Origin of the sequence: Kitasatospora sp. NPDC018058 (assembly GCF_044327205.1) — a bacterium.
In the GTDB taxonomy this organism is placed as follows: Bacteria; Actinomycetota; Actinomycetes; order Streptomycetales; family Streptomycetaceae; genus Kitasatospora.
In genome coordinates this window covers 1-57,671 of the sequence record NZ_JBIRFA010000026.1, presented here as the reverse complement: position 1 = coordinate 57,671, position 57,671 = coordinate 1, and the positions used below count along the sequence as shown (strand labels likewise).

Sequence of the window (57,671 nt, the reverse complement as noted above, 5' to 3'; positions counted from 1 at the left end):
CGGGAGCGCCGACACCTCGCGCTCGCCGCGGAAGTGGGCGGCGAGCCGGGAGTACTGGTGCACGCCCGCGTTGGCCGTCGGCGCGCTGACGCAGATCAGCCGGGTCGGGCGGGGCCCCTCGGCGAGGCGGGTCGCCCAGGGTAGGTCCTCCAGTTCGGCGGTCGCCTCGAAGGTGGGGCGCAGGGCCGCGACGGTGGCGAGCATGCGCTGGGCCTCGGGCACCTTGCCGTTGGCCAGGGCGTCGGTGAACATCCGCTCCAGGGAATCGAGTTCGGGCTCGCCGCCGGGCGCGAGCACGGCCCCACCCTCGCCGTCCTCGGTGCGCTGGTCGGCGAGCTCGCTGCGGATCCAGGCGGCGAGCTCGACCGGCGAGCGGCTGTCGAAGACGACGGTGGCGGGCATCCGCAGGCCGGTGACAGCGGCGATCCGGTTGCGCAGCTCGACGGCGGTGAGCGAGTCGAACCCGAGCTCGTAGAAGTCGCGTTCGGCGTCGACGGCCTCCGGGAAGGGGTGGCCGAGGACCGTGGCGGCTTCGGCGCGGACGGTGTCGACGAGGTAGCGCATGCGGTCGCGCTCGTTGAGGTCGAGCAGCTGCCGGGTGAAGCCGGCGGCCGCGTCGGCGCCGCTCGCGCCGCCGCCCGAGGCGGTGCGCCTGGCGGCGCGGACGAGTCCGCGGAACAGCGGCGGCACGTCGCCCTGGGGGCGCATGCCCCCGGCGGCCAGGCCCATCGGGATGACGAGCGGTTCGGCGGAGCCGAGGGCGGCCTCGAACAGGGCGAGGCCCTGCTCGACGGAGAGCGGCGGGATGCCGCCGGACTGCATGCGCCGCATGTCGGTCTCGCTGAGCTCGCTGGTCATGCCCGCCTCCTGGGCCCACGGGCCCCAGGCGAGCGAGGTGCCGGCCAGGCCGAGCGACCTGCGGTGGTCGACGAGGGTGTCCAGGAACGCATTGGCCGCGGCGTAGTTGCCCTGGCCGGGGCTGCCCATGACGCCCGCGATGGACGAGAAGACGGCGAAGACTGCGAGGTCGAGGTGCCGGGTGAGCTCGTGGAGCTGCCAGACGGCGTCGACCTTGGGCCGTAGGACGGCGGACAGGCGCTCGGGGGTGAGCGCGGTGATGATGCCGTCGTCCAGCACGCCGGCCGTGTGGATGACGGCGGTGAGCGGGTGCTCGGCCGGGATGCCGGCGAGCAGGGCCTCGGTGGCGGCGCGGTCGGCGGTGTCGCAGGCGACGACGCGGGCCTCGGCGCCGAGCGCCGCCAGGTCGGCGAGGAGTTCGGCCGCGCCGGGCGCGTCCGGTCCGCGCCGGCTGGTGAGCAGCAGGTGGCGGGCGCCGGTGACGGCGAGGCGGCGGGCGAGGTGGCGGCCGAGGGCGCCGGTGCCGCCGGTGATCAGGACGGTACCGTCGGGGTCGCGCTCCGCGGGCATCGTGAGGACGGTCCGGGCGGCGGACTCCCCGGCGGTGCGGGCGGTGAGCGCGGAGCGGGCGGTGCGGATGTCGTGCGCGGCGATCGGCGGCGCGGTGAGCTCGCCGCGTCCGGCCAGGGCGACGAGCTCCGCGAGGATCGCGGCGGTCTCGTCGGCGTCCGGTGCGGGCAGGTGGGCGAAGGCGTCGTCGTCGAGGACGAGGTCGGTACCCGCCGCCGCGCGCCCGACGAGCCGCTCGGACGGCAGGCCGTGGCCGAGCAGGGCGTCGCGCAGCCCGTCGGGGGCCGTGGCGGAGACATCGGCGCCCAGTCGCAGGGCGAGCTCGACGGCGGCGGTGGCCGGTCCGGTGGTGGTGGCGTGCACGTGGACGGTCCGGCCGACCTGGACGGCCGAGCCGCCGAGGGCCTGCCGTGCGGGGACGAAGTCCGCGGCCAGGACGGCGGCGGCCCCGGAGGACCAGCCGTCGGGCAGCGGGGCCAGCAGGCGCCGGTCGGCGACCGCCTTCGGCCCGGCCGCCAGCACGCCGAACACCTCGTCGCCCGGGCTAAGGTCCGGCACGCCGTCACCGACCGCCGTCACCACGCCGGCCGCGCCGGTGCCGCGGCCGTGGACGGCGGCCCGGACGGCGACGGCGACCTGCCCGGCCGCAGGCGGCCCGGCCGCCTCGGGGCAGGGCACGAGCGCCATGTCGTCGGGCAGCAGGCCGTCCAGGACCCACGGCGTGCCCGCCGGGGGCAGCAGCCCCGCCGCGCCCGCGAGCCGGGCCAGTCGGCCCACCCGCAGGGCACCGCCGCGGACGGCGAACTGGGCCTCGCCGTCGGCCAGCAGTCCGGGCAGCAGCGGCAGGACCGCGGCCACGTCCTCCGTGCGTTCGACGTCGAGCAGGGCGAAGCGGCCGGGGTGCTCGGAGTTCGCCGAGCGGACCAGGCCCCAGGCGGCGCCGCCGGGCAGGTCACGGACGGTCTCGCCGTCGGCGGCCCGGACGGCGCCCCGGGTCACGAACACCAGCCGGGAGGTGGCGGCCCGGTCCTCGGCCAGCCAGTCCTGGACCAGGGCGAGGACGCGCGTGGTGTGCGCGTGGACGGCCTCCGGGACGTCGCCGGCCGGGCCCTCCAGGGCGACCAGGACGAGGTCCGGCACCGGGCGGCCGAGGTCCGCGAACGTCGCGGCCGAGGAGCCCGTGCCGTAGCCGTCCCGGCCGAGCGCCGTGCAGCGCACTGCCGTGGCGGCGGGCGGCGTGGCGGGGGCGGGGACCCACTCGATCCGGAACAGCGGGTCGCGGCCGGTGCGGACGGCGGCAGCGGCGGCCTGCGGGGCGCGCAGGGCGACCGAACCGACCGTCAGCACCGCGCCGCCCGCCGGGTCGGTGGCGGTGACGGACACCGTGTCCTCGCCGAGGCGGGCGACGCGCACCCGCAGGGCGGCCGCTCCCCCGGCGTGCAGGGCCACGCCCTGCCAGGCCCGGGGCTGCGGCAGCTGCTCCTCGGTGCCGACGCCGATCAGCACGGCGGCGTGCAGGGCGGCGTCGAGCAGGGCCGGGTGGAGGCCGAAGTAGCGGGCGTCCTCGCCGGGTTCGCCGGCCGGCTCGACCTCGGCGAACACCTCCTCCCCGCGCAGCCAGGCGGCGCGCAGTCCCCGGAACGCCGGGCCGCGCCCGGACTCGCGGTAGAAGCCGTCCAGGTCGACGGCGAGCGCGCCGGCCGGCGGCCAGGCCGCCTGGGCGTAGTCCGGTACGTCGGTGTCCTGGGGCACGAGGGTGCCGGTGGCACAGCGCGTCCACGGCTCGTCGGGGGCGGCGTCGCCGGGGCGGGCGTAGCAGGCCACCGGGCGGGCGCCGGTGTCGTCGGGCGCCCCGACGCGCACCTGCACGACGGGTTCGTCGTCCTCGGCGAGCGGCAGCGGGTCGCCGAGCGTGAGCTCCGCGATCCGGCCGCAGCCGACCTGGTCGCCGGCCCGGACGGCCAGTTCGACGAAGGCGGCGGCGGGGAAGGCCAGCCGACCGCCGATCCGGTGGTCGAGCAGCCACGGGTGGACGCGCAGGGCGAGGCGGCTGGTGAAGAGCACGCCGTCGGTGTCCTCGGCGAGCGGGACGGCGGCGCCGAGCAGCGGGTGGTCGGCCGGGACGAGGCCGACGGAGGCGACGTCGCCGGAGAGGGCGGCCGGGCGCGGCCAGTAGCGGCGGCGGTCGAAGGCGTAGGTGGGCAGGTCGACCCGGCGGGCGCCGGTGCCGTCGAACAGGGCCGCCCAGTCGACCGGGACGCCGGCCGCGTGAAGCGCGGCGAGGGCGGTGAGCAGGGTGTGCTCGTCGGCGCGGTCCTTGCGCAGGGCGGCGGCGCGGACGCAGTCGGCCGCGTCGTCGCCGAGGCTCTGTTCGGCGAGGGCGGTGAGGACGCCGTCGAAGCCGAGTTCGAGGAAGGCGGTGGCCCCGGCCTCGCGCAGGGCGCGGACGCCGTCGGCGAAGCGGACGGCCTCGCGGACGTGGCGCACCCAGTAGTCGGGGCTGGTGAGGTCCGCACCGAGGGCGCCGGTGAGGTTGGAGACGACCGGGATCGAAGGGGCGCCGTAGGACAGGCCGTTGAGGACGGTGCGGAAGTCCTCCAGCATCGGGTCCATCAACGGCGAGTGGAAAGCGTGCGAGACGCGCAGGCGGGACGTCCGGCGGTCGGCGAAGTGCTCCTCGATCGCCGCGACGGCCTCCTCCGTGCCGGAGACGACGACGGAGGTCGGACCGTTGACGGCGGCGATGGACACGGACTCGGTCAGCAGGGGCAGGACTTCGTCCTCAGTGGCCTGTACGGCGAGCATCGCTCCCCCGGAGGGCAGGGCCTGCATCAGCCGGCCACGTGCCGCCACCAGGGCGCACGCGTCACCGAGCGAGAACACCCCGGCGACGTGTGCCGCGGCGATCTCGCCGATCGAGTGACCAGCGACGAAGTCCGGCCGCAGGCCCAGGGATTCGACGAACCGGTACAGCGCCACCTCGACCGCGAACAGCGCGGCCTGGGCGTACGCCGTCCGGTTCAGCGACTCCGCGTCCTCGCCCCACACGACCGCGCGCAGCGGCTGGTCCAGGTGCTCGTCCAGCACCGCGCACACCGCGTCGAAGGCGTCCGCGAACACCGGGAAGCGCGCGTACAGCCCCTGGCCCATGCCGAGGCGCTGCGAGCCCTGGCCGGAGAACAGGAAAGCCGTCGAGCGATCCACCGCGACGCCGCGGGCGACCTCTGTCAGGCCCTCGCTGCACGCGAGCAGCACGGCCCGGTACTCGAAGGCGGAGCGTCCGGTGGCGAGCGAGAACCCGATGTCCAACGGGGAGAGTTCGAGGGCGGAGGCGCGGGCGAGGTGGGTCTCCAACGCGTCCTCGGAGCGGCCGGAGAGCACCCACGGGACGACGGCGGGCAGCACCCGCTGGTCCTCGGTGCGCTCGGTCACAGCGGGCGCCTGTTCGAGGATCACGTGCGCGTTGGTGCCGCTGATCCCGAACGAGGACACCCCGGCGCGCCAGGGCCGGTCGACCTCGGGCCACGGCCGGGCCTCGGTGAGCAGGTCGATCGAGCCCGCCGTCCAGTCCACGACGGCGGACGGCCGGTCGATGTGCAGGGACTTCGGCAGCACGCCGTGCCGCATGGCGAGCACGGTCTTGATCACCCCGGCGACGCCGGCGGCGGCCTGGGTGTGGCCGATGTTCGACTTCAGCGAGCCGAGCAGCAGCGGCCGTTCGCGGTTCCTCCCGTAGGTGGCGAGGAGCGCCTGGGCCTCGATCGGGTCGCCGAGGGCGGTGCCGGTGCCGTGGCCCTCGACGGCGTCGACCTCGGCGGCCGACAGTCCGGCGCTCGCGAGGGCCTGGCGGATGACGCGCTGCTGGGACGGGCCGTTGGGCGCGGTGATGCCGTTCGAGGCGCCGTCCTGGTTGACGGCGCTGCCGCGCACGACGGCCAGCACCGGGTGCCCGTTGTGGCGGGCGTCGGACAACCGCTCCAGGACCAGCATGCCGACGCCCTCGGACCAGTTGGTGCCGTCGGCGGCATCCGAGTAGGCCTTGCAGCGGCCGTCGGCGGCGAGGCCGTTCTGGACGGTGAAGCCGGCGAAGCTCACCGGGGTGGTCATCACCGTCACGCCGCCCGCGAGCGCGAGGCCGCACTCGCCGTTGCGCAGCGCCTGGGTGGCCCAGTGCAGGGCGACCAGGGACGACGAGCACGCGGTGTCGACGGTGACGGCCGGGCCCTCCAGGCCGAGCGTGTAGGAGATGCGGCCGGACAGGACGCTCGACGCGAGGCCGGTGCCGGCGTGGCCGCCGATGTCCTCGCGCGAGTTCATCATGAGCGTCGCGTAGTCGAGGCCGTTGGTGCCGACGAAGACGCCGGTGCGGCTGCCGCCGAGCTTCTGCGGGTCCACCCCGGCGCGCTCCAGGGCCTCCCAGGAGGTCTCCAGCAGCAGGCGCTGCTGCGGGTCCATGGCGAGGGCCTCGCGCGGCGAGATGCCGAAGAAGGAGGCGTCGAAGTCGGCGACGGCGTCGATGAAGCCGCCTTCCAGGGTGGCGCTGCGGCCGCGGCCGTCGCGGTCGCCGACGAGCAGCGTCCGCAGGTCCCAGCCGCGGTCCTCCGGGAAACCGGCGATGCCGTCGCCGCCCTCGGAGACCAGGCGCCACAGCTCGTCGGGCGAGGTGACGCCGCCGGGCAGGCGGCAGGCCATGCCGACGATCGCGATCGGCTCGCCGTCGTCGGCCGCGGCTCGCACGGCGGGCAGCAGCGGGTCGGCGGGGGTGTCGAGGAGCTCGGTCAGGAGGTGCTCGGCGAGGGCCTGGGCGGTCGGGTAGTCGTAGACGGAGGTGGCGGGGAGCTTGAGGCCGGTGGCCGCGCCGAGCCGGGCGGGCAGTTCGACGGCCGTCAGCGAGTCGAAGCCGAGGTCGCGGAACTTGCGGTCCGGGGCGACGGCGGAGCGGTCGGCGTAGCCGAGCACGGCGGCGACGTGGGTGCGGACGAGGTCGGTGAGCAGGGCGGTGCGCTCGCTCGGGGTGAGGGCGCGCAGGCGGCCGGTGAGCTCGGAGGCGGCGGTCGCGTAGTCGCGGCGGACCGCGGCGGCGGCCTCCAGGGCGGGCCGGGCGGCCGGGAGGTCGCGCAGCAGCGGGTTGCCGCGCAGGCCGACGAGGCTCTCCAGGACCTGCGGCTGCGTCAGGTCGAGCAGCACGAGTGCGGGGGCCGGGCGGGTGACGGCCTGGCGCAGTGCGGCCAGGGCGAGGTCGGGGTGCAGGGCGGGGACGGCGGCGCGCAGGGCGCGTCCGTCGTCCTCGGCCGGGGCGCCCGGGTCGATGCTGGTGGCCTCGGCGCCGATCCACGCGCCCCAGGCCACGGAGGTGGCGGGCAGGCCGTCGGCGCGGCGGCGCTGGGCGAGCGCGTCCAGGACGGCGGCCGGGGCCGCGAGGGTGGCCCGGCCGGGGGTGCCGACGGCGCCCGCGACGGATGAGCAGAGCACGAAGGCCGTCAGGTCGAGGCCGCGGGTCAGCTCGTCCAGGTGGAGGCCAGCCCCGGCACGGACCCGGTGAACGGCGGCAAGGCGCTCGGGCGTCAGGTCGTCGAGGACGCCGTCGTCGACCGTGCCCGCCGCGTGGACGACGGCGGTGAGCGGGGCGTCGGCGGGGATCGCGGCCAGCAGGGCGGCGAGGGCGTCACGGTCGGCGACGTCGCACGACGCGATCGTCACGACGGCGCCCAGGCCGCTCAGCTCCTCGACGAGGTCGGCGGCGCCGGGGGCGTCCGGCCCCCGGCGGCTCGCCAGCAGCAGGTGGCTCGCGCCCGCGGCGGCGAGCTGGCGGGCCACGGCCGCGCCCCGGCCGCCGGTGCCGCCGGTGATCAGCACGGTGCCCGGGCTCTGCCCCGGCGTCCAGCCCGCGTCCGGCGCGCCGGCCGGGGCCGGGACCAGGCGGCGGGCGTGGACGGCGGCGGTACGGATCGCGATCTGGTCCTCGCCGTCCGCGCCGGCGAGCACGGCGGCCAGTCGGCGCACCGCGGACCGGTCCGGCGCCTCGGGCAGGTCGACGAGGCCGCCCCACTGCTGGGGGTGCTCCAACGCGGCGACCCGGCCGAGGCCCCACACGGCGGCCTGCTCGGGCGCGGCCGGCGAGTCGGTACAGGCCACGGCGACCGCGCCGCGCGTCAGACACCACAGCGGCGCGGTGAGGTCCGCGTCGCGCAGCGCCTGCAGAAGGGCGAGGGTCGCGGCGGCCGGGTCGGCCTCACGGCCGAGCGCGAGGAGGGACAGGACGCCGGTGAACGGGCGCCCGGTCGAGGGCAGTTCGCGCAGCAGCGCAGCGAGCTCGGCGCGCTGCGGGGCGGGCACGGACAGGCACAGCGCGTCCGGTCCGACGGCCTCGCAGGCCGCCTCCGTCCACACCTCGTCGCCGCCCTCGGCGGGCGTCACCACCAGCCATGGGCCGGACGGCCGGGCCGTCGAGCCGCCCGGCAGCGCACGCCAGGACTCGTGGAAGCGCAGCGCGTCCAGCAGGGACTGGTCGCGGTGGTGGCGCCGCCACGCGGACAGGGCCGGGAGCACGGCTCCGAGCGCGTCGCCGTCCACGGCGAGGTCGGCGGCGAGCGCGTCCAGGTCCTCGCCCTCGACGGCGGCCCAGAAGCGGGCGTCCAGCGGGTCGTCCGGAGCGGCGGTGCCAGGGCGGGTGGCCTGGGAGTGGGTCTGCGGCCAGTAGCGCTCGCGCTGGAAGGCGTACGTCGGCAGGCTGGTGCGGCGGGCACCGGTGCCGTCGAACAGGCGCGCCCAGTCGATGGGCGCGCCGACGACATGGAGGCGGGCGAGCGCGGTCAGCAGGGCGGTCTCTTCGGGACGGCCACGACGGCCGGCCGGCTCGACGACGAGCTCCGAGGCATCCGCCAGGGTCTGGCGGACGGCCGGGGACAGGGCCGCGTCCGGGCCGAGCTCCACGAAGTCGGTCGCACCGGCGGCGTGCAGCGTGCGGATCCCGTGGGCGAAGCGGACGGCCTCGCGGACGTGGCGCACCCAGTAGTCGGGGGTGCAGAGGTCCTCGCCGCCGACCTCACCGGTGAGGTTGGAGACCAGCGGGATCGAAGGGGCTTGGTAGCTCAGCCCGTTGAGGACCTCACGGAAGTCCTCCAGCATCGGATCCATCAACGGGGAGTGGAAGGCGTGCGAGACCTTCAGCCGCGTGGTCCTGCGGTCGGCGAAGTGCTCCTCGATCGCCGCGACGGCCTCCTCCGCGCCCGAGACGACGACAGAGGTCAGACCGTTGACGGCCGCGATCGACACGAAGTCGCCCAGCAGCGGAAGGACTTCGTCCTCCGTCGCCTGCACGGCAAGCATCGCGCCGCCGGACGGCAGCGCCTGCATGAGGCGGCCGCGAGCAGCGACCAGGGCGCAGGCGTCGGCCAGGCTGAACACCCCGGCGATGTGTGCGGCCGCGACCTCGCCGATCGAGTGGCCCGCGACGAACTCAGCCCGCACACCCAGCGATTCGACAAGCCGGTACAGCGCCACCTCGACGGCGAACAACCCGGCCTGGGCGTACGCGGTCTGGTTGATCAGCTCCTCGTCCTCGCCCCACACGACCTCGCGGACGGGCAGGTCGAACTGCGCGCAGACCGCGTCGAAGGCCTCGGCGAACACGCGGAAGCGGGCGTACAACTCCTGCCCCATGCCGAGGCGTTGGGCGCCCTGTCCGGAGAACAGCAGTGCCGTCCTGCGCTCGCCGTCGGCGACGCCCCGGGCCACCTCGGCGCCGTCCAGCAGCACCGCCCGGTGCGCGAACCGCGACCGCCCTGCGGCCAGCGAGAGGCCGACGTCCACCGGCGAGGCGTCCAACCCTTCGAGCCGCGCGAGCTGCGCGTCCAGCGCGGCCCCCGACTTGCCTGCCAACACCCACGGCACGACGCCCGGCGCCACCGACGGCTCCGCCACCCCGGCTTCGGCCGGCGGCGCCTGCTCGACGATCACGTGCGCGTTGGTGCCGCTGATCCCGAACGCCGACACGCCCGCACGGCGCGGCCGGCCGGTCTCCGGCCACTCCTCCGCCTGCGTGAGCAGCCGGATGTCACCGGTCGTCCAGTCGACGTGCGAGGACGGCGCGTCCACGTGCAGCGTGCGGGGCAGCACGCCGTGCTGCATCGACAGCACGGCCTTGATCACGCCGGCCGCGCCGGCGGCGGCCTGGGTGTGGCCGATGTTGGACTTCAACGAGCCGAGCAGGAGCGGGCGTTCGCGTTCCTGCCCGTAGGTGGCGAGGAGGGCCTGGGCCTCGATCGGGTCGCCCAGGGTGGTGCCCGTGCCGTGGCCCTCGACGAAGTCGACCTCCGCCGCCGAGAGGCGCGCGTTGGCGAGGGCCTGGCGGATGACGCGCTGCTGGGACGGGCCGTTGGGGGCCGTCAGACCGTTCGAGGCACCGTCCTGGTTGACGGCCGAGCCGCGCAGGACGGCCAGCACCGGATGTCCGTTGCGGCGTGCGTCCGAGAGGCGCTCCAGCACCAGGACGCCCGCGCCCTCCGACCACCCGGTCCCGTCCGCCGCGTCGGCGAACGCCTTGCAGCGCCCGTCCGGGGCCAGTCCGCCCTGCCGGGTGAAGCCGGGAAAGCCGAGCGAGGACGACATCACGGTGACGCCGCCGGCCAGGGCCAGCGTGCACTCGCCGCTGCGCAGCGACTGGGAGGCCAGATGCATCGCCACCAGGGAGGAGGAGCACGCCGTGTCGACGGTGACCGCCGGACCCTCCAGGCCGAAGGTGTAGGAGATCCGGCCGGAGACCACGCTCGCGGCCAGGCCGGTGCTCGCGTGGCCCTCGATGTCCTCCTGGGCGTTCATGACGAGCGTCAGGTAGTCCTGGCCGCCGGTGCCGACGAAAACGCCGGTGCGGCTGCCGCGCAGCGCCGTCGGGTCGATCCCGGCGCGCTCGACGGCCTCCCAGGACGTCTCCAGCAGGAGCCGCTGCTGCGGGTCCATCGCGAGCGCCTCGCGCGGCGAGATCCCGAAGAAGGCCGCGTCGAAGTCAGCCACCCCGTGCAGGAAGCCGCCCTTCGCGGTGGCGCTGCGCCCCCGGTCGCCGGGGCCGCCGCCGAGCAGGGTGTCGAGGTCCCAGCCGCGGTCGGTCGGGAAGTCGGAGATGCCCTCGCGGCCCTCGGCGACCAGCGCCCACAGCTCCTCGGGCGTGCCGATCCCGCCGGGCAGGCGGCAGGCCATGCCGACGATCGCGATCGGGTCGTCGTCAGTGGCGGCGGCCGCCGCGGCCGGGGCGACCGGCTCGTCGTGCCGGCCGAGCACCTCCGCGAGCACGAGGTCGGCGATCGCGGCGGGGGTCGGGTGGTCGAAGACCAGGGTTGCCGGGAGGCGCAGGCCGGTGACGGCGGTGAGGCGGTTGCGCAGCTCCAGGGCGGTGAGGGAGTCGATGCCGAGGTCGTGGAAGTCGCGGTCGGCGGCGACGGCCTGCGGCGAGGCGTGGCCGAGGACGGCGGCGGCCTCGGTGCGTACCAGGTCCACGACGTGGCGCAGCCGGTCGGCCTCGCGCAGCTCGTAGAGGCGGGCGGCGAGGGCCGTCATGGTGGCGGCACCGGTGCCGGTCGCGGAGGCCGTGCGGCGCCCGGCTGGCAGGAGGGCGCGGAACATCGTCGGCACCTCGCCGCGCGGGCGGGCGCCGGCGGCCATGCGGCCGGTCGCGACCAGGTAGGGCTCGTCGATTCCCATGGCGGCGTCGAGCAGCGCGAGACCGTGCTCCTCGGTGAGGGGCGGGACGCCGGTGGCGTGGATGCGGCGCAGGTCGGCTTCGGAGAGGGTCCCGGTCATGCCGGCCGTGGGCATCCAGGCGCCCCAGCCCAGGGACTGGGCGGGCAGGCCCTGGTGGCAGCGCCAGTGCGCGAGGGAGTCCAGGTACACGTTCGCCGCCGCGTAGTTGCCCTGGCCCGCCGTGCCCATCACACCCGAGATCGAGGAGAACAGGACGAAGGCCTTGAGGTCCTGGTCCTTGGTCAGCTCGTGGAGGTTCCAGGCGGCATCGACCTTCGGGCGGAGGACCGCCGACAGTCGCTCGGGGGTGAGCGCGGTGACGATCCCGTCGTCCAGCACACCGGCCGCGTGCACGACACCCGTGACCGTCCGGCCGTCCAGGGCCCGCGCGAGCGCCTCACAGTCGGCGGCGTCACAGGCCACCACCTCGGCTCGGGCACCCAGCTCCGCCAGCTCGTCCACCAGCTCGGACGCGCCCCCGCGCCGGCTCAGCAACAGCAGGTCCCGCACACCGTGTTCGGTCACCAGGTGCCGGGCGACGAGACGGCCCAGACCGCCGGTACCACCCGTGATCACCACGGCTCCCGTGCCCCAGCCCGACGAGCGCCCGCCGGGGGACACGCGGGCCAGCCGGCCCACTCGGACAACGCCGTCGCGTACCACCACCTGCGGCTCGCCCACGGCCAGCACCGCGTCCAACGGAAACTCGCCGTCCGCGTCCACGAGCACGAACCGGCCCGGGTTCTCCGACTCCGCCGCCCGCACCAGGCCCCAGACCGCACCACCGGCCAGGTCCGCGACCTCGCCGCCCGCCACCGCGCCCCGGGTGACGAACACCAGGCGCGCGTCCGCGAACCGCGGCTCGGCCAGCCACTCCTGCACCAGGCCCAGCGCCCACGCCGTCACCTCGTGCACGTCCTCGGGCGTCGAACCACCCGCCACCGGGACCACCACGGCACCCGGCACGTCGTCCGTCAGCTCGGCGAACGAGGCCACGTCCGCGCCCAGCGTCGCCGCCGTCACGCGGTCCCCCGCACGCGACGGCGCGGGCACCCACTCCAGCCGCAGCAGCGAGCCCGCCGCGGCCGCTCCCTGCGCCACGGCGGCCGGCTCGGCCAGCGTCAGGGCCTCGGCCGACAGCACCGGCTCCCCGGCGGCGTCCACGACGGCGAGCGCGAGCGTCTCCCCGCCCGTGCGCACGAGCCGGGCCCGCACCACGGACGCGCCCGAGGCGTGCAGCGACACCCCGGACCACGCCACCGGCACCAGCCCCCGGCCGTCCGCCCGCACCACGGCCGCCAGCAGCGCCGGGTGCACGCCGAACCCCGCAGCGTCATCGGCCGCGTCGCCCGGCAGGACGGCCTCGACGAAGGTCTCTTCGCCGCGCCGCCAGACCGATCGCAGCCCGTCGAAGGCCGGACCGAGGTCCGCCTCCTCCTGGATCCCGGTCAGCTCGGCGACGACCGCGCCCTTCGGCGGCCACACCGAGGTGTCGAAGTCGGCCATGCGCTCGCCGCGGACGAGCTCGCCCGAGGCGTGCTCCGTCCACGCGGCGTCGGCGTCGGCGTCCGGGCGGGAGAAGATCCGCACCGGACGGGCGCCGGAGGCCGTCGGGGCGTCCACCTGGATCTGGACGACCACCGCGCAGTCCTCGGGCAGCGCCAGCGGCTCGGCGAGCGTCAGCCACTCGACCCGGTCGCAGGCGACCTGGTCACCGGCGCGGACGGCCAGCTCCAGGAAACCGGTCGCCGGGAAGACGGCCGCGCCGCCCACCCGGTGGTCGCCCAGCCACGGCTGCGCCTTCAGCGACAGCCGGCCGGTCAGCAGCGTGCCCTCGGCGTTCGCGAGCGCGACGGTCGCGCCCAGCAGCGGGTGCTCGGCGGGCGACAGACCGGCGCCGGTCACGTCGCCGATGCGACGGGCCGGGCGCGGCCAGTAGTGCTCGTGCTGGAAGGCGTAGGTGGGCAGCTCGACGCGCTGGGCGCCGGTGCGGTCGAAGAGCCGCGCCCAGTCGACCCCGACGCCGGTGACGTGCAGACGGGCCAGGGCCGTGACGAGGGTGTGCTCCTCGGGCCGGTCGCGGCGCAGCAACGGGAGTGCGGGGGCGTCCGAGTCCTGCCCGGCGAGGGCCGCGAGGACGCCGTCGGGGCCGAGCTCGACGAACGCGGTGGCCCCGGCCTCGCGCAGGGTGCGGACGCCGTCGGCGAAGCGGACGGCCTCGCGGACGTGACGCACCCAGTAGTCGGGGGCGGTGAAATCCCCGCCCAGGGCGCCGGTCAGATTCGAGACCAGCGGGATCGAAGGAGCCTGGTACGTCAGCCCGTTCAGGACCTCACGGAAGTCCTCCAGCATCGGGTCCATCAACGGCGAGTGGAACGCGTGCGAGACCCCCAGCCGCGTCGTCTTGCGGTCGGCGAAATGCGCCTCGATCGCCGCGACCGCCTCCTCCGCGCCCGAGACGACCACGGACGACGGGCCGTTGACGGCGGCGATCGACACGAACTCACCCAGCAGCGGCAGGACCTCGTCCTCCGCCGCCTGCACGGCCAGCATCGCGCCACCCGCCGGCAGCGCCTGCATCAGACGGCCACGAGCGCTCACCAGCTTGCACGCGTCCTCCAGCGAGAACACCCCGGCCACATGCGCCGCCGCGATCTCACCGATCGAGTGCCCGGCCACGAACTCCGGCTCCACACCCAGCGATTCGACGAGCCGGAACAGCGCCACCTCGACCGCCAACAACCCCGCCTGGGCGTACTCCGTCCGGTTCAGCAGCTCCGCATCCGAACCCCACACCACCTCACGCAGGACCGGATCGAACTCCGCACACACCGCGTCGAAGGCCGCCGCGAACACCGGGAACCGGGCATACAACTCCCGCCCCATCCCCAACCGCTGCGACCCCTGCCCCGAGAACAGGAACGCCGCCGACCGCTCCCCCGCCGCCCCACGGGCAACCTCCGCCCCGTCCACCAACACCGCCCGGTGCCCGAGCCGCGAGCGCCCCGCCAGCGACAGCCCGACGTCCACCGGCGAGCCCCCCACCCCGGCGAGCCGCTCCACCTGCGCGTCCAGCGCGGCCTCCGACTTCGCCGAGACCACCCACGGCACCACGCCCGGCGCCACAGTAGGCTCGACAATCGGGTCCGTGTCCTCCTCCACCGCCTCCTCAACGATCACGTGTGCGTTCGTGCCGCTGATCCCGAACGCGGACACGCCCGCGCGGTGCGGCCGGTCCACCTCCGGCCAGGCCCGGGCCTCGGTGAGCAGCTCGACGGCCCCCGCCGACCAGTCCACCTCGGCCGACGGCGCGTCGACGTGCAGCGTCTTCGGCAGCACACCGTGCCGCAGCGCCATCACCGTCTTGATCACGCCGGCCGCGCCGGCGGCCGCCTGGGTGTGGCCGATGTTTGACTTCAGCGAGCCGAGCAGGAGCGGCCGTTCACGGTCCTGTCCGTAGGTGGCGAGCAGCGCCTGGACCTCGATCGGGTCGCCGAGCGGCGTGCCCGTCCCATGGCCCTCAACGGCGTCGACCTCGCCGGCCGACAGCCCGGCGGCGGCCAGCGCCTGCCGGATGACGCGCTGCTGCGACGGGCCGTTGGGGGCCGTCAGGCCGTTCGAGGCACCGTCCTGGTTGACGGCCGAGCCGCGCAGGACGGCCAGCACGGGGTGCCCGTTGCGGCGCGCGTCCGACAGGCGCTCCAGCACCAGGACGCCCGCGCCCTCGGCCCAGCCCGTCCCGTCCGCCGCGTCGGCGAACGCCTTGCAGCGCCCGTCCGGGGCAAGGCCGCCCTGCCGGGAGAAGCCGGAGAAACTCATCGGCGTCGACAGCACGGTGACGCCGCCCGCGAGGGCCAGCGTGCACTCGCCGGCCCGCAGCGCCTGCGACGCGAGATGCATCGCCACCAGCGAGGACGAGCACGCGGTGTCGACGGTGACCGCCGGACCCTCCAGGCCGAAGGTGTACGACACCCGGCCGGACAGCACGCTCGCCGTCAGGCCGGTGGTCGCGTGACCTTCCATGTCCTCGTCCGAGTTCATCACCACGCCGACGTAGTCGACGCCCGCCGTACCGACGAACACGCCGGTGCGGGTGCCGCGCAGGCCGCTCGGGTCGATGCCCGCCCGCTCGAAGGCCTCCCAGGACGTCTCCAGCAGCAGCCGCTGCTGCGGGTCCATCGCGAGGGCCTCGCGCGGCGAGATCCCGAAGAAGCCCGCGTCGAACTCGCCGGCCGTGACGAACCCGCCCTCGATCGAGGCGCTGCTGCCGTTGCCCTCGCCGAGCAGCGCCGCGATGTCCCACCCGCGGTCGGCGGGGAACCCGGTGATGCCGTCCTGCCCGTCCGCGACCAGCCGCCAGAGCTCCTCGGGGGTGGTCACCCCGCCCGGCAGGCGGCACGCCATGCCGACGATCGCGATCGGCTCGTGCCGGCCGGACTCGGCCTCCAGCAGTCGTTGGCGTGTCTGGTGCAGGTCGGCCGTGACCCACTTGAGGTAGTCAACGAGCTTGCTGTCGTTCGACATGGGGGGTGGTGCCTTCCTGTGATGAGGCGGGGTCGGTCAGCGGTCGCTCAGACGGCCGAGCTCGTTGTCGATGAAGGCCAGGACCTCGTCCGCGCTCGCTGCTTCGAGCCGCTCCGCAATGGCGTCCTCGGCATTCTGCGCGTCCTGGTTTCGCAATTTCTCCAGCATTCGGCGCAGCCGGAGCGAAACCGCGTTGCGGGTCGCCTCGTCGGTGTCCGCATCGGCCAGGGCCGCGTCCAGGCGGTCGAGTTGACCGAACAGCGCGGCGCCGTCCGCCGCGTCCTGCTCGTCCAGGAGTACGCCGAGCAGGTGCGCGGCGAGGACGGCGGACGTGGGGTGGTCGAAGACCAGGGTCGCGGGCAGGCGCAGGCCGGTGACGGCGGTGAGGCGGTTGCGCAGCTCCAGGGCGGTGAGGGAGTCGATGCCGAGGTCGTGGAAGTCGCGGTCGGCGGCGACGGCCTGCGGCGAGGCGTGGCCGAGGACGGCCGCCGCCTCGGTGCGGACGAGGTCGACGACGTGGCGCAGCCGGTCGGTCTCGCGCAGCTCGGTCAGGCGGGCGGCGAGCGCGGCCACCGCTCCGGTGCGGCCGCCGGTGGACTCGGCCGCGCGGCGGGCGCCGCGGACGAGTCCGCGCAGCAGCGCGGGCACGGTGCCAGGCATCCTGGCCGGGCCGGAGGCGCGGCCGATGGGGACGAGGTAGGGCTCGTCGAGTCCCATGGCGGCGTCGAGCAGGGCGAGGCCCTGGTCCTCGGTCAGGGGCGGGACGCCGGTGGCGTGGATGCGGCGCAGGTCGGCTTCGGAGAGGGTCCCGGTCATGCCGGCGGTGGGCATCCAGGCGCCCCAGCCCAGGGACTGGGCGGGCAGGCCCTGTTGGCGGCGCCAGATGGCGAGCGCGTCGAGGTAGACGTTGGCCGCCGCGTAGTTGCCCTGGCCGGCGCTGCCCATGACGCCCGAGATGGAGGAGAACAGGACGAAGGCCTTGAGGTCCTGGTCCTTGGTCAGCTCGTGGAGGTTCCACGCCGCGTCCACCTTCGGTCGGAGGACGGCCGACAGGCGCTCAGGCGTGAGCGCGGTGACGATACCGTCGTCCAGCACACCGGCCGCGTGCACCACTGCGCTGATCGTCCGGCCGTCCAGGGCCTGCGCGAGCGCCTCGCGGTCGGCGGCGTCGCAGGCCACCACCTCGGCTCGGGCACCCAGCTCCGCCAGCTCGTCCACCAGCTCGGACGCACCCCCACGACGGCTCAGCAACAGCAGCTCCCGCACGCCGTGTTCGGTCACCAGGTGCCGGGCGACGAGCCGACCCAGACCGCCGGTACCACCCGTGATCACCACGGTTCCCGTACCCCAGCCCAACGAGGGCCCGCCGGCGGCCACCCGGGCGAGTCGGCCCACCCGCACGGCACCGATACGGGCGGTGAACTGGAATTCGCCGCGGTCCAGTTGAGCGCAGACGACGGGCAGCGCCGTCTTCACGTCCGACGCGCGCTCGACGTCGAGCAGGGCGAACCGGCCCGGGTTCTCCGCCTCGGCCGCCCGCACCAGGCCCCAGACCGCGCCGCCGACGAGGTCGGCGACCTCACCGCCCGGCACCGCACCCCGGGTCGTGAACACCAGGCGGGAATCCGCGAACCGCGGCTCGGCCAGCCACTCCTGCACCAGACCCAGCGCCCACGCCGTCACCTCGTGCACGTCCTCGGGCGTCGAACCACCCGCCACCGGCACGAGCACGACCTCCGGCACCTCGCCGGTCACGTCGGCGAGCGACGGCACGTCCTCGCCCAGGGTGACGGCCCGCACGGGCCCGGCGGCCCGCGCCGGGACGTCCACCCAGTCGAGCCGCAGCAGCGCCCCGGCCAAGCCGCTCCGCTCGGTCACGGCGGACGGCTCGGCCAGCGTCAACGACCCCGCCGACAGCACGGGCCCGCCCGCCGCGTCCGCGACCTCGACGGTCACCGTGTCCGCACCCACCCTCGCGACCCGCAGCCGCACGACGGCCGCGCCGGTCGCGTGCGGCGCCACGTCGCGCCAGCCCGTGGGCACCAGGCGTGCGCCGTCGTCCGCCCCGGTCAGGGCGGCGATCTGAACAGCCGCCTCCAGCAGCGCCGGGTGCAGCCCGTACGGCGCCGCGTCCTCGGCGCGGCCCGGCAGGACGGCCTCCGCGAACACCTCGTCGCCCCGCTGCCACACGGCCTGCAGCGTGCGGAACGCCGGGCCGTGGTCCAGCGGGTCGTGGCAGGACTCCGGGTCCACGGCCACCGCGTCCGCCGGGGGCCACGCCGAGGCGTCGAAGCCGCCCTCCGGCTCGCCGACGGCCAGCGTGCCGGTGGCGTGGCAGGTCCACGGGCCGTCCACCGCGTCCTCCGACCGGGCGTAGCAGCTCAGCGGACGCGTCCCGGCCTCGTCCGGCGCGCCCACCACCAATTGGACGACGACGGCGCCGTCCTCGGGCAGCGCGAGCGGCTCGGCGAGCGTCAGCCGCTCGACCCGGTCGCAGCCCACCTGGTCGGCGGCCCGGACGGCCAGCTCCAGGAAGCCGGTCGCCGGGAAGACGGCCGCGCCGCCCACCCGGTGGTCGCCCAGCCACGGCTGCGCCTTCAGTGACAGCCGGCCGGTCAGCAGCACGCTGCCCGAGTCGGCCGGGGTGACCACCGCGCCCAGCAGCGGGTGCTCGGCGGGCCGCAGGCCCGCGCCGGTCACGTCGCCCGTGTGCGCGGCCTGGGCCGGCCAGTAGCGCTCGTGCTGGAAGGCGTACGTCGGCAGGTCGACGCGCCGGGCGCCGGTCCCGTCGAAGAGCCGGGCCCAGTCGACGGGCACGCCGACGACGTGGAGGCGGGCGAGCGCCGTCAGCAGGACGCCTTCCTCCGGCCGGTCGGGGCGCAACGCGGGGGCCGCGATGCGGCCGGCGCCCGCGTCGAGGTTCTGCTCGGCGAGGGCGGTGAGCACGCCGCCGGGGCCGAGCTCCAGGTAGTCCGTCGCGCCGGCCGCGTCGAGGGTGCGGATCCCGTCGGCGAAGCGGACGGCCTCGCGGACGTGACGCACCCAGTAGTCGGGGGTGGTGCAGTCCGCGCCCAGGGCGCCGGTGAGGTTGGAGACCAGTGGGATCGAAGGGGCCTGGTACGTCAGCCCGTTCAGGACCTCACGGAAGTCCTCCAGCATCGGGTCCATCAACGGCGAGTGGAACGCGTGCGAGACCCCCAGCCGCGTCGTCTTGCGGTCGGCGAAGTGCGTCTCGATCGCCGCGACCGCCTCCTCCGCGCCCGAGACGACCACGGACGACGGGCCGTTGACGGCGGCGATCGACGCGAACTCGTCGAGCAGTTGCCGAACTTCGTCCTCCGTGGCCTGCACGGCGAGCATCGCGCCGCCTTCCGGCAGCGCCTGCATCAGACGGCCACGAGCACCGACCAGCGTGCAGGCGTCCGCCAGCGAGAACACCCCGGCCACATGCGCCGCCGCGATCTCACCGATCGAGTGCCCGGCTACGAACTCGGCTCGCACGCCCAGCGATTCGACGAGCCGGTAGAGCGCCACCTCGACGGCGAACAATCCGGCCTGGGCGTACGCGGTCTGGTTGATCAGCTCCTTGTCAGAGCCCCAGACCACATCGCGCAAGGGCACGTCCATCGCCGCACACACCGCGTCGAACGCCTCCGCGAACACCGGGAACCGGGCATACAACTCCCGCCCCATCCCCAGCCGTTGCGAGCCCTGCCCGGAGAACAGCAGCGCGAGCCGGCGCTCTCCCGCCGCACCACGCGCCACCTCGGCGCCGTCCAGCAGCACCGCCCGGTGCCCGAACCGCGACCGCCCCGCCAGCGACAGCCCGACGTCCACCGGCGAGCCGTCCAGGTCGGCGAGCCCGGCCAGTTGCGCGTCCAGCGCGACCTCCGACGCTCCCGAGACCACCCACGGCACGACGCCCGGCGCGATGCCCGGCTCCTCGGCCTGGTCCACCACGGGCGCCTGCTCGACGATCACGTGGGCGTTCGTCCCGCTGATCCCGAACGACGAGACCCCGGCCCGTCGCGGGTGTCCGGACTCCGGCCAGGCACGCGCCGCCGTCAGGAGTTCCACCGCGCCCGCCGACCAGTCGACGTGCGAGGACGGCGCGTCGACGTACAGCGTCTTCGGCAGCACTCCCTCCCGCATGGCCTCCACCATCTTGATGACGCCCGCGACCCCGGCCGCCGCCTGGGTGTGCCCGAGGTTGGACTTCACCGAGCCGAGGAGCAAGGGGATTTCGCGGTCCTGCCCGTAGGTCGCGAGGAGGGCCTGGGCCTCGATCGGGTCGCCGAGGGTCGTGCCCGTGCCGTGCGCCTCGACGGCGTCCACCTCACCGGCCGACAGCCCCGCGTTGGCCAGTGCCTGGCGGATCACGCGCTGCTGGGACGGACCGTTGGGGGCCGTCAGGCCGTTCGACGCGCCGTCCTGGTTGACGGCGCTGCCGCGCACGACGGCCAGCACCGGGTGCCCGTTGCGGCGGGCGTCCGAGAGCCGCTCCAGCACCAGCACGCCGGCGCCCTCCGACCACCCCGTGCCGTCCGCACCGTCCGCGAACGCCTTGCAGCGCGCGTCCGGAGCGAGCCCGCCCTGGCGGGTGAAGCCGAGGAAGCTCATCGGTGTGGACAGGACGGTCACGCCACCGGCCAGGGCCAGCGTGCACTCGCCACTGTTGAGGGACTGCGCGGCCAGGTGCATCGCCACCAGCGAGGAGGAACAGGCGGTGTCGATCGTGAGCGCCGGGCCCTCCAGTCCGAAGCAGTAGGACACCCGGCCCGAGATCACGCTGTTGGCCAGCCCGGTGCTCGCGTGGCCCTCCACCTCCTCCCGGGAGTTCATCACCAGCGAGGCGTAGTCCTGGCCCGTCGTGCCGACGAAGACGCCCGTCCGGCTGCCGCGCAGCGCGGTCGGGTCGATACCCGCCCGCTCGAAGGCCTCCCAGGACGTCTCCAGCAGGAGCCGCTGCTGCGGGTCCATCGCGAGGGCCTCGCGCGGCGAGATGCCGAAGAAGCCCGCGTCGAAGTCCCCGAGACCGGCGAGGAAGCCGCCCTGGCGGGTGGCGCTCACCCCGTGGCCGGTGCCGAAGAGCGCGTCGAGGTCCCAGCCGCGGTCGGTCGGGAACTCGGTGATGCCGTCGCGGCCCTCGCTCAGGAGCCGCCAGAGGTCCTCGGGGGTCCGCACTCCGCCGGGCAGGCGGCAGGCCATGCCGACGATCGCGATCGGATCCCCGGTATCGGCGCGGGTGGCGGCTGCCGGGGCCACCACGTCGTCTTCTTCGCCGAGGAGTTCCCCGAGGAGGTGCGCGGCGAGGGCGTGCGGGGTCGGGTAGTCGAAGACCATGGTCGCCGGGAGCCGGAGCCCGGTGACGTCGGCGAGGCGGTTGCGCAGCTCGATCGCGGTGAGGGAGTCGAAGCCGAGGTCCCGGAACTCCCGTCCGGGGTCGACGGCTCGGCCCGAGGCGTGGCCGAGGACGCCGGCCGCCTCCGCGCGGACGAGGTCGACGAGGTGACGCAGGCGGTCGCCCTCGCGCAGTTCGAGGAGACGGGCGGCGAGCGCGGCGCCCGTGCCCGTGGTGCTCACGGCCGTACGGCGCCCGACGGGCAGGAGGGCACGGAACATCGTCGGCACCTCGCCGCGGGGGCGGGCGCCGGCGGCCATGCGGCCCGCCGCAACCAGGTAGGGCTCGTCGACGGCCATGGCGGCGTCGAGCAGCGCGAGACCGTCCTCCTCGGTCAGGGGCGGGACGCCGGAGGAGCGGATCCGGTGCAGATCGGTCCCGGAGAGCGTCCCCGTCATACCGGCCGTCGGCACCCACGCACCCCAGCCCAGGGACTGGGCGGGCAGGCCCTGGTGGCGGCGCCAGTGCGCCAGCGCGTCGAGGTAGACGTTCGCCGCCGCGTAGTTGCCCTGACCGGCGCTGCCCAACACACCGGATATCGACGAGAAGAGGACGAAGGCCTTGAGGTCCTGGTCCTTGGTCAGCTCGTGCAGGTTCCACGCCGCGTCCACCTTGGGGCGCAGTACGGCGGCGAATCGCTCGGGCGTCAGTGCGCTCACGACGCCGTCGTCCAGCACACCGGCCGCGTGCACGACGCCCGTGACCGTCCGGCCGTGCAGCGCCTCCATGAGGGCCTCCCGGTCGGCGGCGTCACAGGCCACCACCTCGACGTCGGCGCCCAGCGCGCGCAGTTCCTCCAGCCACGCGCCGACGCCACCGCGGCGGCTCAGCAACAGCAGGTTCCGGACGCCGTGTCCCGCCACCAGGTGGCGCGCGACGAGCCGGCCGAGGCCGCCGGTGCCGCCCGTGACGACGACCGTGCCCTCGCCCCAGCCCGCGGATGACCCGCCGCCCGCAGCGCGGGTCAGTCGACCGACGCGCACGGCACCCTCGCGGACCAGCACCTGCGACTCGCCGGTCGCCAGCACTGCGTCCAGCGGCAGCTCACCGTCCGCGTCCACGAGGGCGAACCGGCCCGGGTTCTCCGACTCGGCCGCCCGCACCAGGCCCCACACGGCAGCGCCGGCGAGGTCGGACACCTCGCCGGCCGCCAGGGCACCCCGCGTGACGAACACGAGGCGCGCGTCCGCGAAGCGCGGTTCGGCCAGCCACTCCTGCACCAGGCCCAGCGCCCACGCCGTCACCTCGTGCACGGCCTCCGGCGTCGAACCACCCGCCACCGGGACCACCACAGCGCCGGGCACCTCGTCGCCGAGCTCCGACAGCTCCGCGATCTCCACGCCCAGCGTCATGGACCGGACACCCACCGGCCGGGCGGGCGCAGCCGCGACCCACTCCAGCCGCAGCAGCGACCCGTTCGCCCCACGGGAAGCAGCGGCCGGCTCGCCCACCTCCACGGACTCCGCCGACAGCACGAGCTCGCCCGCCGCGTCGGCGAGGACCAGCGACAGCGTGTCCGCGCCCGTCCGCGCCAGCCGAGCCCGCGCCACCGTGGCACCCGTGGCGTGCAGCGACACCCCGGACCACGCCACCGGCACGAGCCTGCGGTCGTCCGCCCGCAGGACGGCGGTCAGCAACGCCGGGTGCAGACCGAACCCGGCCGCCGAGCCTGCCAATTCGGCCGGGAGCTCGGCCTCGACGAAGGTCTCCTCGCCGCGCCGCCAGACGCCGGCGCCGTCCGCGACCGCGCCGGTCGGCGGCCAGGCCGCCGCGTCGAAGTCGGCGGCGCGCGCTCCCGTGGCCAGCACCCCGGTGGCGTGCTCGGTCCAGGGCTCGTCGAGCCCGCCGTCGGGGCGCGAGAAGAAGGTCACCGTCCGCGTACCCGACTCGTCCGGCGCGCCTGCCCGGACCTGGACCATCGTGCCGCCACCCGCACCGCCGAGGGCGAGCGGTCGGGTGACGGCGAGCCGCTCGACCCGGTCGCAGCCGACGTGGTCGCCGACCCGGATCGCCAGCTCCAGGAAGCCGGCCGCCGGAAAGACGTCCGCGTCGCCGTCCCAGGCCGCCGCCATGCCGGGCGAGAGCCGACCGGTGAAAACGACGTTGTCCGTACCCGCGAGCGGCACGGCCGCCCCGAGCAGCGGGTGGTCCGCTGCCAGCAGACCGGCGGAGGCGACGTCGCCGATGCGGCGGGCGGGGCGCGGCCAGTAGTGCTCGTGCTGGAAGGCGTAGGTGGGCAGGTCGACGCGGTGGGCGCCGGTGCCGTCGAAGAGCCGCGCCCAGTCGACCGGCACGCCGGCGACGTGCAGCCGGGCCAGCGCGGTGACGAGGGTGTGCTCCTCGGGCCGGTCCCGGCGCAGCAGCGGGAGGGCGGGGGCGTCCGAGTCCTGCTGGGCGAGGGCGGCGAGGACGCCGTCCGGGCCGAGCTCGATGAAGGCGGTCGCACCGGCCTCACGCAGGGTGCGGATGCCGTCGGCGAAGCGGACGGCCTCGCGGACGTGGCGCACCCAGTAGTCGGGGGTGCGGAGGTCCTCGTCGCCGAGTTCACCGGTGAGGTTGGAGACCAGCGGGATCGAAGGCGCGCTGTACGTCAGCCCTTTGAGGACCTCACGGAAGTCCTCCAGCATCGGATCCATCAGCGGGGAGTGGAAGGCGTGCGAGACCTTCAGCCGCGTGGTCTTGCGGTCGGCGAAGTGCTCCTCGATCGCCGCGACGGCCTCCTCCGTACCGGACACGACCACGGACGACGGGCCGTTGACGGCCGCGATCGACACGAAGTCGTCAAGCAGCGGCAGGACTTCGTCCTCCGACGCCTGCACCGCCAGCATCGCGCCGCCCTCCGGCAGCGCCTGCATCAGCCGGCCACGAGCAGCCACCAGCGCGCAGGCATCCTCCAGCGAGAACACCCCGGCCACATGCGCCGCCACGATCTCACCGATCGAGTGCCCGGCCACGAACTCCGGCTCCACGCCAAGCGATTCAAGCAGCCGGAACAGCGCCACCTCGACCGCGAACAACCCGGCCTGGGCGAACTCCGTCCGGCTCATCAGCTCCGCATCCGAACCCCACATCACCTCACGCAGAGCCGGATCCCACTCCGCACACACCGCATCGAACGCCTCCGCGAACACCGGGAACCGGGCATACAACTCCCGCCCCATCCCCAGCCGCTGCGACCCCTGGCCGGAGAACAGGAACGCCGTCGACCGCTCCCCCGCCACCCCGCGCGCAACCTCGGCCCCGTCCACCAGCACCGCCCGGTGCCGAAACCGCGACCGCCCCGCCAGCGACAGTCCTACGTCCATCAGCGAGCCCCCGACCCCGGTGAGCCGCTCCACCTGCGCGTCCAGCGCGGCCTCCGACTTCGCCGAGACCACCCACGGCACCACGCCCGGCACGACCGAGAGATCCGCCCCAGCAGCATCCTCCGTCGGAGCCTGCTCGACGATCACGTGCGCGTTCGTCCCGCTGATCCCGAACGAGGACACCCCCGCCCGGCGGGGCCGCTCGTCCCCTGGCCACTCGCGCGCCTCCGTCAGCAGCCGCACCGCGCCCGCCGACCAGTCCACGCGCGAGGACGGCGTGTCCGCGTACAGCGTCTTCGGCAGCACGCCCGCCCGCATCGCCTCCACCATCTTGATGACGCCCGCGACCCCGGCCGCCGCCTGGGCGTGGCCGAAGTTGGACTTGACCGAGCCCAGCCACAGCGGCCGGCCGTCGTCCCGCCCCTGCCCATAGGTGGCGAGGAGTGCCTGGGCCTCGATCGGGTCGCCGAGCGGCGTGCCCGTCCCGTGGCCCTCGACGGCGTCGACGTCGGCGGCCGTCAGCCCGGCGTTGGCGAGCGCCTGGCGGATCACCCGCTGCTGCGAGGGGCCGTTGGGCGCGGTGAAGCCGTTGGACGCGCCGTCCTGGTTCACCGCCGAGCCCCGGACGACCGCGAGGACGCGGTGCCCGTTGCGGCGGGCGTCCGAGAGCCGCTCCAGCACCAGCACGCCGACGCCTTCGGCCCAGCCCGTCCCGTCGGCCCCGTCGGCGAACGCCTTGCAGCGCCCGTCCGAGGCCAGTCCGCCCTGCCGCGAGAACTCCATCAGCGAGCCGGGCGTCGCCATCACGTTGACGCCGCCCGCGACGGCGAGCATGCACTCGCCGGCCCGCAGCGCCTGGACCGCCCAGTGCAGGGCGACCAGCGAGGACGAGCAGGCGGTGTCGACCGTCACCGCCGGGCCCTCCAGCCCGAGGGTGTAGGAGAGGCGGCCGGAGAGCGCCGAGGCGGCGATGCCGGTGCCGATGTCGCCGGTGGCGTCGGCCAGGGAGCGCACCAGTAGGTACGCGTAGTCCTGGCCGTTGGTGCCGAGGAAGACGCCGGTGCGGCTGCCGCGCAGCGCCGTCGGGTCCAGGCCCGCCCGCTCGAAGGCCTCCCACGAGGTCTCCAGCAGCAGGCGCTGCTGAGGGTCGGTGGAGACGGCCTCGCGGGGCGAGATGCCGAAGAAGTCGGCGTCGAAGCCGGACACCGAGTCGAGGAAGCCGCCGCGCCGCGAGACGCGGGTGCCGCGCTCGTCGACGCCGGCGTCCGCCAGGGCGCCGAGGTCCCAGCCGCGGTCGGCCGGGTAGCCGCCGGTGGCGTCGGTGCCGCCCGCCACGAGGTCCCAGAGGTCCTCGGGCGAGGCGACGCCGCCGGGGTAGCGGCAGCCCATGCCGATGACGGCGACGGGTTCGGCGGCCGCGGCCAGGAGCTGCCGGTTCTGCTTGCGCAGCCGTTCGGTCTCCTTCATCGAGGACCGGAGAGCGGCGACTACTTTGTCGTGGGGCGTGGTCATCTCTGCTCCGTCAGTCCTGGGCGTGGTCGGGGTCGTTGCGCAGGGCGGCCTGCACCAGGTCGTCCAGGTCCATCGCGTCGATCGCGTCGGTGTCCTCGGCCTCCTGGGCGGGCGCGCCGTCGGCGAGCCTCAGCAGCGCGTCCAGGACGCCGCTGCGCCGCAGTCGGTCCAGCGGGACGGACTCGACGAGCGCCCGCAGGCGGGCGCGCTCGGGTTCCGCGGATTCCACGGCCTCCCCGTCACCGGCCAGCAGGCCGAGCAGGTGCCCGGCGAGCTCGGTCGGGCTCGGGTGGTCGAAGACCAGCGTCGGGGACAGGTCGAGGCCGGTGGCGGCGCCGAGCCGGTTGCGCAGCTCGATCGCGCCGAGCGAGTCGAACCCGAGGTCGCGGAAGGCCTTCTCGGGGCCGACGGCCTCGATGCCGGGCAGTCCGAGCACCTCGGCCGCGCGGCCGCGCACCAGCCCGAGGAGGGCGGCGGAGCGGCGGGCCGGGTTGAGCGCGGCCAGTTCGGCGCGCAGCTCGCGGCCGTTGGCGTTGTCCCCGCCGGGGCCCTGCGGGTCGGCGTAGCCGGGGAGTTCGGCGAGCAGTCGGCTCGGGCGGACGGCGGTGAAGGCCCGGACGAAGCGCTCCGGGTCGACGTCGGCGACCAGGGTGGTCGGCGCGGTGTCGAGGACGGCGCGGCGCAGCGCGGCGACCGCGACGGCCGGGTCGAGCGGCCGGATGCCGGTGCGGCGGGCGGCCTCGCCGGCCCGGGCGTCGGCGGCCATGCCGCCGCCGGCCCAGGCGCCCCACGAGAGGGAGGTGGCGGCGAGTCCGTCGGCGCGACGGCGCTCGGCGAGGGCGTCGAGAACGGCGTTGGCGGCCGCGTAGTTGCCCTGGCCGGGGTTGCCGACGGCCGCGGAGGCGGACGAGAACAGGGCGAAGACGGCGAGGTCGTGGTCCCTGGTCAGCTCGTCGAGCAGGAGGGCCGAGGTGGCCTTGGCGCGGTAGACGTCCTCGAAGCGGCCGGGGGTGAGGCCGTCGATGACGCCGTCGTCGAGCACGCCGGCGGCGTGGACGACGGCGGTCAGCGGGTGCTCCGCGGGCACGGCGGCCAGGACGGCGGCGAGCGCCTCCCGATCGCCCGCGTCGCAGGCCGCGACGGTGATGGCGGCGCCGGTGGCGGCGAGTTCCTCGCGGAGCTCGGCTGCCCCGGGAGCGTCCAGGCCTCGACGGCTCAGCAGCACGAGGTGCCGCGCGCCGGCGGCGGCGAGGCCGCGGGCGACCTCGGCGCCGAGCGCGCCGGTGCCGCCGGTGATCAGGACGGTGTCGGTCGGGTCCCACTGCGACTGGTCAGCGGCCGGAGAACCACTGGCCGTCGAGCCGCCGGGCGTGGCGGCCAGGCGCCGGCCGAGGACCCCGGTGGGCCGGACGGCCAGCTGGTCCTCCCCGTCCGGGTCGGCGAGGACGGCGGCCAGCAGGGCACCGGTGCCCCGGTCGAGGCTCGCGGGCAGGTCGATCAGGCCGCCCCAGCGCTGCGGGAGTTCGAGCGCGGCGACCCGGCCGAGGCCCCAGACGGCCGCCTGGGCCACGCCGGTGACGCGGTCGCCGGGGGCGGCCGCGACGGCGTCCCGGGTGAGGCACCACAGGGGTGCGCCGATCCGGGCGTCGCCGAGGGCCTGCACCAGGGCGGCGGTGCGGGCGAGCCCGGCGGGGACGCTGCCGTCCGCCGACTCGTCGAGCGCCAGGAGGGACACCACTGCGGTGATCTCCTCGGCCGCGTACGGGAGTTCGGCGAGCTGCTTGGCGAGGCCGACACGGTCGGTGTCGGCCTCGACGGTCAGCCGGACGGCGTCCGCGCCGAGCGCGGCGAGGACGACGTCCGTCCAGGCCGCGTCACCGTGGCCGGCCGGTACGACGGCGAGCCAGGTACCGGCCGGGGCCGCGGCGCGGGGCCGGTCGAGCGGCTTCCAGACGATCCGCCGGCGGCGGGCGTCCACGGCGGCCTGCTCCTCGCGCCGGTCGTGCCAGTCGCGCAGCGCCGGGAGCACCTGGGCGAGGGCGTCGCCGTCGACGTCCAGGGTGCCGGCGAGCGCGTCGAAGGACGCGGTGCGCAGCGCCGTCCAGAACTCCCCGTCCGGGGACGCCACCGGGGTCACCGACTGCTCCGGCCAGTAGCGCTGCCGCTGGAACGGGTAGGTGGGCAGGTCGACCCGGCGGGCGCCGGTGCCGGCGAAGACGGCGGACCAGTCCGGCGCGAGCCCGTCGGTGTGCAGGCGGGCGACGGCGGCGAGCAGGGTCGTGCGCTCGTCGCGGCCGTGGCGCAGCGCGGTGGCGGTGACCACCGGGCGGGCCGGGTCGGCGTCCTCCCCGGTGTTGGCCTGGACGAGGGCGGACAACACGCCGTCCGGGCCGAGTTCGAGGTGGCGGCGCACGCCGCGGGCGGTGAGGGCGGCGACGCCGTCGGCGAAGCGGACGGCCTCGCGGACGTGGCGCACCCAGTACTGCGCCCCGTACTCCGCCCCGGTGTCACCGGTGACGACGTCGCCGGTCAGGTTGGACACGAGCGGGATGCGCGGGGCGGCGTAGGCGATGCCCCGGGCGGTCCGCTCGAAGTCGTCGAGCATGGCGTCCATGTGTACGGAGTGAAACGCATGGCTCACCCGCAAACGCCTAGTCCTGCGTCCGTCGGCCGCGAATCCGGCGGCGATGCGTTCGACGGCGTCCGCGTCCCCGGAGAGGACGACGGCGCGCGGGCCGTTGACGGCGGCGATCGAGACGCCGTCCGTCAGCAGCGGCAGCACCTCCGCCTCCGTCGCCTCGACGGACACCATCGCTCCACCGCCCGGCAGTTCGGACATCAGCCGGGCACGAGCGGCCACCAGCGCGCAGGCGTCCTCCAGCGAGAACACCCCCGCCACATGCGCCGCCGCGATCTCACCGATCGAGTGCCCGACCACGAAATCGGGCCGCAGACCCCACGACTCCACCAGCCGGAACAGCGCCACCTCCAGCGCGAACAGCGCCGGCTGCGCATACCCCGTGTCGTCCAGCAGCGCAGCCTCCGCCGACCCCTCCTCCGCGAACAGCACCGGGCGCAGCGGCCCGGCCAGCCGTCCTTCGAAGCCCGCGAGGACGGCGTCCAGCGCGTCGGCGAACACCGGGTGGGCGGCGTACAGCTCCCGCCCGGCGCCGGGGCGCTGCGAGCCCTGGCCGGGGAAGAGGAAGGCGGTCCTCCCGCCCAGGGCCGAGCCCTGGACGAGCTGCGGCACGGCCCGACCGTCGACGAGGGCGTGCAGGCCCTGCGTCAGCTCGGCGCGGTCGGCGGCGAGCACGGCGGCCCGGTGGTCGAGCAGCGTGCGGGTGGTGGCGAGCGAGTGGCCGAGGTCGCGGACCGTCAGCTCCGGGTGCGCGGCGAGGCGGCCGAGTAGCAGGGCGGCCTGCTCGCGCAGCGCGGCGGGCGTCGCGGCCGAGAGCGGGACGGGCAGCGGCCGGTCGTCCGGGTGCTCCTCGGCCGGCTCGGCCGCGGGCGGCGCCTCGACGATGACGTGGGCGTTGGTGCCGCTCGCGCCGAAGGCGGAGACGCCCGCCCGGCGCGGGTGGCCGGTGGCCGGCCACGCGGTCTCCTCGGTGAGGAGCTCGGCGGCGCCGGCCGTCCAGTCGACGTGCGAGGACGGCGTGCCGACGTGCAGCGTGCGCGGCAGCAGGCCGTGCCGCATGGCCAGCACCATCTTGATGACCCCGGCCACGCCGGAGGCGGCCTGGGTGTGGCCCAGGTTCGACTTCAGCGCGCCGATCAGGACGGGCCGTTCGCGGTCCTGGCCGTAGGTGGCGAGGAGTGCCTGGGCCTCGATCGGGTCGCCGAGTTTGGTGCCGGTGCCGTGCGCCTCGACGGCGTCGACCTCCGCGGGCGCCAGGCCCGCGTTGGCCAGGGCGCGCCGGATGACGCGCTGCTGGGACGGGCCGTTGGGCGCGGTGATGCCGTTCGACGCGCCGTCCTGGTTGATCGCGGAACCGCGCAGGACGGCCAGCACGCGGTGGCCGCGGCGCTCGGCGTCGGAGAGCCGCTCGACCACCAGGACGCCGACGCCCTCGGACCACGCGGTGCCCTCGGCGGCGTCGGAGAAGGTGCGGCAGCGCCCGTCCCGGGAGAGCGCCCCCATCTCGCCGAACTCCACGAAACCGACCGGGCTCGACATCACCGTCACACCGCCCGCCAGGGCCAGCGAGCACTCGCCGGACCGCAGCGCCTGGGCGGCCAGGTGCAGCGCCACCAGCGAGGACGAGCACGCGGTGTCCACGCTGACCGAGGGCCCCTCCAGCCCGAGGGTGTAGGAGAGCCGGCCGGAGAGCAGGCTCGCGGACTGCGCGGTCTCGACGTGCCCGAGCTGGCCGATGGCCGGCCGGTAGTCGCCGCTGCCGCCGCCGATGAAGACGCCGGTGTCTCCGCCGCGCAGGCCCGCCGGGTCGATCCCGGCGCGCTCCAGCGCCTCCCACGCGGTCTCCAGGACGAGCCGCTGCTGCGGGTCGACGACCATCGCCTCGCGCGGGGAGACCCCGAAGAAGGCGGCGTCGAACTCGGCCGCGTCGTACAGGAACCCGCCCTGCTGGGTGACGCTGCGCCCGCGCCCGTCGCGGTCGCCGTGGGCGAGCCGGTCGAGGTCCCAGCCGCGGTCCGCCGGGAAGGGGCCGATCGCGTCGGTCCCCTCCCGCAGGAGCCGCCACAGGTCCTCGGGCGAGCGGACGCCGCCCGGGTAGCGGCAGCCCATGCCGACGATCACGATCGGGTCGTCGGTGTCGGCGGCGACGGCCGGGCGCTCCATCTCCTGCGCCTCGTCGAAGAGTTCGGCGCGGAGGTGGGCGGCGAGGGCCGCCGGGGTCGGGTAGTCGAACACGAGGGTCGCGGGCAGGCGCAGGCCGGTCGCGGTGTTGAGCCGGTTGCGCAGGTCGACGGCGGTCAGCGAGTCGAAGCCGAGGTCCTTGAACGGGTGCCCGGACGGCACGTCGTCGGTGTCGGCGTGGCCGAGCACGGCGGCCGACTCGACGCGGACGATCGCCAGCAGGGCCTCGGTGCGCTCGGCCGCCGACCGCTCGCGCAGACCGGCGCGCAGCGTGTCGGCGCGGCTCCCGGTCTCCTCCTCGGGGCGCGCCGCGACGCGGGCCTCGGGCAGGTCGGCGAAGAGCCGCGTCGGCCGGGCCTCGGCGAAGGCGGGCGCGAAACGCTCCCAGTCGACGTCGGCGACGGTGACGGCTGGGCCGTCGAGGGCGGCGGCGAGCGCCGCCAGGGCGCGGTCGGGCGCGATCGGCGGCAGCCCGTTGGCCCGCAGGTGCGCGGCCAGGGAATCGGGCGTGCTGCCAGCCCAGGCGCCCCACGACACGGCGGTGGCGGCCCGCCCGGCGGCACGGCGGCCCTGGGCGACGGCGTCGAGGAGGGCGCTGGCGGCGGCCTCGTCGGCCCGGCCCTTCACGCCCCAGGTGCCGGTGATCGACCCGAAGAGCACGTAGGCGTCGAGCTCCCGGTCCGCGAACGCCTCGTCGAGCGCCGCGAGGTCGGCGAGCAACCCGGCGAGGTGGTCGGCGGGCTCGCCGACCCGGCCCGTGTAGAGGACGGCGGAGAGGTCGGGCAGCCCGAGGACGGAGGCGACGGCCTCCGCGTCGCCGGGCGTGCCGGTGACGAGCGTCAGCCCGGTGCCGTGCTCGGCGAGCTCGGCGCGCAGGCGATCGACGGCCTCGCCGTCGATGTCGGCGTCGGCGGCGAGCAGCGCCACCTGCTGAGCACCCGCGCGGGCGAGCCAGCGGGCGGCGGGGGCCGCATGGCCTGTCGGGTCGCCGACCACCAGGACCGAGCCGCGCGGGGTCCACGGACGTACGGTGTCGGGCGTCGTCGCGCGCACGAGGCGGCGGGCGAAGGCTCCGGCGGGGCGCAGCGCCAGCTGGTCCTCGCCGTCCCCGGCCGTCAGCAGGGCGCGCAGACGGGCCGACGTACGTGCGTCGGGTGCCTCGGGGAGGTCGATCAACCCGCCCCAGCGCTGCGGGTGTTCGAGGGCGGCCACCCGGCCGATGCCCCAGACGGCCGCCTGCGTGGCGTCCTGCGGGGCCTCGGTGTCGCCGACGGCGACGGCGCCCCGGGTGAGGCACCACAGCGGGGCCTCGACGCCCGCCTCGCCGAGGGCGGCGAGCAGGGCGTCCGGCCGGGCGGGCCCGGTGGGCACGCCGTCGGGGGCGGCGAGCAGGGACACCACGCCGGTGACCGGCCCGACGAGCGGGGCCAGGTCCGCGACGTCATCCCCGTCGACCGCCACACGCACGACGTCCGCGCCGAGGGCCGCGAGCACCGCGGATGTCCAGACGTCGTCGTCCCGGTCGGCCGGGACGAGTGCCAGCCACGTGCCCGGCAGGGCGTCCGGGCCGGTGGGGGCGGCGTGCGGCTTCCAGGCGGCGCGGTAGCGCAGCCGGTCGGCGTCCGTCCGCTCGGTCCGGCGGCGGCGCCACGCCGAGAGGGCGGGGAGCAGCGCGCCGAGCGACGTGTCGTCGTCGAGGCCCAGGGTCGTGCCGAGGGCGGCGGTGTCGGCGCGCTCGACGGCGGACCAGAACGCGGCGTCCGCTGGGTCGGTAGCGGCGACGGCCTCCGGCGCGCGCTCGGGCCAGTACAGCTCGCGCTGGAACGGGTAGGTGGGCAGGTCGGCGTGGCGGGCGCCGGTGCCCGCGAGCAGGGCGGTCCAGTCGACCGGCACGCCCGCGACGTGCAGGCGGGCGAGGGCGGTGACCAGGGTGTGTTCCTCCGGCCGGTCGCGGCGGAGGGTGGAGGCGGTCACGCCCTCCGCACCGAGACCCCGCTCGGCAAGGGCGGCGAGGACGCCGTCCGGGCCCAGCTCCAGGAAGGCGGTGGCTCCCGCTTCCTCCAGCGCCCGGACGCCGTCAGCGAAGCGGACGGTCTCGCGAACGTGGCGCACCCAGTATTCGGGGGTGCACAGATCCGCGCTCGCGTCGCCCGTCAGGTTGGAGACCAGCTGGATCGAAGGAGCCTCGTACGCGAGCCCGTCGAGGACGGCCCGGAAGTCGTCGAGCATCGGCTCCATCAGCGGCGAGTGGAAGGCGTGCGAGACCCGCAGGCGCGTGGTCCGCCGGTCGGCGAAGTGCGCCTCGATCGCCTCGACGGCTTCGGCGTTACCCGAAACCACCACCGACGTCGGACCATTCACCGCCGCGATCGAGACGAACTCGCCCAGCAGCGGCAGGACTTCGTCTTCCGAAGCCTCCACGGCGAGCATCTCGCCGCCCTCCGGGAGCGCCTGCATCAGCCGACCGCGCGCCGCCACCAGCGTGCACGCGTCCTCCAGCGAGAACACCCCGGCCACGTGCGCGGCCGCGATCTCGCCGATCGAGTGCCCGGCCACGAACTCCGGCCGCACGCCCAGGGACTCGACGAGCCGGAACAGCGCCACCTCGACCGCGAACAGGCCGGCCTGGGCGTATTCCGTCCGGTTCAGCAGCTCCGCGTCCTCGCCCCACACCACGTCCCGCAGCGGCCGGTCCAGCAGCTGGTCCAGCCGCGCGCAGGCGCCGTCGAAGGCCTCGGCGAACACCGCGAAGCGGGCGTACAACTCCCGTCCCATGCCGAGCCGTTGCGAGCCCTGCCCGGAGAACAGGAAGGCCGTCGAGCGCTCGGCGGCGACGCCGCGCGCGACCTCGGCGCCGTCCAGCAGCACCGCCCGGTGCCCGAGCTGGGCCCGGCCGACCGCCAGCGAGTGGGCGACGTCCAGCGCGGACGGCCCGTCCACCTCGGCGAGGCGCGCGAGCGAAGCGTCCAGCGCGGCCTCCGACTTGGCGGAGACCACCCACGGCGCGGCGTCTGCGGTCACCACCGGACCGGCCGGATCCACAGCCGAAGGCGCCTGCTCCAGCAGGACGTGCGCGTTGGTGCCGCTGACGCCGAAGGCGGAGACGCCGGCGCGGCGCGGGCGGCCGGTCTCCGGCCAGTCGTGGGCCTCCGTCAGGAGCTCCACGGCGCCGGCCGTCCAGTCGACGTGCCGGGAGGGCGCGTCGACGTGCAGCGACTTCGGCAGTTCCCCGTGCTGCATCGCGAGCACGGTCTTGATCACACCGGCGGCGCCGGCGGCGGCCTGGGTGTGGCCGAGGTTGGACTTCACCGAGCCGAGCAGGAGCGGGAGTTCGCGGTCCCGCCCGTAGGCGGCCAGCAGGGCATGCGCCTCGATCGGGTCGCCGAGGGCGGTACCGGTGCCGTGCGCCTCGACGGCGTCGACCTCGGCGGCGGTCAGGCCCGCGTCGGCGAGGGCCGCGCGGATCACCCGCTGCTGGGCCCGTCCGTTGGGGGCCGTCAGCCCGTTCGAGGCGCCGTCCTGGTTGACGGCGCTGCCGCGCACGACCGCGAGCACCGGGTGCCCGAGCCGGCGGGCGTCGGAGAGCCGCTCCAGGACGAGCACGCCCGCGCCCTCGGACCACGCGGTTCCGTCGGCGGCGTCGGCGAAGGGCTTGCAGCGGCCGTCGGCGGCGAGGCCGCCCTGCGCGGTGAACTCGACGAAGGCGTCCGGGCTGGACATCACCGAGGCGCCGCCGGCCAGGGCCAGCGAGCACTCCCCGGCGCGCAGCGCGCGGGCGGCCAGGTGGAGCGAGACGAGGGCGGAGGAGCACGCGGTGTCGACGGTGACGGCCGGGCCCTCCAGGCCGAGGGTGTAGGAGAGGCGGCCGGACAGGACGCTCGCGGTGTTGCCGGTGGCGGCGTGGCCGCGGACGTCGGCGGTGCCGCGGCGCAGCACGGTCAGGTAGTCCTGGCCGTTGGTGCCGACGAAGACGCCGGTGTCGCTGCCGCGCAGGCGGTCGGGGGCGATGCCGGAGCGCTCCAGGGCCTCCCAGGAGGTCTCCAGGAGGAGGCGCTGTTGGGGGTCCATGGCGAGGGCTTCGCGGGGCGAGATGCCGAAGAAGCGGGCGTCGAAGCGGCCGACGCCGTCGAGGAAGCCGCCGTGGAGGGTGGCGGAGCCGCCGCGGCCGAGGGCGTCGAGGTCCCAGCCGCGGTCGACGGGGAACGGGCGGACGGCGTCGGCGCCGTCGCCGAGCAGCCGCCAGAGGTCCTCCGGCGACTCGATGCCGCCGGGGAAGCGGCAGGCCATGCCGACGATCACGACGGGGTCGTCCGTGACGTCGCGCGGGACCGGGGCCCGGTCGGGTTCGGGCAGGGTGCCGAGGAGTTCGGCGAGGAGGTGGGCGGCCAGGTCGGCCGGGGTCGGGTGGTCGTAGACCAGGGTGGCGGGCAGGGTCAGGCCGGTGGCTGCGGTGAGGGCGTTGCGCAGTTCGACGGTGGTGAGGGAGTCCATGCCGAGGTCGGTGAAGGGCTGGTCGGCGCCGACGCGCTCGCCGCCCGCGTGGCCGAGGACGGCCGCGACGCGGGTGCGCACGAAGTCGAGGACGAACCGCTCCCTGGCCTGCTCGGACAGCTCGGCGAGGCGCTGTCGCAGCCCGGATTCCTGGGCGGCGGCCGGGCGGCCGGCCGGTCCGGCCAGCGTGGCGATCAGCGGGACGGGCCGCTGCGCGGTGAAGACCGCCGCGAAACGCTGCCAGTCGATGTCGGCGACGGTGAGCGCGGTGTCGTCGTGGTCGAGGGCGTGTCCGAGGGCGGTCAGGGCGCGTTCGGGTGCCATCGGGCCGAAGCCGCCGCGGCGCACCCGCTGTTCGACGCCGGCCCCGGCCATGCCGTCGCCGGCCCACGGGCCCCACGCGATCGCGGTGGCCGGGCGGCCGTCGGCGCGCCGCTGCTCGGCGAGGGCGTCGAGGTGGGCGTTGGCGGCGGCGTAGTTGGCCTGGCCGGCGGCGCCGATGGTGCCTGCAGTCGAGGTGAAGAGGACGAAGGCCGCGAGGTCGGTGTCGCGGGTCAGCTTGTCGAGGTGGTGCGCGGCGTCGACCTTGGGGCGGAACACCTCGGCGAAGTGCTCGGCGGTCAGGGTGTCGAGCGTGCCGTCGGCGACGACGCCGGCGGTGTGGAAGAGGGCGGTGAGCGGCCGGTCGGCGGGGACGGCGGCCAGGACGGCCGCGAGGGCGTCCCGGTCGGCGGCGTCGCAGGCGGCCAGGGTGACGTCGGCGCCGAGGGCGGCGAGGTCGGCGCGCAGCTGTTCGGCGCCGGGGGCGTCCGCGCCGCAGCGGCTGAGCAGCAGCAGGTGCGCGGCGCCCTGGGCGGCGAGGCGACGGGCGAGCTGCCCGCCGAGGCCGCCGGTGCCGCCGGTGATGAGCACGGTACCGGCGGGCGTGTACGGCCGGGCGGCCGGGCGCTCGCCCAGCGGGTGGCGCACGAGGCGCCGGGCGAAGGTGCCGGAGGCGCGGACGGCGAGCTGGTCCTCGCCGTCGGTGCGGGCGAGCGCGGCGGCCAGGCGGCGCAGCGCGGTGTCGTCGAGCTGCTCCGGCAGGTCGATCAGCCCGCCCCAGCGGGTAGGCAGTTCGAGGGCGGCGGAGCGGCCGAGGCCCCAGACGGCGGCCTGCCGGGGGTCGGCTGGACGGTCGGAGCGGCCGGTGGCGACGGCGCCGCGGGTGAGGCACCACAGCGGGGCGGTGAGGCCGGCGTCGCCGAGGGCCTGGACGGCGGTGACAGTGGCGGCGAGCGGGTCGTCGCCGAGGGCGAGCAGGGACAGGACGCCGGTGAACCCGCCTTCTTCCGCGGTCACGTCACGGAGCTGTGAAGCGAGCGCGGCCCGGTCGCCGGAGACCCGGAGGGTCACCCCGTCGACGAGCCCGTCCGCCCACGGCGCGTCGTCCGAGACGAGCACCAGCCAGCGGCCGGACGGCCGGGCCGCAGCAGCGCCCGCCCCGTCGAGCGGCGTCCAGGAGGCGCGGTAGCGCCAGGCATCGACGGCGGAGCGCTCGCGGCGGGCGCGGCGCCAGGCGGACAGGGCGGTCACGGTGTCGCGGTCGAGGTCAAGACCGGTGCCGAGCGCCCCGAGGTCGCCGCGGTCGACGGCGGCCCAGAACTCGGCGTCCACGGGGTCGGATCCCACCGCCGGGACGGACCGGCCCTCCGGCCAGTAGCGCTCCCGCTGGAACGGGTACGTGGGCAGGTCGGCGCGGCGGGCGCCGGTGCCGGCGAGGACGGCCTCCCAGTCCGGGCGCAGGCCGCCGACGGCCAGCCGGGCGAGCGCCGCTGTGAGCGCCGGGACGCCGGGCCGGCCGCGGCGCAGCGCGGGCACGCCGGTGAGGCGGGCGCCGTCGCCGAGGGTGTCGCGGGCGGCGGCGGTGAGGACGCCGTCCGGGCCGAGTTCGAGGAAGGCGGCGGCGCCGTGGCCCGCGAGGGCCTGGACGGCGTCGGCGAAGCGGACGGTGCCGCGCACCTGCCGGGCCCAGTACGCGGGCGCGGCGAGCTCGTCGGCGGTGGCGGGCGCGCCGGTGACGGTGGAGATCAGCGGGATCGCCGGGGCGTCGTAGGTGAGCGTGGCGGCGACGCGGGTGTAGGCGTCGAGCATCGGCTCCATGTGCGGGGAGTGGAAGGCGTGCGAGACGCGCAGGCGCTTGGTGCGCCGCCCGTCGGCCGCGAACTGCTCGGCGATGCGCAGGACTTCACTCTCGTCGCCCGCGAGGACGAGCGAGGCCGGCCCGTTGACGGCGGCGATCGAGACGCCGTCCGTCAGCAGCGGCAGCACCTCCGCCTCCGTCGCCTCGACGGACACCATCGCTCCACCGCCCGGCAGTTCGGACATCAGCCGGGCACGAGCGGCCACCAGCGCGCAGGCGTCCTCCAGCGAGAACACCCCCGCCACATGCGCCGCCGCGATCTCACCGATCGAGTGCCCGACCACGAAATCGGGCCGCAGACCCCACGACTCCACCAGCCGGAACAGCGCCACCTCCAGCGCGAACAGCGCCGGCTGCGCATACCCCGTGTCGTCCAGCAGCGCAGCCTCCACCGAACCCTCCTCCGCGAACAGGACGTCCCGGACGGGCCGTTCGTAGCCGAGGTCGAAGCGGGCGAGGACGGCGTCCAGCGCCTCCGCGTACACCGGGTACCGGTCGTACAGCTCCCTGCCCATGGCCGGGTACTGGCTGCCCTGGCCGGTGAACAGGAAGGCCAGGCCGCCGCCGGCCGCCCGGCCGGTGACGAGGGCGGCGTCCGGCAGGCCGTCGCGCAGGGCGGCGAGCGCGCGCCGCAGCTCGGCGCGGTCGCCGGTGGTGACGGCGGCGCGGCGGTCGAGCGCGGTGCGGGTGGTGGCGAGGGAGAACGCCAGGTCGGCGAGCGGCAGTTCGGGCTGCTCGTCGAGCGCGGTCAGCAGCCGCTCGGCCTGGGCGCGCAGGGCCTCGTCGGTACGGGCGGAGAGCGCGAAGGGCACGGTGTCACCGTCCGTCGGCGCAGCTGCCACAGCGGTGGCCGGTGCCTGTTCGAGGATCATGTGCGCGTTGGTGCCGCTCAGCCCGAAGGAGGAGACGGCGGCGCGGCGCGGACGCCCGGTCTCGGGCCAGTCGCGCGCCTCGGCGAGGAGCTCGATGGCGCCCTCCGTCCAGTCGACGTGCGTGGACGGCCGGTCGATGTGCAGGCTGGCCGGGAGCACGCCGCTGCGCAGCGCGAGCACGGTCTTGATGACGCCGGCCACGCCGGAGGCCATCTGGGTGTGGCCGATGTTGGACTTCACCGAGCCGAGCAGCAGCGGCAGTTCGCGGTCCTGGCCGTAGGTCGCGAGCAGCGCCTGCGCCTCGATCGGGTCGCCGAGCCTGGTGCCGGTGCCGTGGCCCTCGACCGCGTCGACCTCGCCCGGGGCGAGCCGTGCGTTGGCGAGCGCGGCACGGATCACGCGCTGCTGCGCGGGCCCGTTGGGCGCGGTGAGGCCGTTGGAGGCGCCGTCCTGGTTGACGGCGGAGCCGCGCAGGACGGCGAGCACCGGGTGGCCGAGCCGCTCGGCGTCGGAGAGGCGCTCGACCAGCACGAGGCCGACGCCCTCGGCGAGGCTCATGCCGTCGGCGGCCTCGGCGTAGGCCTTGCAGCGGCCGTCCACGGCCATCGCGCGCTGGCGGCTGAAGCCGACGAACGCGTTGGGCGTGGCCATCACGCTGACGCCGCCGGCGAGGGCGAGGGAGCTCTCCCCGTTGCGCAGCGACTGGCAGGCCAGGTGCAGGGCGACGAGCGAGGACGAGCACGCGGTGTCGAGCGTGACGGCCGGGCCCTCGAAGCCGAAGGTGTAGGAGAGCCGGCCGGACAGGACGCTCGGGATGGTGCCGGTGACGAGGTGGCCCTCGGCGCCGTCCTGGGCGGAGTCGCCGGGGCTGTAGTCCTGGTAGCTGGCGCCGATGAAGGTGCCGGTGAGACTGCCGCGCAGGGCGGACGGGTCGAGGCCGGCGCGCTCCATGGCCTCCCAGGCCGTCTCCAGGAGGAGGCGCTGCTGCGGGTCCATGGCGAGGGCCTCGCGCGGGGAGATGCCGAAGAACGCGGCGTCGAAGTCGGCGACGCCCTGCAGGAAGCCGCCGCGCACCGAGTAGGTGCGGCCGGGCGCGTCCGGGTCCGGGTCGTACAGCCCCTCGGTGTCCCAGCCGCGGTCCGCCGGGAACTCGGTGATGGCGTCGCCGCCCGAGGTGACGAGCCGCCACAGGTCCTCGGGCGAGGCGATCCCGCCGGGGTAGCGGCAGCTCATGCCGATGATGGCGATCGGCTCGTCCAGCGCGGCGCCCGCCACCGTGGCGGCGGGGCCGGCGGCGCCGGTGCCGGCGGTCTTCTCGCGCAGGAAGCGCACCAGGGCGAGCGGGTTCGGGTGATCGAACACGAGGGTGCTGGGCAGCGTGAGCCCGGTCGCGGCGGCCAGCCGGTTGCGCAGGTCGACGGCGGTCAGCGAGTCGAAGCCGACGTCACGGAAGGCCCGCTGCTCGGACAGCACGTCGGGCGAGGCGTGGCCGAGCGTGGTCGCCGCCTCGGCGCGGACCAGGTCCAGCAGGCGGCGCTCCTGCTCGGCGGCCGGCAGGGCGCGCAGCCGGGCGGCGAACTCGCCGTCCCCGGCCGGGCGTTCGCCGGCCTCGGTGAGCCGGCGCACCTCGGGGACGTCCTCGAACAGGGCGGTCGGGCGGCCGGAGGTGAAGACCGGGTGGTAGCGCTCCCAGTCGACGTCGGCAATCGCGAGCACCTGCTCGTCGGCGTCCAGGGCCTGGCGCAACCCGTCCAGGGCGAGCGAGGGGTCCATGAAGACCAGACCGCTGCGCCGGATCTGGCCGGGGTCGACGCGGCCGAGCTTCAGGTCGTCGGCCCAGATGCCCCAGGAGATCGCGGTCGCCCGGCCACCGCGGGCGCGGCGGTGCTCGGCGAGCGCGTTGACGTAGGCGTTGCCCGCGACGTAGGCGGCGTGCCGGCCACTGCCCCACATGCCGGCGGTGGAGGAGTACAGCACGAAGGCGTCGAGCTGGTCGTCGGGCAGGAGCTCGTCGAGGTGGCGGGCGCCGGCGGTCTTGGCGTGCAGGACCTTGGCGAAGGCCTCGTGGGTGGTCTCCTCGATCGACAGCAGCTCGATGACGGCGGCGGTGTGCACGACGGTGCGCACCTCGTGGCCGGCGGCGGCGAGGCCGGCGAGCATCGCCGCGACGGCGTCGCGGTCGGTGAGGTCGCAGGCGGCCATCTCGGCCGCGCAGCCCGCCGCAGCGAGTTCGGCGAGCAGCTCGGCGGCGCCCGGCGCGGTGGCGCCGCGGCGGCTGGTGAGCACGATCCGCTCGGCGCCCTCGGCGGCGAGGCGGCGGGCCAGGTGCGGGGCGAGGGTGCCGGTGCCGCCGGTGATCAGGACGGTGCCGCGCAGCGGCCGGGCCTCCCGGCGGGCGGCGGCCTCGGCGCGCACGATGCGGCGGGCGTAGGCGCCGGAGGGGCGGATCGCCACCTGGTCCTCGTCGCGGGCGGCCAACACGGCGGCCAGCCGCTCGGCGCCGCGCCGGTCGAGGGCGTCGGGCAGGTCGACGACGCCGCCGAAGCGCTGCGGGTGCTCCAGGGCGGCCGTCCAGCCGAGGCCGTGGACCTGTGCCTGCACCGGGTTGGCGACCTGGTCGGTGCGCCCGGCGGCGACGGCGCCCCGGGTGAGGCACCACAGCGGCACGTCCTGCCCGGCGTCGCCGAGGGCCTGGATCAGGGCGAGGGTGAGCGCGACGCCCTCGGGCAGGACTGGGTGGCGCTCGCTCGGCCGCTCGGCGGTGGCGAGCAGGGAGACGATGCCCGTCAGGCCGTCGACGGCGGGCTCCAGGAGCGCGGCGAGCCGCCCGCGGTCGGTACAGGTGTCGTCCAGGACGAGCCGCTCGACCGCCGCGCCGTGCGCGGTCAGCGCCTCCGCGACGTCCTCGCCTTCGCCCTCCGTGGCGGTGACGAGCAGCCAGGTGCCGTCCAGCCTGGCGGGAGCGGGGGAGAGCGGCTTCCACGTCGCCCGGTAGCGCCAGGAGTCGAGCGTCGAGCGCTCCCGACGGCGGCGGTGCCAGTCGGACAGCGCGGGCAGCACCGGCGCGAGCGCGCCGCTGTCGATGCGCAGCCGAGCGGCCAGCGCCTCGACGTCGGCCTCCTCGACGGCACTCCAGAACTCGCCGTCCTCCGGCTCCCCGCCGGGGCGCGGCGCGACGGCCCACAGGTGCTCGTGCTGGAAGGCGTAGGTGGGCAGCGGCACGCGGCGCCCGCCGGCCGTGCGGGCGGACCAGTCGGCCCGTCCGCCGCGGACGAAGGCCTCGGCGAGCGAGGCGAGGAAGCGGTCGGTGCCGCCCTTGTCGCGGCGCAGGGTGCCGACGGCGGTGGCCCGGTCGCCGCGGTCCTCGGCGGTGGCCTCGATCGCCATGGTGAGCACGGTGTGCGGGCTGACCTCGACGAACAGGCCGTGGCCCTGGGCCATCAGCTCGCGCACGGCCGGGTCGAAGCGCACCGGGTTGCGCAGGTTGCGGTACCAGTAGCCGGCGTCCACGACGGTGGTGTCGAGCCAGTCGCCGGTGACGGTGGAGAAGAACGGCACCTCGGCGGCGCGCGGGCGCACGGGGGCGAGGTCCGTCAGGAGGTCGTCCCTGAGGAGTTCGACCTGGGCGGAGTGCGAGCCGTAGTCCACGCCGATCCGCCGGGCGCGCAGTCCCTCGGCCTCGAACTCGTCCATGAGTTCGTCGAGTTCACCGGCCGGACCGGCGACGACGACGGTCCGCGGCCCGTTCACGGCGGCGACGGCGAGCCCACCGCCGCGGGCACGCAGCCGCTCCTCGGCCTCCTCGGCGGACAGCGGCACGGAGACCATCCCGCCGGAGCCCGCCAGGACGCGGCCGATGAGCCGGCTGCGCAGCGCGGCCACGCGGGCGCCGTCCTCCAGGGAGAGCGCCCCGGCGACGACGGCGGCGGCGATCTCGCCCTGGGAGTGGCCCACCACGGCGTCCGGGTGGATGCCGTGGGCGCGCCACAGTTCGGCGAGGGCCACCATGACGGCGAAGGTCGCCGGCTGGACCACGTCGACGCGGTCCAGCGCGGGCGCGCCCTCGGCCTGGCGCAGCACGTCGAGCAGCGACCAGTCGACGTGCTCGGACAGGGCCGCCGCGCACTCGGCGATGCGCTCGGCGAACACCGGCGACTCGTCCAGCAGCCGGGCACCCATGCCGGCCCACTGGGAGCCCTGGCCGGGGAAGACGAAGACGGTGCGGCCGCCGTCCTCGGCGAGGCCCTGGACGGCGTTCGGCGCGGACGCGCCGGCGGCGAGCGCGGCGAGGCCCTCGCGCAGCTCGGCGGCGTCGGCTCCGAGCACGACGGCGCGGTGCTCGAAGAGGGCGCGGGTGGTCAGCAGGGTGTGGGCGACGTCGTGGAGGCGCAGGTCCGGCTCGACGTCGAGGTGGTCGGCCAGGCGCGCGGCCTGGGCGCGCAGGGCGGCGGGGGTGCGGGCGGAGAGCACCCACGGCACGACGCCGTCGGACACCTCGGCGCTCTCGGTCGACAGGGTGGCGGGCGCCTCCTCCAGCACGACGTGCGCGTTGGTGCCGCTGATGCCGAAGGAGGAGACCGCGCAGCGGCGGGTCCGCTCGCCGGCCGGCCACGGCGTGGCCTCGTTGAGCAGGGTGACGGTGCCCGGCGTCCAGTCGATGTGCGAGGACGGCTCGGCGGCGTGCAGGGTGGCCGGCAGCACGCCGTGGCGCAGCGCCTGGACCATCTTGATCACGCCCGCGACGCCGGCCGCCGACTGGGTGTGGCCGATGTTGGACTTGACCGAGCCGAGCAGCAGCGGGCGCTGCCGGTCCCGGTCGCGCCCGTACGCGGCCTGGAGGGCCTGGGCCTCGATCGGGTCGCCGAGGGCCGTGCCGGTGCCGTGCGCCTCGATGGCGTCGACGTCGCCCGGGGTGAGGCCCGCGTTGTGCAGGGCCTGGCGGATGACGCGCTGCTGGGACGGCCCGTTGGGCGCGGTGAGCCCGTTGGAGGCGCCGTCCTGGTTGATCGCGGAGCCGCGGATGACGGCGAGCACCGGGTGGCCGTTGCGCTCGGCGTCGGAGAGCCGCTCCAGGACGACGACGCCGACGCCCTCGGCGAGGGTCATGCCGTCGGCGGCCTCGGAGAAGGCCTTGCAGCGGCCGTCGGCGGCGAGCGCGCGCTGGCGGCTGAAGGCGATGAAGGCGTTCGGGTTGGTCATGACGGTGGCGCCGCCGGCGAGCGCGAGGGAGCTCTCGCCACCGCGCAGCGACTGGCAGGCCAGGTGCAGCGCGACGAGCGAGGAGGAGCACGCGGTGTCGACCGTGACGGCCGGGCCCTCCAGGCCGAACAGGTAGGCGAGGCGGCCGGAGAGCACGCTCGGGCTGGTGCCGGTGACGGCGTGCCCGGCGGAGCTGTCGTCCATGCCGAGCCCGTACTCCTGGTACGTGGACCCGATGAAGGTGCCGGTCGCGCTGCCGTGGACGGAGGTCGGGTCGATGCCCGCGGATTCGAGGGCCTCCCAGGTCGTCTCCAGCAGCAGGCGCTGCTGCGGGTCCATCGCCAGGGCCTCGCGCGGGGAGATGCCGAAGAACGCGGCGTCGAACTCGCCGGCCTCGTGCAGGAAGCCGCCCTGGGTGGAGTAGGTGCGGCCGGGGGTGTCCGGGTCCGGGTCGTAGAGGCCGGTGTCCCAGCCGCGGTTCTCCGGGAACTCGGAGATGGCGTCGGTGCCCTCGGCGACGAGCCGCCACAGCTGGTCGGGACTTCCGGCGCCGCCGGGGAAACGGCAGCCCATGCCGACGATGGCGATCGGCTCGTCCGGGTCGGCGGCGGCCACCGGCGGTGCCGTCACGTCCTGCGGTCCGTCGAGCAGTTCGCCGCGCAGGAAGGCGGCGAGCGCGACCGGCGTCGGGTGGTCGAAGGCCATCGTGCTGGGCAGCGGCAGGCCGGTCAGCGCGGCGAGGCGCTTGCGCAGCTCGACGGCGGTCAGCGAGTCGAAGCCGGCGTCGCGGAAGGCGCGCTTCTCGGGCACGCCGTCGACGGAGCCGTGGCCGAGGACGGCGGCGGCCTCGCGGCGCACCAGGTCGACGAGCAGGCGGTCGCGCTCGGCCTCCGACAGGCCGCGCAGGCGGCGGACGAGGTCGGAGGCGGCCCCGGTGTCGGCCGCGGCGCCGCGGGCGAGGGCGTGGACCTCGGGCAGCTCGTCGAACAGGGCGCTCGGCCGGGCGGCGGTGAAGACCGGGGCGTAGCGCTCCCAGTCGACGTCCGCGACGGTCACGGCGACGTCCTCGTGCACGATCGCGCGGCGCAGCTCGGTGAGCGCGGTCTCCGGGGCGAGGAAGCGCAGGCCCTGGCGGCGCAGGCCGTCGGAGACGGCCTCGTGGGCGGCCATGCCGGCGCCGGCCCACGGGCCCCAGGCGATCGAGGTGGCGGTCAGGCCACGGGCACGGCGGTTCACGGCGAGGGCGTCGAGGTAGGCGTTGGCGGCGGCGTAGGCGCTCTGCCCGGCGCTGCCCCAGATGCCGGCGACGGAGGAGAACAGGACGAAGAAGTCCAGGTCGTGGTCGGCGAGGAGGGCGTCGAGGTGGGCGGCGCCGTGGAGCTTGGCGGCGGTGAGCGCGGCGACCTCGGCGACCGGGGTGTCCGAGAGCGGGGCGGCCTGGCCGACGCCGGCCGCGTGCACGACGCCGGTCAGCGGGTGCTCGGCCGGGACGGCGGCGAGGACGGCGGCGAGCGCGTCGCGGTCGGCGACGTCGCAGGCGACGACGGCCGCGGTGGCGCCGTGCTCGGCGAGCTCGGCGACGAGTTCGGCGGCGCCGGGGGCGTCCGGGCCGCGGCGGCCGGTGAGCACGAGGTGCCGGGCGCCGCTGCGGGCCAGCCAGCGGGCGACCTCGGCGCCGAGCGCCCCGGTGCCGCCGGTGACGAGGACGGTGCCGTCGGCGGTGAACTCCTCGGCACGGGGCAGTTCGTCGACGGCGTGCCGCACCAGGCGGCGGCCGTAGGCGGCGCTGCCGCGCAGCGCGACCTGGTCCTCTCCCCCGCGCTTGCTGCCCGCGAGGACGCGGACGAGGCTCTGCACGGTCGGCGCGTCCAGCACCGGCGGCAGGTCGACCAGCCCGCCCGGCGCCTGCGGGCGCTCCAGGGCGGCGACCCGGCCGAGGCCCCACGTGGCGGCCTGAACGGGGTTGGTGAGCGGGTCGGCGGGCCCGGTGGAGACGGCGCCGCGGGTGACCGTCCACAGCGGCGCGGCGGAGCGGAGGTCGCCGAGGGCCTGGGCGAGGACGACGCCGAGCGCGATCCCCTCCGGCAGGCCGGGCCCGGGGGTGGGCCGGTCAGCCAGCGGGAGCAGCGACAGGATGCCGCTCGGGTCGCCGAATCCGGCGATCCGGCGGGCGAGTTCGGCACGGTCCCGGCAGGCCTCGTCGAGCACCAGCCGTTCGAGTCGGGCGCCGTGGCCGCGCAGGGCGTCGAGGATCTCGGCGTCGTCGACGCCGTCGGTGGTGGCGACCAGCCAGGTGCCGTCGAGGACGGGCGCAGCCGCCGGACGGACGGGCCGCCAGTGGACGCGGTAGCGGGCGGCGTCGAGCTGCGCCTTCTCGTGCCGGGTGCGGTGCCAGTCGGCGAGGGCGGGCAGGAGGGCGTAGAGGCCCGCGTGGTGTTCGTCGCGCAGGCCGAGCAGGTCGGCGAGTTCGGCGGCGCTGCCGCGCTCGACGGCGCCCCACAGGGCGGAGTCGGCGGGGTCGGCGGCCGGGGCGGCGGTGCCGGCCTCTGCCTCGGGCCAGTAGCGCTCGTGCTGGAACGCGTAGGTGGGCAGGTCGGTGCGGCGGGCACTGGTGCCCGCGTACAGCGCGGTCCAGTCGAGGGCGTGCCCGCGCACGTGCAGCGCGGCCAGGGCCAGGGCGGCGGACCGCTCCTCGGGCCGTCCGGCACGTAGCAGCGGGACGGCCGTCACGGCGGTGTCGTCGGCCAGGACGTCCTCGGTGAGCGCGGACAGCACGCCGTCCGGGCCGAGTTCGAGGAAGGTGGCGGCGCCGGCCGCGCGGGCGGCGCGGACGCCGTCGGCGAAGCGGACGGCCCGGCGGACGTGCTCGACCCAGTGCTCGGAAGAGCACAGCTCCGCCTCGGTGGCGAGCTCGCCGGTGGTGTCGGAGACGAGCGGGATGGCCGGTGCGCGGAACTCCAGCTCCGCGACGGCGCGCCGGAAATCCTCCAGCATCGGCTCCATCAGCGGCGAGTGGAAGGCGTGCGAGACGCACAGCCGCTTGGTCCGGCGACCCTCTGCCGCGAACTCACCGGCGATGCGCAGGACTTCGTCCTCCAGGCCGGAGACCACCACGGCCCGGGGCCCGTTGACGGCCGCTACGGAGACGCCGGGCACCAGGCGCGGCAGTACCTCGTCCTCGGTGGCCTCGACGGAGACCATGGCACCGCCCTCGGGCAGCGCGTCCATCAGCCGGGCGCGGGCGGCGACCAGCGCGCACGCGTCGGCGAGCGAGAGCACCCCGGCGCAGTGCGCGGCGGCGATCTCGCCGACGGAGTGGCCGAGCAGCAGGTCGGGCCGCAGGCCGAGGGACGACACGAGGCGGAACAGTGCGACCTCGACGGCGAAGATCGCGGGCTGGGCCCAGCCGGTCCGGTTCAGCAGCTCCTCGTCCTCGCCGTGCAGGACCTCGCGCAGCGGGCGGTCCAGGCTCGGGCCGAACTCGCGCAGCACCTCCTCCAGCGCCTCGGCGAACACCGGGAAGCGCTCGGCGAGTTCGCGTCCGGTGCCGAGGCGCTGGGTGCCCTGGCCGGAGAACAGCACGGCGAGCTTCTCGGCGCCGGTCTCGCCCTCGACCAGCCCGGCGGCCGGCTCACCCGTGGCCAGGGCGGTCATGGCGGCGAGCAGCTCGTCGCGGTCGGCGCCGACGGCCACTGCGCGATGGCCGAAGCCGGAGCGGGTGGTGGCGAGCGAGAGGCCGAGGTCGGCCGGGCTCACGTCGGGGCCCGCGGCGGCGAACGCGTACAGGCGGGCGGCCTGGTCGCGCAGGGCGGCCTGGCTGCGGCCGGCCAGCGGCCAGAGCAGGACGGGCTCTTGAAGAGTGGAGGCGACGGCCGGAGCCGCCGTCTCCGGGGCCTGTTCGAGGATGACGTGGGCGTTGGTGCCGCTGAAGCCGAAGGAGGACACACCGGCCCGGCGCGGTCGGCCGGTCTCCGGCCAGTCGGCCTCCTCGGTCAGCAGATCCACCGCGCCCTCGTCCCAGTCCACGTGGGAGGACGGCTCGGCGGCGTGCAGGGTGCGGGGCACGACGCCGTGTCGCATCGCCAGCACCATCTTGATCACGCCCGCGACGCCCGCGGCGGCCTGGGTGTGGCCGAGGTTGGACTTCACCGAGCCGAGGAGCAGCGGGAGTTCGCGGTCCTGGCCATAGGTGGCCAGCAGCGCCTGGGCCTCGATCGGGTCGCCCAGGGAGGTGCCGGTTCCGTGTGCCTCGACGACGTCGACGTCGGCCGTCGCGAGCCCTGCGGTCGCCAGCGCCTGGCGGATCACGCGCTGCTGGGAGGGCCCGTTGGGGGCGGTCAGACCGTTGGAGGCACCGTCCTGGTTGACGGCGGAACCGCGCACGACGGCGAGGACGGGGTGCCCGTTGCGGCGCGCGTCGGAGAGACGCTCCAGGGCGACCACTCCGACGCCCTCGGACCAGCCGACCCCGTCGGCCCGGTCGGAGAACGCCTTGCAGCGCCCGTCCGGGGCGAGGCCGCGCTGGCGGGAGAACTCGATCAGCGAGGTCGGGGTGGACATCACGGTGACGCCGCCGGCCAGGGCCAGCGTGCACTCACCGGCACGCAGGGCCTGCATGGCCCAGTGCATGGCGACGAGCGACGACGAGCACGCGGTGTCGACGGTGACGGCCGGGCCCTCCAGGCCGAGCGTGTAGGAGACGCGGCCGGAGGCGATGCTGGGCGACGTGCCGCTGCCCTGGTGGCCCTCGAAGCGGCCGCCCGCGAGCAGCGCGGAGTAGTCGTTGTACATCACGCCGGCGAACACGCCGGTGCGGCTGCCGCGCAGCGACACCGGGTCGATCCCGGCCCGCTCGACCGCCTCCCAGCAGGCCTCCAGCAGCAGACGCTGCTGGGCGTCGGTGGCCAGCGCCTCGCGTGGGCTCATGCCGAAGAAGCCCGGGTCGAAGTCGGCGGCCTCGTGCAGGAAGCCGCCGAAGCGGGTGTAGCTGGTGCCGAGGTGGTCCGGGTCCGGGTGGTAGAGCGCCTCGACGTCCCAGCCGCGGTCCGTGGGCAGGCCGGAGATCGCGTCGGTGCCCTCGCGCAGCAGGCGCCACAGGTCCTCGGGCGAGGCGACGCCGCCGGGGTAGCGGCAGCTCATGCCGACGATGACGATCGGGTCGTCGTCGGCCGCCGCCCGCACAGGGGCCGCGGCGGCGGGCGTCTGGGCGCCCGTCAGGCCGTCCAGGACGTGCCCGGCGAGGGCGGTGACGGTCGGGTAGTCGAAGACGACGGTCGCGGAGGTGCGCAGCCCGGTGGCGGCGCTCAGGCGGCCCCGCAGCTCGACGGCGGTGAGCGAGTCGAAGCCGAGGTCCTGGAACGGGCGGTGCGGGTCGACCTCCGACGCGTCGGCGTGCCGCAGCACGGCCGCCACCTGGGCGCGGACCAGGTCGACGACGGCCTCGGTGCGGGCGCGCTCGTCCAGCCCCGCGAGCCGGCGGGTGAGGGCGCCGGCCGCCTCGGTGGCGGTCACGGCGGCACGCCGCGCGGGGGTGCGGATCAGGCCGCGCAGGAGCGGCGGCACCTCGCCCCGGGCGCGCAGCGCCGGGAGGTCGAGGCGGACCGGCAACAGGACGGCCTCGGGGCGGGCGAGGGCGGCGTCGAACAGCGCGGTGCCGTCGGCCTCGGAGAGCGCCGGGGTGCCGAGCCGGGCGAGCCGGGCGAGGTCGGCGTCGGTGAGCCCGCCCGTCATTCCGCCGACGGGGGCCCAGGGGCCCCAGCCGAGCGAGAGTCCGGGCAGTCCGGCGGCGCGACGGGTGCGCACGAGCGCGTCCGCGAAGGCGTTGCCCGCGGCGTAATTGGCCTGCCCGGCCGCGCCGGCGGTGCCGGAGAAGGACGAGAAGACGACGAACGCGGCGAGGTCGAGGCCGCGGGTGGCCTCGTGGAGGTGCCACAGGGCGTCGGCCTTGGGCCGCAGCACGGCGGCCAGCCGCTCGGGGGTGAGCTGCTCGACGACGCCGTCGTCGAGCACGCCGGCGGCGTGCACCACGGCGGTCAGCGGATGCCCGGCCGGCACGCCCGCGATCAAGCGCTCGACGCCGGCGCGGTCGGTGAGGTCGCACGCCTCGACGGCGACCTCGGCGCCCGCCTCGGTGAGCTGCGCGGCCAGGTCGGTGGCGCCCTCGGCCGCGGCGCCGCGGCGGCTCGCGAGCATGAGGCGACGGACGCCGTGCTCGGCCACCAGGTGCCGGGCGAGGACGGCGCCGAGGCCGCCGGTGCCGCCGGTGATCAGGACGGTCCCGTCCGGGTTCCAGGCGACGCCGGTCGCGGCCACCGCGGCCGCGCGGGCCAGCCGGGCCGCGAGCACGGCGCCGCCGCGCACGGCCAGCTGCGGCTCGTCGCCGCCGAGGACGCGCTCGGGCAGCGGGCCGCCGGCCGGGTCCAGGTCGACCAGGCCGAACCGGCCCGGGTGCTCGGCCTGTGCGGAGCGCACCAGGCCCCACACGGCAGCCGCGGCCGGGTCGGTGACCTCGTCGTCCGCCGTGGTGGCGACGGCGCCGCGGGTCACGAAGACCAGCCGGCCGAACGCGTCCTCGGCGAGCCACTGCTGGAGCCGGGCCAGGGCCAGGGCCGTCAGCGCTCGGGCCGAGCCGACCGGGTCGGCCGGGTCGCCCGCGAGCGGCACGAGCACCACCTCGGCCGGGGCCTCGCCCGCCGTCGGCAGCACGCCGAGGCCGAGCGGGTCCGCATCCGGGACGGCCACCGAGGCGGGCGCCTGCGCGCCGCCACGCGGCCGGGACCAGCGCAGCTCGAACATCGCGTCCCGGACCGGCCCGGCGCCCGCACCGGCCAGCGTCGGGAGCGCCCGCAGCAGCAGCGAGCCGACCGAGAGAACCGGGCTGCCCGCCGCGTCGGCGACCTCGACCGCGACCGAGTCGTCCCCGGTCGCGGACAGCCGCACCCGCACCACCGACGCGCCCACGGCGTGCAGGCTGACGTCCTGCCAGGAGAACGGCACCCCGCCGAGCCCGAGGAACGCCGTCGCGTGCAGCGCCGCGTCCAGCAGCGCCGGGTGGATCCCGAACGCGCCGGCCTCGCCGCTCGCGCCCTCGTCCAGGGCGACCTCGGCGAACACGTCCTCGCCGCTCCGCCAGGCCGCGCGAAGCCCGCGGAAGGCCGGGCCGTAGCGGAAGCCCGCACCGGCGAGGCGCTCGTCCAGGCCGTCCAGGTCCAGGGCCTCGGCGCCGGCCGGCGGCCACTCCGCGAACTCCTCTGCGATGGCGCGCTGTCCACCCGCCGAGTCATCCGACGCGAGGATGCCGTCGGCGTGCTGCGTCCACGGGGCGTCCTCGTCGCCCTCGGGACGGGCGTACACGCCGACGGTGCGCCGCCCGCTCGCGTCGGCCCGCCCGGCCCACACCTGCACCTGCACGCCGCCCTGCTCGGGCAGCGGCAGCGGCGCGGTGAGCGTCAGCTCCTCGACGCGCCCGCAGCCGACCTCGTCGCCCGCGCGCACGGCGAGCTCCAGAAAGGCCGTGCCGGGCAGCAGGACGGTGCCGTCGACGGCGTGGTCGGCCAGCCACGGATGGGTGCGCAGCGAGAGCCGGCCGGTCAGCAACAGGCCGTCGGTGTTGGCGAGCGAGACGGCGGCGGCGAGCAGTGGGTGGTTGGCCGAGCCGAGCCCGGCGGAGCGGATGTCGCCGGTGCGCGAGAGCGCGGTCTTCGGCCAGTAGCGCTTGTGCTGGAAGGCGTAGGTGGGCAGGTCGGCGCGGCGGGCGCCGGTGCCCTCGAAGTAGGCGTCCCAGCGCACCGGGACGCCGCGCACGTGCAGTCCGGCGAGGGCCTCGGTGAGCGCCTCGGTCTCGTCGCGGCCGGGGCGCAGCGCGGCGAGGGCGGTGCAGTCGTCGCCGGCCGGCCCGTCGAGGGCGCCCTGGGCGAGCGCGGCGAGGGCGCCGTCGGGACCGAGTTCGAGGAACAGGGTGGCGCCGTGGCCGCCGAGCCAGTCGGCAACGTCGGCGAAGCGGACGGCCTGGCGGGCCTGGTCGGCCCAGTAGTCGGCGGAGGTGAGCTGCTCGACGGTGGCGAGCGTGCCGGTGAGAGTGGAGACGATCGGGATCGCGGGCGCCTGCGGGTCCAGCGCGGCGACGACGGTGCGGAACTCGTCGAGCATCGGGTCCATGAGCGGCGAGTGGAAGGCGTGCGAGACGCGCAGGCGCCGGACCTTGCGGCCGAGTTCGGCGAAGTGCGCGCCGACGGCCTCGGCCGCGGCGGTCTCACCGGCGACGACGACGGCCTGTGGGCCGTTGACGGCGGCCAGCGACACGCCGTCGCCGAGCAGCGGGAGGACTTCGTCCTCGCTCGCCTGCACCGCGACCATGGCTCCGCCGGCCGGCAGGGCCTGCATCAGGCGGGCCCTGGCGGCGACCAGGGCGCACGCGTCGGCCAGCGAGAACACCCCGGCGACGTGTGCGGCGGCGATCTCGCCGACCGAGTGGCCGGCCAGGAAGTCCGGGCGCACGCCCCAGGACTCCAGCAGCCGGTACAGAGCGACCTCGACGGCGAACAGCGCGGGCTGGGCATGGCCCGTGCGGTTCAGCGCCTCTTCGTCGACGCCCCAGATCAGGTCGCGCAGCGGCGCGTCCGGCCGGCCGTCCAGCTCGGCGAGCACCTCGTCCAGCGCGGCGGCGAACACCGGGAAGCGGGCGGCCAGTTCGCGGCCCATGCCGAGGCGCTGCGAGCCCTGGCCGGCGAACAGGAAGGCGAGCTTGCCGCGCCCCTGGGTGGTGCCCAGGACTGCCCGGCCGTCGCCCTCGCCGTCCGCGAGCGCGGTGAGCGCCGCGACGGCCTCGGCGCGTCCGGCCGCAGTGACGACGGCACGGTGCTCCAGGGCGGCCCGGGTGGTCGCGAGCGCGTGGGCCAGGTCGGCGGCGGAGCCCTCGGCGTCCGTCGCCAGGAACGCGACCAGCCGCTCGGCCTGGGCCCGCAGGGCCGCGGGGGTGCGGCCGGAGAGCAGCCAGGGCAGCGTCCCGGCGTCGACGGCGTCGGACGCGGGCGCTTCCTCCGCCGCCGGGGCCTCTTCGATGATGGCGTGCGCGTTGGTGCCGCTGAGGCCGAAGGACGAGACGCCCGCCCGGCGCGGCTCGGCGCCCTGCGGCCAAGGCGTCGCCTCGGTCAGCAGCCGGACGGCGCCGGACTCCCAGTCGACGTGCCTGGACGGCTCGTCCACGTGCAGGGTGCGCGGCAGCAGCTCGTGCCGCAGCGCCAACACCGTCTTGATCACCCCGGCCATGCCGGCGGCGGCCTGGGTGTGGCTCAGGTTCGACTTCACCGAGCCGAGCAGCAGCGGGCGCTGCGGGTCCCGGCCGCGCCCGTACGTGGCGAGCAGCGCCTGGGCCTCGACCGGGTCGCCGAGGACGGTGCCGGTGCCGTGCGCCTCGACCGCGTCGACCTGGTCGGCGGAGAGCCGCGCGTTGCGCAGCGCCTGCTCGATGACGCGCTGCTGGGACGGCCCGTTGGGCGCGGTGAGCCCGTTGGAGGCGCCGTCCTGGTTGACGGCGGTGCCGCGCACGACGGCCAGCACCCGGTGCCCGTTGCGCCGGGCCACCGACAGCCGCTCCAGGACGAGCACGCCGACGCCCTCGGCCCACCCGGTGCCGTCGGCGGAGTCGGCGAAGGAGCGGCAGCGGCCGTCCGAGGCCAGGCCGCCCTGGCGGGCGAACTCGACGAAGGTGGTGGGGGTCGACATGACGGTGACGCCCGCGGCGAGCGCCATGCCGCACTCCCCCGCGCGCAGCGACTGCGCGGCCAGGTGGAGCGCGACGAGCGACGACGAGCACGCGGTGTCGACGGTGACGGCCGGGCCGACGGCGCCGAGGACGTAGGAGAGGCGGCCGGAGATCACGCTGGTCGCGTTGCCCGTCAGCACGAACCCCTGGACGTCGTCGTCCGGCCCGGTGCGGTAGTCCTGCGGCATCGCCCCGACGAAGACGCCGGTACGGGTGCCGCGGACACTGCTCGGGTCGATGCCCGCGCGCTCGATCGCCTCCCACGAGGCCTCCAGCAGGACGCGCTGCTGCGGGTCCATGGACAGCGCCTCGCGCGGCGAGATGCCGAAGAAGCCCGGGTCGAAGTCGGCGGCGCCCTGCAGGAACCCGCCCCGGACGTCGACCGGCCCAACCGCCGGGTCGAGCTCCCAGCCGCGGTCGGCGGGCAGGCCGCTGATGCCGTCCTCGCCGGCGACGAGCATCGCCCAGAGGTCCTCGGGAGCCGCGACCCCGCCGGGGAAGCGGCAGCTCATCCCCACGATGGCGATCGGCTCCCGGGCGGCCGCCTCCAGCTCGTCCACCCGCTGCCGGGAGCGCTGGAGGTCCGCGCTGGCCCGCTTGAGGTAGTCCCGGAGCTTCTGTTCCTTGTCCATCATCGACGCAACCCATCTGGAAGACCGGCGAACGGCAGGGATCCGCTTGAGGACGGCCCGCGTGCCCGGCACGCGCGGCGCTCGCATTCCCGCACTCCAGCGCCCAGTCTCGATCGGGGCCGCGCCGAATTTCCCTAGGGTCTGTCGATCATGTCCGAACGGGCTTCGGACTCTAGGGAATTGCCGGGCCGTTCGGCTGGATCGTCAGTTGCGCGAGCCATGGGTGCGGCCCGACCAGGCCGAGCGCCCCGACGTCGACGAGGATCACCGCCATGCCCGAACCCTTCCCGCGCGGCGACGCACCGAGAGTGCCGCAGCCCTCCACCGAGGGCACCGCGGACCCGGCCGCGGCAGAGCTCAGCGAGCTCGACGAGCAGCTGATCGCCCAGTTGGTCCACCGCGTCCGGCTGGCCCGCGGCCACCAACTCAGCCGCCGCGCCGCCGGATTGCCGACCACCAGCCTCGCGCAGGAGAACGCGATGCTGCGCCGCTACGTCTCCCGGCTCGGCGACCAGGGTGCCGGGATCGCGCTGGCGATCCTGGAGCTCTCCCGGCCGCCGAGCGGGCCGGCCGTCGAACAACGGTAGGGCGGTGGGGACGCGAAGTCCCCACCGCCCTTCGCCGTTCCCGGCGGGTGTCACCAGCGGGCGCCGGCCAGCACCTCGCCGTAGTCACGGGCCACGCGCGCCTGCTCCAGGTCGGACTCGACCATCATCCGCATGAGCTCGGGGAACTCGACCTTCGGCTCCCAGCCCAGCGTCTCCCGCGCATTGCCGGCGTCGGCGCAGAGCGTCTCCACCTCGGCGGGCCGCACGAGCCCCGGATCGACCTCGACGTACCGCTCCCAGTCGAGCCCGACGCACTCGAAGGCAATCCGGGCCGCGTCCCGCACCGAGTGCATCCGCCCGGTGCCGATGACGTAGTCACCCGGCTCGTCCTGCTGGAGCATCAGGTGCATCGCCCGGACGTAGTCCCCGGCGAAGCCCCAGTCGCGGACGGCGTCGAGGTTGCCGAGCAGCAGCCGGTCCTGCAGGCCGAGCTTGATCTGCGCGACCGCGAGAGAGATCTTCCGGGTCACGAACTCGGTCCCGCGGCGCGGCGACTCGTGGTTGAACAGGATCCCCGAGACGCCGTACATCCCGTAGGACTCGCGGTAGTTGCGGGTGATGTAGTGACCGTAGGTCTTCACCACGCCGTACGGGCTGCGCGGGTGGAAAGTGGTCCGCTCGTTCTGCGGGGTCTCCGCCACCATGCCGAACATCTCGGAGCTGGAGGCCTGGTAGAACCGGATCCGCCCGGGACCGCCGGCGGCACCGGCCGGCTTGTTGATCCCGCTCACCATCCGGATCGCCTCCAGCACCCGCAGCACGCCGGTCCCGTTGACCTCGGTGACGAGTTCCGGCTGGCGCCAGGACATCGGCACGAAGGAGATCGCCCCGAGGTTGTACACCTCGTCCGGCTGGATGGTGTCGACCGCGGAGACCAGGCTGCTCTGGTCCATCAGGTCGCCGTCGACGAACCGCAGGTCCGGGATCAGCCGGCTGACCCGGTCCTTCCGCGGGTTGGCCTGCCCCCTGGTCAGGCCCCAGACCTCGTATCCCAGGGAGATCAGGTACTCGGCCAGGTATGACCCGTCCTGACCGGTCACCCCGGTGATCAGTGCACGCTTGGACATCCGTTCCCCTTCAGCCACTGCTCGCGGAGCGCTCTCGGCACGGCCAGCGAACCAGAGGAGGGGCTAAGGAATTTGCGAGACTTCCGGCGCACGCCGCCCGGTCCCCCGTCGGATCGGCACAGGGCCGAGGGAGTGGAAGGCCTTCACACCGCACAGGCAGACAGCTCTCCGAGGTGAAGCCCGAACCTTGCGGAAACGTCCTCGGTCGGCTGCCGGGGTCGGCCACACGGTGTCGCGGCTGAGCGCGGCGTTCTGGGACGGCCCAGGCCGGTGTCAGTCGTCGATCGCCTGGTAGAGCGTGGTCCAGAAATCGTGGATCAACCGCGCCGCGAAGCGGCCGATCACCGTACGGGACGTGCTGACCAGCGCGCCGCCGGAAGCCGCACCAGCCCCCGGCGCTGGCAGTTCCCCACAGCGGCCACGGGCGCGACCCCCAAGAGGTCCGGGAGTTCACGGAGTTCTTCACAGTCCTCCTCGAACAGCAGGGGCTGCAGGATGGCGGCCAGGGCGCTGGTCTGCCTGTACGCCACCGATTGCGGCGCCCTCACCGCCGCGGACCTGGTCCAGAGCCTCCGCGTCAGCCCCGCGTCCGTCTCGCACGCCGTCAACTTTCTCGAACAGCAGGGAATCGTCAGGCGCGAACGGACTCCCGGCGAACGCCGCGAGCGCTACGTCATCGACGATGACATCTGGCTCCGCTCCACCCTGGCCGCGATGCAGATGAACGATGCCCTGATCGCCGCATCGCAGCGCGGAGCGGAGGTCCTCGGCACCACCACCCGGGCCGGCAGCCTGCGTCAGTACCAGGCGCCGACCGGAGCGACGGTGCCGCTGCTGCAGATCAGCCCGTCCAAGACCGACCGCGAGCGCGTCATTCCTGCCGATCCGGACCTGGTCGCGGTCCTCGCCCGGATCATTCGCCGCATCAAGGGCGCCGGCGCCCGACCGGATCCGCGAGCTCCTGACCGAGCATGCGCTGCGGGTCGGCATCGTCGACGTCGACGGGACACCGCTGAGGTTCACGCCGCACGACTTCCGCAGAATCTTCTCGACCGAAACGGTCAACGGCGGCCTGCCGATCCACATCGCCGCGCAGCTGCTCGGACATCTGGTGCCAGCGAGGATGGCTCCAGGTTCGGCAGGGCCCGGGCGCGTGGGTAACGCCCGGGCCTCGCGAGTGAGGGCCGCGTCCGACGACGGGCCCGAGTTCAGGCTCGTCGAGGTCGCCGGTGGCCGTGTCCGCGAGGGCGGCGAGGTGGCGCTCGGCGTCGAGGGCGGCCGCGCAGCCGGAGCCTGCAGCGGTGATGGCCTGGCGGTAGGTGTGGTCAACGACGTCGCCGACGCCGAAAACCCTGGGCAGACTGGTGCGAGTGGAGGGCGAGTCCACCTTCAGGTACCCGGCGCCGTCCAACTCGAGCTGTCCTGTGAACAGGTCGGTGCGCGGGTCGTGGCCGTTCGCGATGAACAGTCTGGACGCCGTGAGTTCACGCTCCTCGCCGGTGACGGTCTCGCGCAGGGTGACGCCGGAGAACAGCTTGTCGCCGTGGATGGCGGCGATCTCGCGGTTCCAGGCGAAGGTGATCTTCGGGTCGGCGAGGGCGCGGTTCTGCATCGCCTTCGAGGCGCGCAGGGTGTCGCGGCAGTGGAGGACGGTCACCGAGTTGGCGAAGCGGGTGAGGAAGGTGACCTCTTCCAGTGGGGTGTCACCGCCGCCAACGACGATGACGTCCGGAGCCGGTGGCCACGATCACTGTCTTCGCGTGGTGGTGACCACCATCCCGATGGCGATCCTCGCCTGTGGAGTCCTGGTCATGCTCCGCCCAGGCGGATGGCTTTGACCAGTAGCAGGATAGCGGCGAGGACAAGGTAGCCGCGCAGGGCGAGCATGCCGAGCCGTAGTGCCGGTGACCACTGGACGGGCTTGAGCAGAGCCAGCGGGGGCATCCGCCAGGCGAGCTTCTCGGCCGTCGGCATCGCGGGCGCTGGTGCCTGGGCCCGGGTGCCGGAGCGTCTGCGGGCGATCCGCAGCCCGGCGGCAGCCGCGATGAGTTTCCTGAGTCAACCCCTATGCCGCCAGAGTGGTCTCGGGAGTCGTTTTGATCTTGCTGTTGGCCTGGTGGGTGTCGGGGTCGTAGG

At 75.8% G+C, this 57,671-nt stretch carries 7 protein-coding genes and 1 pseudogene (1 of these 8 running past the window's edge); 2 read left to right on the top strand and 6 right to left on the bottom strand.

What is annotated here, in order from left to right; translation table 11 throughout:
* The 3 genes in view from ACH4E7_RS30410 to ACH4E7_RS30400 are tightly spaced (at most 36 nt apart) and all read right to left on the bottom strand, a layout consistent with a single transcriptional unit that may run on beyond the window.
* On the bottom strand, positions 1-15,687 hold the 5' portion of the coding sequence (locus ACH4E7_RS30410) for a type I polyketide synthase (protein ID WP_396252348.1). Its footprint begins 567 nt before the window's first position; the window shows 15,687 of its 16,254 coding nt (coding positions 1-15,687); its start codon is at positions 15,685-15,687; the stop codon falls past the left edge of the window.
* Positions 15,688-15,723: 36 nt separating this feature from the next.
* Positions 15,724-25,905 carry an SDR family NAD(P)-dependent oxidoreductase gene (locus ACH4E7_RS30405; protein ID WP_396252347.1) on the bottom strand — a complete coding sequence of 3,394 codons (10,182 nt, stop codon included), beginning with the start codon at positions 25,903-25,905 and terminating at the stop codon, positions 15,724-15,726.
* A gap of 10 nt (positions 25,906-25,915) precedes the next feature.
* Complete coding sequence (locus ACH4E7_RS30400; protein ID WP_396252367.1) at positions 25,916-53,860, bottom strand: type I polyketide synthase; 27,945 nt, start codon at positions 53,858-53,860, stop codon at positions 25,916-25,918.
* Between the two features lie 272 nt (positions 53,861-54,132).
* On the opposite strand from ACH4E7_RS30400, the gene ACH4E7_RS30395 reads away from it, so the two are divergent.
* The gene (locus ACH4E7_RS30395; RefSeq protein ID WP_396252346.1) at positions 54,133-54,447 is read left to right on the top strand and encodes a hypothetical protein; all 315 of its coding nucleotides are present in this window, start codon (positions 54,133-54,135) and stop codon (positions 54,445-54,447) included.
* Positions 54,448-54,497: 50 nt separating this feature from the next.
* Here ACH4E7_RS30395 and ACH4E7_RS30390 read toward each other — a convergent pair whose 3' ends face one another.
* On the bottom strand, positions 54,498-55,535 hold the full coding sequence (locus ACH4E7_RS30390; protein WP_396252345.1) for a GDP-mannose 4,6-dehydratase: 1,038 nt from the start codon (positions 55,533-55,535) through the stop codon (positions 54,498-54,500).
* A gap of 495 nt (positions 55,536-56,030) precedes the next feature.
* Between ACH4E7_RS30390 and ACH4E7_RS30385 the strand changes: the two genes are divergently transcribed.
* The gene (locus ACH4E7_RS30385) at positions 56,031-56,696 is read left to right on the top strand and encodes a GbsR/MarR family transcriptional regulator (RefSeq protein ID WP_396252344.1); all 666 of its coding nucleotides are present in this window, start codon (positions 56,031-56,033) and stop codon (positions 56,694-56,696) included.
* A 73-nt stretch (positions 56,697-56,769) separates the two neighbouring features.
* Here the strand turns inward: ACH4E7_RS30385 and ACH4E7_RS30380 are convergent.
* Positions 56,770-57,264, bottom strand: a pseudogene (locus tag ACH4E7_RS30380) (NAD(P)/FAD-dependent oxidoreductase); the annotation flags it as partial.
* Between the two features lie 80 nt (positions 57,265-57,344).
* The gene (locus tag ACH4E7_RS30375) at positions 57,345-57,509 is read right to left on the bottom strand and encodes a hypothetical protein (protein WP_396252343.1); all 165 of its coding nucleotides are present in this window, start codon (positions 57,507-57,509) and stop codon (positions 57,345-57,347) included.
* Between the last annotated feature and the right edge of the window lie 162 nt (positions 57,510-57,671).

Bases quoted from the DNA above. Each gene is read 5' to 3' on its own strand.
- ACH4E7_RS30405 (WP_396252347.1), bottom strand. From the start codon at position 25,905: ATGACCACGCCCCACGACAAAGTAGTCGCCGCTCTCCGGTCCTCGATG.
- ACH4E7_RS30400 (WP_396252367.1), bottom strand. From the start codon at position 53,860: ATGGACAAGGAACAGAAGCTCCGGGACTACCTCAAGCGGGCCAGCGCG.
- ACH4E7_RS30395 (WP_396252346.1), top strand. From the start codon at position 54,133: ATGCCCGAACCCTTCCCGCGCGGCGACGCACCGAGAGTGCCGCAGCCC.
- ACH4E7_RS30390 (WP_396252345.1), bottom strand. From the start codon at position 55,535: ATGTCCAAGCGTGCACTGATCACCGGGGTGACCGGTCAGGACGGGTCA.
- ACH4E7_RS30385 (WP_396252344.1), top strand. From the start codon at position 56,031: ATGGCGGCCAGGGCGCTGGTCTGCCTGTACGCCACCGATTGCGGCGCC.
- ACH4E7_RS30375 (WP_396252343.1), bottom strand. From the start codon at position 57,509: ATGCCGACGGCCGAGAAGCTCGCCTGGCGGATGCCCCCGCTGGCTCTG.